Below are 40,820 nucleotides of genomic sequence, written 5' to 3'. Positions count from 1 at the left end.
ATTTATTAGAACGATATGACCCAGGAGAACTTAAACAAATGCTTCGCCAAATAATAGGAGAAGCATTTGTGTAGATACCTATGGCTTAAAGCACAGCAGGTAGGGGCTTATGTTTACAACCTATCGCCAAGGCTTAACCGGAACTCCCTTCGCCATCTCCTACGTGCTGCGGCTTTGACCGCAGCATCCATTGGTTTTGAGGCTTCTAGCATGGATGCTGTGCTTAAAGCACAGCAAGTAGGCGTATGTTTACAACCTATCGCCAAGGCTTAACCGGAACTCCCTTCGCCATCTCCTACGTGCTGCGGCTTTGACCGCAGCATCCATTGGTTTTGAGGCTTCTAGCATGGATGCTGTGCTTAAAGCACAGCAAGTAGGGCTTATGTTTACGACTCTATCGCCAAAGCTTAACCGGAACTCCCTTCGCCATCTCCTACGTGCTGCAGCTTTGACCGCAGCATCCATTCGTTTTGAGGCTTCTAGCATGGATCCTGCGGTCAAAGCCGCAGGACGTTGAAATATCCCTGAACCCTGAACCCTGATACCTGAACCCTAAATTTTCTGTTATGATATGACCTTTTAGTTCTAAAGGACTATAACATGCTACCCGGACTCTTTGATCAATATGCGAATCAAATCCAAACCTTGTCGCTTTTATTGCTGTTAATTAACGCCGTATTGCATGTGATTTTCGCCGGTGCTGTGGCGAGAGATGCCGGAATTTTATATAAAATTGGTCAGCGACCTGCGTTAGTTTCTGCCTTCACCTGGGCGTTTGCAACACTGCTTGGCGGTGTCTTTGTAGCTGCCATTTATTGGTTCATTCACCATTCTAACTTGACCAGACCGATCCCCAGTGAGGCCGACCATGAACGTTCCTAATATCCCAACGATTAGCGTGCACCAACTCAAACAATTAATGGAAAGTAATCCCGCCTTGTGTTTAATCGATGTACGAGAAGATCATGAATGGCAAGACATTCGAATTCCAGGAGCAATTCATGTTCCAAAAGATCGGGTAAGCCTTAAAATTCCCTCTCTTGTTGACCCATCACAACCCATTTATTTGCATTGCCGCAGTGGCGTGCGCTCTCTTTTTGCAGCAGGTTGCTTACTTGAAATTGGCTACCAAGAAGTTTATTCGGTTGATGGGGGAATTCTTCATTGGGAATTAAGCGGATATCCTGTTGTAAAAGCCAACTTTTAACTTACTTTAGAAAGGCGGTCTGAACGAGTCTGGCCAAGTAGGGTGACGTTTTGACCCGAGTCCCCGACCTGGGTTATTCTGGCTCAATTTTTACCTCCGAAGTCAGGTTTGGCTTGCGTTGACAGGGTATTATAGAGATAATCGCCCCAAAACGATCAAACATCAGGTACACTATGGAACAACTTGGACAATTCATTATAAACCACTGGGCTTTATGGTCTGCTTTAATCATTATTTTGATTTTAATTTTTATTAATGAATGGATGAGTCAAAAAAGCCGTGCCAAAGAATTAACTCCGGCTGGAGCTGTCCACCTAATGAACCATCAAGATGCCACGGTTATTGATACTCGCGATGCAGAAGCCTTTAAATCAGGGCATATTATCAATGCAACTCGCGCCAACTCTGAAGACTTTGACAAAGAGCGTTTTAAAAAGCTTAAGCAAAAACCCATCATTCTAGTTTGTGCTCGAGGTTTGCAATCTTCAGCGTTAGCCACTAAATTACGTGAAAAAGGCTATGAGCAGGTTACGGTTTTATCTGGTGGAATGGCCGCATGGGAAGCTGCTAATTTGCCCGTAGTGAAAGGCAAGTGATTCTTCAATAACCCACACTATCAAAAGGATAATAATAATATGAATGATCAACAAGCGAACAACCCACAACAAAACCAAGAAGCGCAATTCATGATTCAGCGGATCTACGTTAAAGATTTGTCTTTTGAAACCACCAATACCCCGCAGGTTTTTCAGCAAAAATGGCAACCAGAACTTTCTCTAGATTTAAATACGCAACATACCAAGTTAGAAGACAATGTATTTGAAGTAACGTTAACGGTTACAGCCACCGTGAAAAACCAAGATACAACTGCTTTTTTAGTTGAGGTTACCCAAGCGGGTATTTTTACAATTCAAGGCGCACCAAGTGAACAATTAGAACACTTATTAGGAAGCTTCTGTCCTAATATTTTATTCCCCTATGCGCGTGAAGCCATCACGGCAGAAGTTATTCGTGGCAGCTTCCCCCAGTTAGTTTTAGCACCGATTAATTTTGATGCGTTGTATATCCAACAGCAAGAAGAAAAGCGAAAGGCTGCAGAAGAAAAGTCCGAAGAAAAAACACATTAATGATTAGGATCTGTTGAAGCACATGAAACAAACAACCGTCGCCATTTTGGGGGCAGGATCATGGGGAACCGCTGTGGCAATTCACTTAGCACACAGCGGTCACCGCGTTTTGCTTTGGGGACACAATCCTGATACTATGGCAGAAATGCAGCAGCAACGGTGCAACGTGCGCTATCTTCCAGGAATTCATTTTCCTGAAAACTTAATGGCTACATCAAACCTTGAAGAAGCCGTTCAACAGACGAAGGAGCTCATTCTTGCTGTGCCTTCCCATGCATTCCGAGAGCTTCTTGCAAAACTCCCCAAACCCACTTCTGGACTGGCTTGGTTGACCAAAGGTATTGATCCTAAGACGCGTGCTTTATTAAGCGAACTGGTGCACGAGCAATGGGAGAATTGTCCTATAGCTGTTATTTCTGGACCTTCTTTTGCAAAGGAGGTTGCTCAATTACTACCCACCGCCTTAGTCGTAGCCGGGAAAAACACGCCGTATGTTAAACGACTCTGTCATGTTCTTCACCATCGTAATATTCGTGTGTATCAAAGCGACGATGTAATTGGGGTACAGATTTGCGGCGCGGTTAAAAATGTGTTAGCCATTGCCTGTGGAATTAGTGATGGTTTAAATTATGGTGCAAACGCAAAAGCGGCACTTATCACTCGTGGTTTGGCTGAAATGAGCCGACTGGGAATTAGCCTTGGAGCGCAGGCAGAAACATTCATGGGGCTCGCTGGTGTCGGCGACTTAGTGCTTACCTGCACGGACGATCAATCTCGTAATCGCCGATTTGGGTTGCAACTGGGTCAAGGAGCTAATTTAAGAGCCGCCGAAGCGGCCATTGGCCAAGTGGTGGAAGGAAAGCATAACGCTGCACAAGTGGTTGCGCTCGCAAAAGAACAAGGCATTGAGATGCCGATTTGTCACGAGGTTAATGCGATCATTCAAGGTAAAACGAGTGCTGAAAAAGCCGTTGGCGATTTAATGAGTCGCCCACCAAAAGCGGAATAACTATTTTACCATTCTAGCCACGCGCGTAAGCAAGTGTTATAAATTTAGGATGCTCTCTGCAGGTCACGACTCAATAAATTTGGCTATACATCAACTAACATTACTTCGCTTTTTTCAATTGGCTGCGCTAAAAACAATTCCCCGACTTGTTGAAAGCGTTTAATGGAATCGGTCACCAGATATTGCGTTGAGCCTGCCTTATTAGCTGAATTTAAAAGTCTTTTTTCTGCTAACAACTGATTTAAAGCCTCGGCTGTGGATTCAGCAGAATCAACAATTTCAACTTGTGAGGGCAGTATAGCTCTAAGTAAGGGTTTAAATACAGGGAAATGCGTACAGCCTAATACGATGGTATCTTCGTTCTGAAACCCATCTAAGTAATGATTAAGTACCGATTGGGCTATGGAATTATCCACCATGCCTTCTTCCGCTAGTGCCACAAGTAGGCTACACGCTCGGCTTTGAATCGTGGCTTTAGGAAGTGCTTTCACAATCACATTATCATAAGCCTTGGCAGCAATGGTTGTTTCAGTGGCTAATACCCCAATGTGGTGATTTTTAGTAGCACGAATCGCAGCCGTTGCCCCGGGTGATATGACCCCAAGTACGGGCATATCGGGCAAGATACTTTGTAAATGGGGTAAGGCGGCCGTAGTGGCTGTATTGCAAGCAATCACCAACGCTTTAATCCCTTGCTCCACCAAAACCTTTGCCATCTGAACGGCGTATTGTTGAACAGTCGCACGACTTTTAGTCCCATAAGGTAAACGCGCAGTATCGCCTAAATAGATAAACGATTCTTGGGGTAAAGCCTTTTTTAAAGCCCGAAGGACAGTAAGCCCCCCCATGCCCGAGTCAAATACCCCAATTGGCGATTGTTTTTGTTCCATGATGGCCTTTTATTTTTGTTATCGTTTTATCTTGTATTATTTCGGTTGTGGAGCACGTTCATCCACATCGAGTGTCTCATCTGACTTAATTCCTATACCCACTTTCTCAGTTGGATTCGTAGCTCTTAAATCTTCTAACTTCCCTTTTATTTGCCTCTGAACCGCTTGAGCCTTTGTATATTCAGAATATACCTCGGTTCTACTACCTAAGGGTTTAATAAGATTTTCTTCGATAAATTTTTTATTAGAAGTTAGTAATCCAGGTTTCACCCCTGGGGTATCTACAATAATCATGTCCTTAGTGAACCCAGGTATTCTTTTTTCTTCAGCTACTAGAAGAAGTGCTGCATAAAGTTTTTTGACCATCCTAATATCTTTCCCACCAACCGCGATAGGGTTTTTAGGATCCGGCGTATAATTTGCTAACATCATACTAGCTTGCTTAAGCGCTACTCTGGCTTGATCTTCATCTGCTAAAGGCTCTGAATAATCAAATACGTCGCCGTTGCTATTTTGTACTAGTAGTCCAGTTCTTGCTCTAACGTTGCCTTCCTGGTCTTTATAACCGGGAAATTTAATCGAAGAACGAATAACATGATCTTCTTCTAGTTTCACACCAATAAAAGTAGCTTTGGGTTGAGTTTGTTTAACAACCGCCCTTAGAGCTCGATCTGGATAGGGATCTTGGGTAATTCCCTCACGAGATTCTGATAATTTAACCACCTCATTGGTAAAACCAAGAGTATCTTTTCTTCCCGCTATATGCGCCTCCATAATAATGTTGGCATAACGCTGGGTGGTACTTGATGCTTGATCTTCAGATGAAGCCACTGGAGAAGTTGTTGTCTCTTGTTCAGAGGAAGATGTTTCCAATTCGTCATCACCCCCACTCATTTCTACCGTATCTGCCGAAGCATCATGATGGTCTTCTAAAACTTCATCGGAAATAAGAGTCGATAAAGATTTCTCTAATTGTTCTAAATTATCTTTAGCATCTATAATTTTTTGCTCATCACTGATTTCAATAACCCGAATGTGTTTAGAAAGCCGCTCTAAGCTCTGTCTTTGCGTCTCTAATTTTGCTTGTAATGCTCGACGTGCAGCTTCGTCCATCTGATCTAAATCCACGTCTTCATATAGGCGATTTATTTCTTCTGCAAGAGATACTGCCGTTTCGGTAATTAAAGACTCTTTATTTGTTATGCTTGCTTCAAAAGTAACTCTTTGACGACCAACGGAAGCACGTTTAACGATTAAATCCTCGGATGTTTCCCGCAATTGGTCAATCGCGCTGTCAATTGCTTGTAGACGAGCGGGAAGGGAGTCTTTTAATTCAATTGCGGTAATAAGCTGCTCTTGTGTTAGTCCTTCTTCAGAAAGAAGCTTTAGTTGTATATCCATTTCATCATCAATTGATATCAAATCATCACTTATTATTTTCTTGTTGATATTTTCTGAAATGAATTGCTTAAAGGACTCGGGTTCTACTTTAATATCGGTTGCAAATTGCGCTGTTTCCTCATCAGTCATCTCTTGTAAAATACGAAAAATATTTTCTTCAGAATTAATTCGCTCTTGCAAGCTTAAAAGATCCTTAAGAGACATCCGATCTATAGCATCTTGAACTGTTTTTTCAACAATAACTTGCTTGGCTAAGCCACGAATTGAATCTATTTGCGAAGGATCAATTTTTGGTTTTACATAGTATTCAACAACCGCCCCATAGCGATCTTTATTTTCGAACGCAGTCTTGTAGTCAAAAGAAGGGTCTTCCTTTTCTCCTAAAAAAGTTGAATTCAATTCATCAGGAGTTAAATCACTCATGCCTAAGCGAATTCGTTCAAGCACCGCATCTCTTCGAATTTTTTTAAAATCATCCCGCGTTAAAGCTTCTGGACTGAACTCATCCTCGAATAATCCTCCATCTCTCAGCGTCCTAAAATTATCGGCATCAATATTTTTATAGTCAGCAACTTTAGTACTAATAATCGCATCAAGCGCTTCAGTATATGTGGGCATGTCAACCTCTAAATCGATTCTTTAAATTCATTATAGTTAAAAAACGTTAACAAAATATTAAGTTTTTGATGATTTTTTTATTACACCAACAGGAAGCGGAAGTTTTTTTGGATTTCATTGAGGTCAAATTTGTTTAAATACAATGAAAAGCTCATCCAAGCGCTTAGGGCGGATAAATCTCTAAATTGCGGCGGTAGGTATAAAGGGTCTTCTAAGAGACCGTGGTCTTTTAATTCACTAAGGAGCGGTAAATCATCGAGCACGAGCTTGCCTGTAAATAATAAGGGGATGGCTTCAATGCGATGCTGGCTGATAGCAAAGCGAATGAAATTGTAGATGAGTACAAACCCTTTAGCATAGGATAAATCCTTGGTGAATGGACCGCCGGTGGGTGTGCTGCCGCGAAAAATTCGAACGGTTTGATTATAACTGTCGTCTTCTTCAAAGCCGCATTCAAGAAAATAATGATAAATATCCAAGAAATTAGCCCCATGCGTGACTTTATCCAATGCGATGACTCGATTGGTGATTTTTCGTAAACGACCAGGATATGAAGAAAACGTGATCACTTCTGTTAATACCGCAAGGCCTTCTTGAATCACGCTGCACGATGGTGACCCCTTGGAGAGAAAAAAACAATACGGCTGCATTGCACCATTTAAGGTCGTACCCACGTGAACCCACCCTTCATGCACTTCCAAGTATTTTAAATCCCGTTCACTAAACATAACTTGTTGATTGAGTTTAATAGTATCGGCACCCGCTGAAGCATCGGCAATCATGTCATCGCTGACGGTAACGGTCATTTTATCGCCGTGTTTGCTGAAAAAAGCACTGAGTCTAGGTTGTAAAATGGCTTGTGCTTCTTCTGCCGTGTATCGCTTTTCATCTGCTTCCGATTGTAATTTCACATCGAGCATGGTTAACACATCAAAGAGCAAAGAGCCTAGTTCAGATAAACGTGGGCCATCTACATAAAAAGCATCATCTGGGCTTCCATATAACTCCATCGCCACTTCACAAAAAGTGGAGGTTCCACGGGCTTCTAGCATTTGGATGGCACGAATGTATTCGTCGCATTGACGTTTGATTAAACGAGTTATAGGAGAATATTGACCGAGTTGATTCTGGGCATCCCGTAGAATGCCTCGAAACTCATCTTTTTTTTCATCCGGATTATAGGGTAAGGCATGTTTTTGATAATAGGCTTCATCCACAGCGGGAAGTTTTTTCCCTTTGTGTTTGAAAAAATCTCGCCTGATTTCATCGTCCCATTTAATGGCATCCAGAATCCGAATATTGCTTTGCGCTTCCACAATGCGTCTGGACAATTCTTGAATGACCGCATATTCTGTTTCAAGCTCTGCCATTTTCCTCCTCATCATTGTGGCGGCTGAATGCTAACCCTAGGGTTCTTAGGCGCAGGCGGTAAATCATAAAAGCCGCTTATGTTGGTGCCTGTTAACGGTGGGGGTATCACCAATTCAGGCCCATTATGGCTTTGTAAATATTTCTCTTCGCCATTACTAGTATAATAGGACGAGCAGGAAGAAATTAACAGAGGTGTTAACAGGAAGATTCTAATTTTTCGCACAAATTACCTCGAACAAATGATAGCAATTTCAAAAGCTTAAGTTTAAAAAACTAAGCCCGCTCCTTCTACTTCTTTATAGAAAGATAACGGTCTTCGAGCCCTGGGTCCTGCGGTCAAGCCGCAGGACGTAGGCTAAGTTTAGACTAAATCGCAGGACCTAGGATAAATTTAAATTAAATCAAAGTCTTAGACTAAATCATACACTTAGGCTAATCAAAGACAACATTAAGAACGTAAACTCAATCAAAACTTAGGGTAAATTTAGATTAGGTCCAAAACCTAGGCTAAATCAAAAAGTCTAGGCCAATTGTAATGCTTTTAATGTCGCTTCTAAAGTTTGATGATGCACTTTTGATAATGGGGTTAACGGGAGTCTAATTTCATCTCCTATCAAACCCATTTTATTCAACGCCCACTTCGTAGGTATTGGATTTGATTCTAAAAACAGTTGCTCATGCAAGGGCATTAGTTGCTCATTAATGCGTAAACATTGAGCCTTCTCCCCATCATGAGCTGCATCGCATAATTTAGCCATTAACTTTGGTGCAACGTTCGCTGTCACGGAAATAACCCCTTTCGCTCCAGAAAGAAGCCATTGTGCCGCGGTAGGATCATCCCCACTGTATACATCCAATCGATTATCACATCTTTCTAAAATGGCTTGTAAACGCTCAAGCTTACCGGTGGCTTCTTTAATGCCAATAATATTTGAAATCTCAGATAATCTTGCAACGGTTTCAGGTAGAAGATCAGAAGCCGTTCGAGAAGGAACATTATATAAAATAATCGGTAAGGCGGCTCGTTCGGCTATGTAATGATAGTGTTGATAAAGCCCTTCTTGCGTTGGCTTGATATAAGCAGGTGTCATAATTAAGGCCGCATCCACGCCAAGCTCCATAGCGTCTACCGTTAATTGAAGACACGCTTTCGTCGCATTCATGGCGGTTCCTGCAATGACAGGTATTCGCTCTCTTGCTTGTTCGACCACGGTTTTTATCACCAAGAGTTTTTCATCATGATTAAGCGTTCCGGACTCACCTGTTGTTCCTGCGGCTACTAGAGCGTGAGTGCCTGCATCAATATGAAACTCAACCAATTCACGCAGAGTTTCTACGTCCACTTGATCATCCTTAAACGGCGTAACTAACGCCACCATACTGCCTTTAAACATAAGCGCCTCGTGAGTTCGAAGAATGGTTTTGACAATACTAATCGCACTGGTCGAGTTTAACAAGCTTTCTACAAAGCGCCGAAACATGAAAAATTCTTTGACTTCAATTTTTCATATAGTGGTTGAAGCGTTCTGATGGGAGTCCTGTTGACGAATGGATGCCCCGGACAAGCCGTGGCAGGTAGGGAGGAAGTGTCGTGACAGGTAGGAATAAGGTGCCGTGGTAGGTAGGGATAAGGTGTCGTGGCAGGTAGGGATAAAGTGTCGTGGCAGGTAGGGATAAAGTGTTGCGGCAGGTAGGGATAAAGTGCCGTGGCAAGTAGGGAGGAAGTGTCGTGGTAGGTGGAATAAATTGAGGTAGGTTGGGCCTTGGCCCAACAAGGGGTTTCTATACACATGGAACGCAAAAATCAATCCAATATGTTCTTTTTTATTTCAAGTTTCATATTTTTTGTACTAGTATGTGTTATGAAGGACTACAATAACTCAAGAGGAATGAGCTATGAAAAAAATAATTTTATCGACTACATTATGTGGTTGTCTACTAGGACTCGGAGCTTGTACGCCCACTCAGGTGGGAACTACTGCAGGTGCCGCGGCAGGTGCTGGAATTGGCTATGCAGTTTCAGATGGTAGCGCTCTTGGTACCGTCGTTGGCGCTGGAGCTGGAGCTCTTATCGGACAACAAATCGGTCAGTCTCAAGAAAGACGCTATTACTACTATAATGGCCGATATTATTATCGTTAGTAGTAACTAAATGGATCCCGTACAAAAAGCCTCGCTTTTTTACGGGATAGCGTTTGTTTAGCGTCACAAAATCCTAAATAACTTTTCTGTTGAACTCTCGATAGTTAAGACATATTTGCGGGCGTAAGTTATCGCCCGCAACGTTAAAATCGTATTAAAACTTATCAAAATCATCTTTTTCAATGGTTAAATCCGTATCCGTACCCCCCCCACCTTCTTCGGATAAGCGAATCTTTAGACGCACGTTATTTTTCGAATCAGCGTAACGAATAGCATTTTCTTCTGAAATTTTGCCGGCTTTGTATAAATCAAATAGAGCTTGATCAAACGTTTGCATGCCTTGTTCGCGCCCTTTTTCCATAGCTTCTTTAATTTCTTCTATTTTTCCTTTTTCAATTAAATCAGAGATATAAGGCGTGTTAAGCAATATTTCAACCGCAGGCACGCGTTTATCTTCTTTACCCGGAATGAGTCGCAATGAGACAATGGCACGTAAATTTAAAGATAAATCCAATAGAAGTTGCCTTTTAGCGTCTTCTGGAAAAAAGTTAATGATGCGATCCATGGTTTGGTTCGCGTTGTTTGCATGCAACGTAGACAAACAAAGATGTCCTGTTTCAGAATAGGCAATCGCATGCTTCATGGTTTCACGGTCTCTGATTTCACCGATTAATATGGCATCAGGGGCTTCGCGCATGGCATTTTTTAGCGCATTGTCGTAACTAAGGGTATCAATGCCTACCTCACGTTGATCCACCACCGATTGTTTATGTTCATGGACATATTCGATGGGGTCTTCTATGGTCAATATATGACCACACTGATTTGCATTTCGGTAATCTATCATCGCAGCCAACGTTGTTGATTTCCCAGAGCCAGTAGCTCCTACTACGAGAATTAAACCACGCTGCTCCATGACGATCGTGCTCAATATGGAAGGTAAATTAAGCGCCTCAAGGGATGGGATTGTTTCTTTTAAATACCGAATGACAATTGCAACATCGCCTCGTTGACGAAAAAGATTTACCCGATAACGTCCTACATTTTCAATTGAAAGAGCAAGGTTTAGCTCCATTTCTGCACTAAATTCTTTTTGCTGAGCATCGGTTAATATTGACTGTGCAATTTCAGATATTTGTTCTGATTTTAAAGGAGCTTTACCCACAGGTGATGTCACGCCTTCAATTTTAATGTGGGGAGGTGCCCCGACACTAAAGAATAAATCGGAAGCACCGCGATCTGCCATAAGTTTTAAAAAAGGTATGATATCCATCGTGATAACCTATTTTTTTATTTTATTTAAGTGTAGATAATGTAGGGTCTACTGACAATTTTTCGTTATTTTTACAGTTAAAATAGTTCGCATTCGAACAAAAATGTCTTTCATGGTCTAAAATAATACATTATGGAAACTTAACTGGTGATTGAACGTGTAAGTTGTCTCTTAATTTCACCATGGATGCTTAAGGACGATGCTGTCAGACACAAGGAGGTGTCGGAAATTAGGAGGCAGCTACACGCTCAATCACCAGTTTAAATATTGCGCATAAAAGAAGCATAAGGACATCATAATATGACGGAACAAAAAGACGAAGCGTTAACCATAAACCATCCTCGACTCCTCTCAGCAATCTATTTTGCTTTGCTGGCTGTGATTGCCAATATTGTGGTGGATTCCATTCTATATTCCATAGGTGTACAGCAGTTGCTTCCTTTTTTTCAAGCGTTGATCTTAGCTGCCGTGATTGCTGGTGCATTTGGTGCATTATTCGGTAAGCCTATAATTCATTGCCCTAAACCCTATAAGACAAAAGTTTTCCTTTGGGGATTTTTAATGGTAATTACCGCCCTTCCTGTCCATACGTTGGGATTTTTATATTTCTTCTCAGGAACTCAGCCCCATTTGTTTGATGGCGCAAGTCTAATGGATTTAATTGAAATGTATTTGCTGGTACTCTTTTACAGCTTTATACTCATTGGATTCTGGCTGGGATTATTAGCAGGGGCTGCCGCAATCTATTTAAGAGGAAGACTGGCTTATCATATGTTAAATGCATTGTATGTCACTCGAAAGCCTACGGCTGATAAAGAGAAAGTGGTTAAACCTAAAACTGCGAAATACGGTCAAGCAACGATAACAACTAATAATCATTCGAATCATACATGACCATCATAACACTATCTGAAGAAACCTTGTTGCATCAACTCATGCAACAAGGCGCAATTGTTATTACGCCAAATAAACGCTTAAGCAATCAACTGCTCACCGATTTTTTTTCTCAAAGCACTGAAGCGGTGGTGGATAAGCCTGTATGCCTTCCGTATTCTTCATTTTTGCATCATCTTTATAAAAAGTTGATTCACAACAAACCGTTTATCAATCATCCAATCGTCTTAACACCCATTCAAGAATATGCCTTATGGCGTAAGGTCTTAATACAAGATGATACGTTCTCTGAAGGCTTATTGCAGGAAATTCAAAGCGCCTGGTCCACTTGTCGCCAATGGCAAATTGCCATCGATCATGCTGATTTTTCAAAAACACCACAAACTCAGCAGTTTCGACGCTGGCAAGAACAGTTTCAGGAGCTATTAACGAAACATTACGCCATAACTCAAGACCAACTCGTGAATTACATACTAAAACATCTCGATGTAATTCCAGTCCGACCGCTGATTTGGGTCTGTTTTAATGAGTTTACCCCAGAGCAAAAGGCTTTGCAGGAAGCCTTATTGGCCAGATCATCTAAGCAATATCATTTTGAACGCTTCAAAGAATCACAAAGCACCCTGCATTATCCAGCAAAAGATGAGCAAGATGAAGAAGAGCAGATGCTAGCCTGGGTCAAATCAAGATTGGACGCTGGCGATAAACGTATAGGTATCGTTGATCCTGCGCTTCAAACCCAATCCCAACGCCTTAAACGCTTAATTCAGCGTCGAATTCCTAATGTTCCTTTTAATATTTCATTAGGCGAGCCATTGACCAATCATCCATTAGTCGCACATGCTTTGCACTGGATTCAGCTTACTTTAAATCAGTTAAGTAATGAAACTGCACGCTTACTGTTGCTATCTCCTTATTTGCGCGGCTCCAAAAGCGAGTTTTTAAAGCGCGCGGAGTATTTGCAAAATAATAAGCTATTGAAAGAAAGTGTCATTTCGTTTGAGCTCTTTTTAAATAGCTTACGAGAGGATCTTCCTTTATTATTCGAGAGTTTAACCGATATAGAACCCTACCCGAAGAACGCCACACCAAGAGAATGGATAGATTATTTTAAGCGACGATTAATCAAGTTTGGTTTTCCAGGGGAGTACTCGCTTAACTCAGCATGTTATCAATACTTACAACGGCTGGAAGGGATATTTGAAGAATTTTTACAATTAACTGCCGTAACCGACTATTTATCCGAAGCCGATGCATTGGCTTGTCTATTACGCTTAGCTAGAACAACTATTTTTCAAATCAAACAACCCACCTCGTCCGTACAAGTGCTTGGTTTATTAGAAGCGTCGGGTTGTCGCTTTGACAGCGTTTGGGTTTGTGGGGTAAACGATCAAACATTACCTCAAAAAACAAGGCTTTCGGCGTTTATACCGATTGAATTGCAGCGTCGCCTTAACATGCCAAAATCACTTCCCGAAAAGGAACTAAAACTCGCGGTTGCAACCCTTAACCAGCTTAGAAATGGCTCAAAGCACAGTGTGTTTAGTTACGCATGCCTCTTAGGTGATACGCCTGCTTTACCGAGCCCTTTAATTCGTGAATTACCTTTATATGAGCCTACACGCATTGTTAGAGAATCGATTATAAAACGTGTGTTACGCGAAGAAATTTATTCCCTCCCACTCTTGTCCAATGAACTCTTTTCAGGCGGAACCGCGGTCTTGGGCAATCAAGCCAAATGCCCTTTTCGCGCGTTTGCTGCTCATAGGCTGCATGCCAAAGCCTCACAAAGTATAACCGCCGGACCCGATGCCAGTGAACGAGGCCAAATGCTTCATAAAATTATGGAAAAAATCTGGCAACGATTTGGTAATCAAAAAACGCTCTTAACTTTATCTTCTGAAGCTTTAGAGACTGAAATCGAAAAAGTCATTGAAGAAACCGTAGGACGTTATACCGAGTTTCGATTTATTTCATTTCCATCATTCTTAAAACAAATCGAACATCATCGCTTAAAAACACTTATTCAAGCTTGTTTAGATTGGGAAAAGGAACGCCCAGCCTTTGCGGTAAAAGCCATAGAACAAACTTATACCATCGAGCTTGCTGGAATTCCTTTAACCCTACGAGTTGACCGTTTAGACCAAGTTGGCCCTCATACTTGGGTGATTGATTATAAAACAACCCTTCCAACCAATAAGCCCTGGAATTCTGACCGTCCAGAAGAGCCGCAAATGCTATTGTATGCACTATTAGACGACCAGATTAACACCTTGCTATTCTTACAATTAAAAGCGGGTAAGTTATCCTTAAGCGGCCTTAGCGCAGAACATACCGACTTAAGTGGAATCAAATCCCTTAAATCGGACCAAAGCTGGCATGAAATGAGAGGGGTTTGGCGCGAACAACTAAGTCTTTTGGCTGAAGAATTTCGAGAAGGCTATTGCCCACCCAAGCCCACACGCGCTAGCATTTGCCAACAATGTGATTTTCCTAATTTATGTCGAGCGGAGCTACAACCTCTATGAACATTTTAATCGCTGGTGGTACTGGATTAATTGGAACCGAACTTGTTAACTCCTTATTGCCAACTCATGAGATTACCGTTTTGACTCGCCAAAAAAATCACGTAACCCAAACATTTGGGGATCGTGTCACCCCTTGCACTTGGGATGAACTCGCCACATTAGATGCTCTTTCTTTTGATGCAGTAATCAATCTAGCTGGACATAATATTGCCGACTCAAGGTGGACTGAAAATACAAAACAATTGATTATTGATTCGCGGGTTAACACCAATGCATTATTAATAAACTGGCTTATTGAATCCCAGGCAAAACCGCATTTTTACTCAGCGAACGCCGTTGGTATTTATGGGGCGCAAGAAGGAGATGATCTAAAAACGTTTGATGAAGAAACGCCCATTCCTTTTGATAAACCCATCGATTTTTTAAGTGAAGTGGGAATTTTATGGCAGCAATCTCTGGAACCTGCTATTCAATACGGAATGCCCGTAACCATCACTCGCTTTGGTGTTGTATTAAAGCAAGGAAATGGGATGCTCGGAAAACTCGCTCCCACATTCAAATTAGGCCTAGGAAGCATTATCAGCGATGGTAAACAAGTTATTTCTTGGGTGCATATAGATGATGTTGTTCGCGGTTATCATTTTTTATTAAATAATCCTAATTTAGTGGGCCCTTTTAACCTAACCTCCCCTAATCCCGTATCTCAGCGGGAATTTGCTAAAACGTTCGCCCATGTTTTACATCGACCGCTTTTTTTAAAAACACCCGCTTTCGTCATTCGCACGCTTTTTGGAGAAATGGGTGAATACTTAATTAATCGCGGACAACGAGTCGTACCAAAACGCCTGCTTGAAGCAGGCTTTGAATTTAAATACCCGACCATTCAACAAGCGCTAGAAGAAGAATACCCTCATTAACTCCTAGCTCTGCGACTTAACGTCTATCCTTTTCAGTATAAATCTGGTATGATCTAACTTTTTACATCTAGACTCTATCATGACCAAATCAACCCTTAGTGAATTGTTTGGCGAATTAGGTCAAACGCCAGAAGTCATTCATACAAAACCTGGTTCAAGAGCGTTGCGGAAAGATGTTACCCTTCAGATCTATCCTCTTGCACAACTTCATGAGCTTCTCACAGTACTTAAAGGAAAAACGCAAGACGATGATGAGGACGATTATAAAATTCGCTATTTGCTCGATACAAAGTTTAATTTATGGTTTGGATTGGAAGGATTTCCCGGAAGTGAAGTACCAGCCCATTATCAAATGACTGGTGAAAAACGAGAAGAGGCCACCTGTTTTGCAGCTGGAAACATTCAATTTTCCCGAGATTTTACAACGATTGAAGCGATCAATAATAAAAGCGGCGATTTTCAACCACCTTTTCAATCCATTCAATGGGCATTGGCTGTGTTAATTCATAATCTGGAGCTTAGTTCAACAACTATTCGACTTGCAGATGAGCTTTGTATTGAATCCGCTGCTCCGATTGTCCAACACCGATTCACACTGGATGATGTACGGCAATGGGTAAGGTTGTCCTTTTCTGAGAAACTCGAAGCGTTTTCTCTGCAACCTACCGTTATTAAAACGTGTCCTTATGAAGCCCCTCACCGCCGCGTTGAGCCAGATGACCCAAGAGCACAAAAGATGAGAAGCGTTAGTCCTTTTTCCTTAGATGCTGGCTTAAGTCTTTTTTGCCCGCCATCATTTAGTTCTCTACCATCTCAATCTGGAAGTGCTTCTCAATCAGAAACGCCTTCAGAATCTAAAAAAACGCCTCTTTCTTTGTCTCGACCCCCTATGGGTTAAGCTCTTGCGATATCAAATGCTAACACGTTTGATATCGCAGGTTCCTCAAGCAATAAAGCCAATAAGCGATCAACCCCTAAAGCCACCCCACTGCATGCTGGCAAACCAGATTCTAAAGCGGCTAATAAATTCGGATCAGGTTTTGGCAGGCTTAAACCCAATGCCTTTCGTTTTGCTCGGTCTTCTTCAAATCGTAGGCGTTGCGACTCGGCATCCACTAACTCATGAAACCCATTCGCAAGCTCCACGCCTTTAAAGTAAATTTCAAACCGCTCGGCAACCTCAGCATTGACTTTTGCTAAAGATGCTTGAGAAGCTGGGAAATCATAAAGCGCAATCGGTTGATGCAATTGAGCGAGGTAAGGTTCTACACGATGACTCATTAGTAAAAATAAATACTGATCTCTATCCGTTTCATCAACCTCTAACACCGTTCCCAAGTTCTCGTGAGCCAAGTAATGTTGAAAATCTTCAAGATTTGCTTCAAACGGATCTAAACCACAAGCATTCTTAAATGCATCTCGGTACGTCATTTTTCGCATGGAGCTACAGTTTAAAATGGATTGTAAAAACGCATCCATTTCTTCCATCAGCTCATGATGATTAATTCCGAGTTGATACCATTCCAAAAGCGTAAACTCTGGATTATGCCAACGTCCAAGCTCATCATCACGAAATACGCGCGCCAATTGATAGATAGGACCACTCCCAGCAGCCAATAACCGTTTCATATGATATTCAGGTGAAGTTTGCAAAGAGTACGGCTTGCCACGAAAATAAGCCTGAATATTGGAAAGGTATACATCCGTTACCCCATAGTGCCCAAGGATTGGCGTTTCAACTTCGAGATAACCCCGCTGGTTAAAAAACTGACGGATTTTAGCCATCACTAGAGCACGTTTTTGTAACATTTCAAGCGTAGCAGAGGGTTTCCAAAGAGGGATATCCTGAATTAGATCTTGAGCCATTTAATAAAACATTCCTAGCTCTAGTCGTGCTGCTTCACTCATGCGGTCTTGCGTCCATGGCGGATCCCAGACCAGCTCGACCGTGCAATCACTCACCGCTTCTACTTGATTGACCGCTTGTTCAACGGTGCCAGGGAAGGTTTGAGCTACAGGACATCCTGGAGAGGTGAGCGTCATTTGAATGTGAACCTGGTTTTCTTCATCGATTTTCACATCATAGATTAAACCAAGATCATAAATATTTACTGGAATTTCAGGATCAAATACCGTTTTAAGCGCGGAAACAACAGCGGCTTCAAGTGCTTCTTTTTTATCCTGCTTTTTTTTAAACCCTAACATGGCTTACTCCGTTGAAACTGTAGCCTTCTCATCCTTTAAGGCGCTTTCGACCGTATGCCAAGCAAGCGTTGCGCACTTTACACGAGCAGGAAAAGTACGTACACCCGCCATTACGGCTAATTTATCCAACGTTTCAGGAGAAGGATCATCTTCCACCGTCAACATATGATGAAAACGTTTAAACAGTTCGTGCGCTTCTTTGATTGTTTTACCCCGCAATACTTCCGTCATTAACGACGCGGAAGCTTGCGAAATGGCGCACCCGCATCCAAGAAAACTAATATCGGTGATTACCTCGTTTTCGAGATGAATATAAACGGTTAATTTATCACCACAAAGTGGGTTGTATCCTTTTGCTTGGCAAGTGGGATTCTCCATCTCATGGTGATTTCTTGGGTTACGGTTATGATCAATAATGATCTCTTGATAAAGTTCTCGTAAATCCATTAACCAAATACCTCTTTAACTCGATGCAATGCTTTAACGCATTGATCAATTTCATGCTTCGTGTTGTAAAAAGACATCGAAATACGGGTAGTCGCAGGTACATCATAAAATTCCATCAAGGGCATGGCACAATGATGACCACTACGAATGGCAATGCCTTCATTATCCATAATTGTCCCAATATCATGAGAATGAATAGTCCCATGCACGAAAGACACAATGGGTACTTTATCGCTGGCCGTACCAATTAAATTAAATCCTTTAACCGAACGAACGGCATCGGTTGCGTAATCCAATAATTTCTTCTCATAAGCGACAACCGCATCCATATCAAGCGACCACAAATAATCAATCGCTGCCCCTAATCCAATGGCACCCGCAATATTGGGTGTACCGGCTTCAAATTTATACGGTAATGGAGCGTAATCGGTGGAAGCGAAGGTCACGTAGTTAATCATTTCGCCACCCCCTTGATAAGGAGCCATATCATTTAGCAAATGTTCTTTTGCCCATAAGACGCCAATTCCGGTTGGGCCGTACATTTTATGACCTGAAAAAGCATAAAAATCACAATCCAGAGCCAAAACATCGACGGGAAGATGCGCTGTAGCCTGAGCGCCATCGAGAAGCACAAGCGCACCATGAGCATGCGCCATTTCAATCATTTGCTTGACTGGATTGATAGTCCCCAACGCATTAGATGCATAGTTGATCGCCACAAATTTTGTGTTAGCTGATAATTTTTTTTCAAACTCATCCAACAACACTTCACCCTCTAAGGAAATAGGTGCTACTTGCAAAACGGCACCGGTTTTTTTACATACCATCTGCCAGGGAACAATGTTGGAATGATGCTCCATATAGGTGATTAAAATTTCTTCACCAGGCTCAATTCGTGGAGCAACAAAGCTTTGTGCGACTAAATTGATAGCTTCGGTGGTACCACGTACAAAAACACACTCATGCGCGTGTTTTGCGCCAATAAATCGTCTGATTTTATCGCGTGCTGATTCAAATTGTTGGGTAGCACGCACACTTAAAGAATGAACGCTGCGATGCACATTCGAATTATCATGCGTATAAAAATTAGAAATCGCATCAATCACGGCTTTGGGTTTTTGAGTCGTTGCTGCGTTATCAAGATAAATTAATGGACTGCCATTAATCTCTTGATGCAACGTTGGAAAATCACGTCGGATTTTTTCTACGTTAAATGTTGTCGTTTGTTCCGTCATCGCTTCATCCTAATTGCTGTGTTAAACGGTTTTTCATCCACAGAGCCAATTTAGGCTTGTCCACAGCCTCTAGATTTTCGGCGGCAAACGCATGGATTAAATAACGACTGGCCTCAGCCCGCTCTATACCACGAGTAGCCAAGTAAAATAATGCGTCTTCATCTAACTGCCCAACCGTCGCACCATGCGTGCACACCACGTCATCGGCAAAAATTTCCAGTTGTGGTTTAGTATCTACCTCTGCATTGGCTGACAATAAAATATTTTTGTTTTGCTGCTTGGCAACCGTTCGTTGAGCATCTTTGGCTACATTAACCTTGCCATTAAACACAGCACGAGAATGCTGAGATAAGATCCCTTTATAATCCTGTTCACTTTGACAATCCGCTACGCGATGTTCAACCAATGTATGATGATCGATATGCTGTCCCTCACCGGGTGCATAAATACCATTCATCAAACAGCGAGCGCCAAAAGCATCCAAACGAACGGTCACATCGCTTCGAACGAGTTTTCCACCAATACTGAAAGAATGGCTATCTACACGACTATTTTCATTCTGTAGTACAGCTAAATGGCCAATATGATAAGCCTTCTTCCCTTCACGCTGAATTTTATAATGTTTAACGTGGGCGTTTTGACCCGCAACAAGTTCAGTCATCGTATTCGTGAAGTAACTCACCTCCTCACAACCTTGATAATCTTCAATGATGCTAATAGAACTATCGCTTTCAACCACGATGAGATGACGAAGATAAACCGCTTGTTCTTCTACCCGCTGAGCCTGAGTGATTAAAAGGGTTTCATCCACATTTATTCCCTGAGGCACATAAATAAATAAACCACTTTGCATGATGGCCGTATTGAGGGCTTGAAATGCATGCTCATGAGGCAAAATTTTCCCTAAATAGGGTTCGATTTTATCCTGGTGTTCGGTTAATGCCTGAACTAAAGGCTTAATAATCACTCCTGCTGGAAGTTTCGCTCGCAAAGATTCAAGGCCGAATAGTTCACCATTCACAATATTCACAGTTAAATCGGCTGGAATATCTTGTTCGATGGGTTCTAAAGGTTGTTTAAGGGATTTTGCCACCTTAAACTCCTGCTTTAGAAACGAATCGAGTGCCGTATATTTCCACTCTTCATGATGGCGAGTAGGAAATCCGATGCGTGAAAAATCAGCCAATGCGCTGTCTTGCAACATTGCAAGCCAGGGGTTAGTCGAACGTTCTGACTTCGCTTCTTCTTGATAGAACTCTAACCGTTCGCTCATGCCTGCTCCGTCTCCTCAAGCCAGCTATAGCCTTTATCTTCAAGTTCTAATGCTAATGATTTATCACCTGATTTAATGATCCGGCCATTGGCTAAAACGTGAATATAATCCGGCTCAATATAATTTAAGAGTCTTTGATAATGCGTCACTAAAATGATGGAGCGATCTTTACTTCGCATCGCATTCACTCCCTCGGAGATGACTCGTAACGCGTCAATATCAAGGCCAGAGTCGGTTTCATCGAGCACGGCAAGCTTCGGTTCTAAGGCCGCCATTTGCAAAATTTCATTACGCTTTTTTTCACCGCCAGAAAATCCTTCATTGATGCTACGGTATAAAAAGCTCTCATCCATATCCAATAACTGACATTTAGAACGGATATAACTTAAAAATTCAATTGCATCCATGGGCTTTTTACCCTGTCCTTTACGAACAGCATTGACGGATGCTTTTAAGAAATTAATATTCGTGACGCCAGGAATTTCGACAGGATACTGAAACGACAAAAAAATTCCTGCTTGAGCGCGCTCTGCTGGGTCCAGAGGCAATAAATCGTTACCTTGATAAAGAATTTCACCGCTTTGTACCTCATAAGCGGGATGGCCAGCTAGCACTTTCGATAAGGTGCTCTTACCCGAACCATTGGGCCCCATAATGGCGTGCACTTCTCCAGCCTCTACGTTAAGATTAATTCCTTTTAAAATTGGCTGATCGTTTACCGCTACATTTAACTGTTTGATTGATAACATTAACCTACTGCCCCTTCCAAACTAATACCTAATAACTTTGTGGCTTCTACTGCAAATTCCATCGGTAATTCTTTTAAAACCTGTTTGCAAAAGCCATTGACGATCATCGATACCGCATCTTCGGTATCAATTCCACGCTGTTGACAATAAAACAACTGATCCTCACTGATTTTTGAGGTAGTGGCTTCGTGTTCAACCTGAGCTGATGGATTTTTTACTTCAATATAAGGAAAGGTATGCGCCGAACAGTCACTGCCCATTAGCATCGAATCACACTGTGTATAATTACGTGCATTGGTTGCTGTGGGAGCGATGCGCACTAACCCTCGATAGGCATTATGGGAGCGACCCGCGCTAATGCCTTTTGAAATAATTGTAGAACGCGTATTTTTGCCGATATGAATCATCTTAGTACCTGTATCGGCCTGCTGGAAATTATTCGTCACCGCAACGGAGTAAAACTCCCCAACCGATTCATCGCCTTGCAAGATGACGCTAGGATATTTCCAGGTAATAGCGGATCCTGTTTCAATTTGAGTCCAAGATATTTTGGAACGTTTTCCACGACAAGCCCCACGTTTAGTAACAAAGTTGTAAATTCCACCCTTGCCTTCTTTATCACCTGGATACCAATTCTGTACGGTGGAATATTTAATCTGTGCGCCATCAAGTGCTACGAGTTCAACGACGGCTGCATGCAATTGGTTTTCATCGCGCATGGGTGCTGTACACCCTTCTAGGTATGACACATAACTATCACAATCTGCCACTATGAGGGTTCGTTCAAACTGGCCTGTAGAGGCTGCATTAATTCGAAAATAGGTGGATAATTCCATAGGACAGCGCACCCCTTTCGGGATATACACAAAAGAGCCATCGCTAAAAACTGCGGAATTTAAGGCCGCATAAAAATTATCGCGATAAGAAACCACAGAACCCAAATACTGACGTACCAGATCAGGGTGCGTTTTAACCGCTTCGGAAAGAGGGGAAAAGATAACGCCTTTTTCAGCTAGTTTTTCTTTAAACGTGGTCGCGACAGAAACGCTATCAAACACGGCATCCACAGCAACCCCTGCTAACATTTCCTGTTCACGCAAAGGAATACCTAGTTTTTCATAGGTGCGTAATAGCTCTGGATCTACTTCATCAAGGCTTTTAGGACCATCTTTTTTGCTTTTAGGTGCTGAATAATAAGAAATGGCCTGATAATCCACAGGAGGATAATGAACACTAGACCATGCTGGATGCTTCATTGTTTGCCAGTGACGAAAAGCTTTAAGGCGCCATTCCAGTAAAAATTCAGGCTCACCTTTAATTGCAGAAAGACGGCGGATAACGTCTTCATCCAAGCCAGGAGGAAACGTTTCGACTTCAATATCGGTAACAAAACCGTGTTGATATTCCCGCTCCAGCAGGGAATTGATTTGTGCATTATTTTTAGCCACTTATAACTCCAGTGCTCAGCCGTTTGATGGGATCGACGTTGACGGATTTCAAACCTGGCCTTGCTAAATCTTCAAGACTGACACTCTCCAAAGCCGATTCAATTGCATGACTGATCAAGCGCCAGTTACTTTGAACATGACAAACGCCTTGCAACGAACATTCATTCGGCTCCATGCTGCACTCGGTTAATCCACGATGCTCTTCCAATGCATAAATAATTTCTGCTACTGAAATGTCGGATGCAGGCCGCTGTAAACGATATCCCCCAGCAACGCCACGATTGGATGTTAATAATCCAGCCGCAGTCAAACGTTTTAATAATTTACTGACCGTAGGAACCGTTAGGTGCGTATGTGCCGCTATATCTCGCGCATTACTTACTTGCTCAACACGCTTGGCAAGATACACCATCACAACTGTTCCATAATCGGCCAATTTGCTGATGCGAAGCATATCACTCCTACTCGAAACAATCTAGTACCAATTAAGTCTTATTTTTCTCTTTTAAATATAGTACCTATTTGGTTCTATTTAAAGTAAACTGCTAATAATACCCGAATAAGATCATCCTGACTAGTTTTTGGACCTTGGTGCACGGGCAAAACGCATCTAATTTTTGAACATTACACGCTTTTTTTGTCTACTTACTTTGCTTTATGCACCGTCTCTTGATCACATCTTTGTCTAACCACACGGCTTGATCGTGTGCCCAGTGTTTTAATGCAGTGCTTATGGTGGTCAAGCCACATAACCTAGAAGACTAGAGCTGGACTAGATTTTCAGAAATGTGGAGAAGATTCAGCTTTCTGCAGGGGAGCCAGGTATTGTAAGTGATTGCCTCAGGTACGTCGTGGCAAGTAAGTACATCGTAGCAAACCTTACCAACTCATGAACATACACGCACTGTCCAATTTTTAAGAGCTATCTCGCAATACCGGAGAGCACATTTTGCTCACAATGCGCGGTTGACAATCATGCATAGATCCTTATAATGCAAGGCTTAGACTTAAGTGGATTGTTTATGACTAAATTTCCAAGCTTAACCCGCACGTTATTTGCTATCCTGGTATCAACCTTCATTCAGTTCAATGCGGTAGCAGAGCCTGCTAACCTTGATCGCTTAATACATGAGGTCAAAACCTATCATGATAATGGCGATTACCATAATGAAATTAATACCATCGCGGCACAAGCTCGGGAATACATCAATAAACGAGCCGAGCTCAATGCTAAAACCCATCACCCGCAAAAATTAGCACTGGTGTTGGATATTGATGAAACCAGCGTTACCAACTATGACAAAATGGTTGCTCGCCATTTTCTCCCCAACAAGGAGCAAATCCATCGCGAAATCATGGCCGCTGATTCTCCAGCGATAAAACCAATTTTAGCCTTGTATCACGATGCACTAAAACATGATATTAAGGTGTTTTTTGTCACTGGACGAAAAGAATCAGAGCGCAATGCTACGAGTAAAAACTTAAAACGCGCTGGATTTACGACTTGGTCTGGACTTTATCTTAGACCTGATAATTACAGCCGTCCTTCCATTATTCCCTTTAAATCCAAAGCTCGTGAAGCCATCGAACGCAAAGGATTTACGATTATTGCGTCCATTGGGGATCAGGTAAGCGATTTAAAAGGTGGTTTTGCTGAAAAAACGTTTAAACTCCCTAATCCCTATTATTATTTGCCTTAGCCATAAATTTTTCTTATAGATTGTTCATTTAAAATATTTGGCTACACTTTTTGTAGTCTTTCAAAAGGAATTTCACTTACCAACGTAAAAACAGGAAGTCATTATATGAAACAAGTACTTATCACTGGAGCAAATCGCGGCATTGGTTTTTCCTTCGCAAAGGCGTTAGCCGAGCTTGGGTTTACGGTATTTGCAACCTGTCGCCACCCTAAAGAGGCCAAAGAATTACAACAACTCAGTGAATCGCAAGAAAACATTCACATAAAAACCCTAGACATTACAAATGATGATAACATTCAGCAACTCGCCGATGAATTAAGTAACACATCGATAGACTGGCTTATTAATAATGCTGGCATTAGTGGTGAACAAGGGGTTACCGTTGGCAATATTTCCCGGGACAATTTTTTAAAGGTGTTTGAAGTCAATTGTCTCAGTACCCTTAAGGTTTCAGAAGCGTTTCTACCCCATTTGGCTCAAAGCCAAGATAAACTTATCATTTGCATTAGTTCTCGCATGGGAAGCATCAGTGATAACGAGCGTGGTCGAAGTTATGCTTATCGTACCAGCAAAGCCGCACTTAATTGCGCCTTGCGTTCTTTTGCCATTGATGTTGCTAAAGACGACGTCAATGTTATGTTACTTCACCCAGGGTGGGTAAAAACCGATATGGGTGGGGAAGATGCGGAACTTACACCCGAAGAAAGTGTGCGTCGGATGTTAAACGTCATCAACCAACACAAAGTGAACAGCCACGCTGAAGTATTGTGGAGTCATGACGGATCAATTATTGAATGGTAATGACTGGATCTTTATTAATGAAAAGGTTGTTTTTAACTCAATACGAAAAATAACTCGTCTTTGCGAGCATTAGCGAAGCAATCTAGATCGATGCTCCGTTGAAATTATGAACTAGATTGCTTCACTTCGTTCGCAATGACGACGGTATTTTTCATGTGTAGGCCCTGGGTTGCAACGTCGGTAAACGATTAAGCCCCATATTCTACAGCAATAATCTCATACTCAACGACACCGCCTGGCGTATTGACCTCTACGGTATCATCGAGCTCTTTTCCAATTAAGGCCCGTCCAATTGGAGAACTGTAAGAAATTTTATTGAGTTTTAAATCGGCTTCATCTTCACCCACGATTTGATAAGAAATTTCTTCGTCGGTTTTTACATGACATAAGCGAACAGTCGTTCCAAAAATGACTTTACCATTATTGGGCATTTTGCTGACATCAATAATTTGAGCGTTGGAGATTTTCGCTTCAAGTTCCTGAATACGGCCTTCTATAAAACTTTGTTGTTCACGCGCAGCGTGATATTCCGCATTTTCTTTCAAATCGCCATGCGCTCTGGCAGTCGCAATGGCTTCAATAATGCGAGGCCGCTCTATTGATTTTAATTTTTGTAACTCATATTTAAGTGCTTCTGCACCATTTAGGGTCATAGGATGTTTTTGCATAATTACTCCATGATATCAAGATACCGCATCAAAACGCTTTGCTGTTTGGTTAGTCTAAATCTTTTATTGAAGGCCTAAATGCATAAGCCATAGTGTTTAAACTAATTAGGTTAATGAAGATCTTGTAAACGCGTGACGGTTTCACGATCTTCATACTTCATTGCCAAACAGGCGGCTTCAGCGCCAGACAGCGTGGTGGTATAACTTACTTTGTGCTGCAAAGCATTGCGACGAATATCGAATGAATCCGCAATGGCTTGCTTTCCTTCCGTTGTATTAACAATAAAATCAATGTCATTATTTTTAATATAGTCCACAATATGTGGTCTGCCTTCGGCTACTTTAAAAACCCGTTTACAATTGATTCCCGCGGCTTGTAAAACTGCAGCGGTGCCGCGCGTGGCGATTATATCAAATCCTAATGCAATTAAGCGTTTGGCAATTTCACCAATACGAGCTTTATCTGCTTCTCGGACAGAAAGAAATGCACGGCGGCGTTTTTTAATATTCACACCAGCGCCCAGTTGGGCTTTAGCATACGCTTGTCCAAAGCGTCTAGCAATCCCCATCACTTCACCAGTCGATTTCATCTCAGGACCAAGAATCGAATCAACCCCTGAGAATTTGATAAAAGGGAATACGGGCAGTTTGATGGAATAAAACGAAGGCATGGGGTAATGCTGTGTGATCCCTTGATCTTTTAAGGATTGCCCTACTTTACAACGAGCTGCAATTTTCGCTAACGGTAAGCCCGTTGCTTTAGACACAAAAGGAACCGTTCTTGAAGCACGGGGATTTACTTCTAAGACATAGATATCATCAGATTGTATCGCAAATTGGGCGTTGATCAAGCCAACGACTCCAAGCTCCAAAGCCAATAAACGCAGCTGTTCAATTAAATCTTGTTGCACCACGACACTTAAACTAAAAGGGGGTAAGGTGCAGGCAGAGTCGCCCGAGTGAATACCTGCTTGTTCAATATGCTCCATAATGGCACCGACCAATACATCCTTGCCATCACAGACTGCATCAATATCCACCTCGATGGCATCATCTAAAAATTTATCCAGTAATACTGGTGAGTCATTCGATACTTCGACCGCATGAGCCAAATAGTGCCTTAAATCCTCTTCTTGATACACCACTTCCATGGCTCGTCCACCCAATACGTAGGAAGGCCGGACCACTAAGGGATAACCGATTTGGTTCGCTAAAGCTACTGCATCTTCTTCACTGGTGACCGTACCATTTGCTGGCTGATGAAGATTGAGCTTATGCACTACTTCCTGAAAGCGTTTACGATCTTCTGCCTTGTCGATAGAATCTGGGGAGGTACCTATAATTTTAACTCCATTCGCCTCTAAATCACGCGCGAGCTTCAAAGGTGTTTGACCACCATAATGAACAATGATCCCTTCTGGTTTTTCAATGTCTACAATGGCTAAAACATCTTCTAAGGTAACGGGTTCAAAATACAAACGGTCGGACGTATCAAAATCGGTGGAGACCGTCTCTGGATTACAATTTACCATGATGGTTTGATAGCCCGCTTCTCTTAAAGCCATTGCTGCGTGAACGCAGCAGTAATCAAATTCAATGCCTTGTCCAATGCGGTTAGGACCACCGCCTAAAATGATAATTTTTTGCTGATCTTCATCCGGCTTTGCTTCACACAAGGTTTCATAGCAAGAATAAAGATAAGCAGTTTCACTAGGAAATTCGCCTGCACAAGAGTCAATGCGTTTATAAACGGGTAAGACGCCCAACGATTTTCGATAAGTCCGAACCTCGGCTTCACTGCAATGTAACAACGTGCCTAAATACGCATCTGAAAATCCACGCCGCTTTAATTGCCTTAGCGTTGTTTTATCGAGGTCTTGTAAAGCACGTCCTTTAATCAGGGTTTCATAATGCACAAGCTCTTGGATTTGCGCTAAAAACCAAGGGTCTACCTTCGATTCTTGATTAATTTCTTCCAGTAACATACCTTTTCTAAACGCATCTGCGATGTACCAAAGCCTGTCTGGTGTAGGCTCTCTTAGATGACCCCGCAATACCGCATTATCATGATGTTTATATAATGGCTGCAATCCTGATCTTCCGATTTCTAATCCACGAATTGCTTTTTGCAAGGACTCCTGAAATGTACTGCCTATAGCCATCACTTCGCCAACCGATTTCATTTGGGTGGTAAGCGTTTTGGAGGTTTGTGGAAATTTATCAAAATTAAACCGTGGAATTTTAGTCACGACGTAATCAATGGACGGCTCAAAGGATGCAGGAGTTTTACCGCCTGTGATTTCATTCGCTAATTCATCCAACGTATAACCAACAGCCAATAGTGCCGCAACTTTTGCGATAGGAAAGCCCGTTGCCTTAGACGCTAGGGCAGAGCTTCGTGAAACTCTTGGATTCATTTCTACCACGAGCATGCGACCATCTTCAGGGTTAATGGCAAACTGAACATTTGAGCCGCCTGTATCCACCCCTACCGCGCGCAATACTTTAATGGCTGCATCTCGCATACGTTGGTATTCTTTATCGGTTAACGTTTGTGCAGGAGCCACTGTAATGGAGTCACCCGTATGAACTCCCATGGGATCGAAATTCTCAATGGAGCAAACAATAATGCAGTTATCGTTTTTATCGCGCACAACTTCCATTTCATATTCTTTCCAACCCAACACCGACTCATCAAGTAGTAATTCATGAGTGGGAGAAAGTTCTAAACCCTGAGCGCAAATGTTTTCAAATTCCTCTCGGTTATAGGCAATTCCGCCCCCGCTGCCTCCCATAGTGAACGAGGGTCTAATAATGGTGGGGAAACCAAGCTGAGCTTGGACAGATAGCGCTTCTTCCATGCTATGGGCAATAGCGGATCGTGGCATTTCAAGACCGATTTGTTTCATTAACTGGCGAAATTTTTCCCGATCTTCCGCTTTATCAATTGCTTCTTTGGATGCGCCAATTAATTCAACATTAAACTTTGATAAAATGCCTTCGCGAACCAAATCCAATGCACAGTTTAACGCGGTTTGACCTCCCATCGTGGGCAGCAAAGCATCTGGACGCTCCTGTTCAATGATGCGGGCCACCTCGGGCCAGAGTACGGGCTCGATATACGTTGCATCCGCTAACTCAGGATCCGTCATAATCGTTGCGGGATTTGAGTTTACCAATATGACTCGATACCCTTCTTTTTTTAATGCCCTTACAGCCTGAGTTCCAGAGTAATCAAATTCACAGGCCTGGCCAATGACAATAGGCCCTGCGCCTAGTACTAGTATGGATTGAATATCGGTTCGTTTTGGCATATCACATCAAAAAAAATGTAAAGTGGTTTATTCTAGCGGTTTTTGGCAAAAGTTTATACCTAAAGAGGGAAATTAAATTGGGGCCTACGCATGAAAAGGTTGTTTTTAACTCAATACTAAAAAACAACTCGTCTTTGCGAGCATTAGCGAGGCAATCCAGATCGATGCTCGGTTGAAATCCTGTACTGGATTGCTTCACTTCGTTCGCAATGACGAGGGTATCTTTTGGGGCTTGGCCTAATCTACTACTCGAGTGATTATATTTTATCCGAATCTAGTAACGGTAGTGATCCGGCTTAAAAGGTCCATTCACATCAACACCAATATAATTAGCCTGCTCTTCAGTTAGCTTTGTAAGCTTAGCCCCAATACGACCTAAATGGAGTCGTGCTACTTTTTCATCAAGATGTTTTGGTAATACATATACTTGATTCTGGTAGCGATCACTATACTTAAATAATTCAATTTGAGCTAAGACTTGATTCGTAAAAGAAGCAGACATCACAAAGCTAGGATGCCCTGTTGCACAACCTAAGTTAACCAGACGTCCCTCGGCTAATACGATGATGCGCTTCCCATCGGGGAAAATCACATGGTCAACTTGGGGTTTAATATTTTCCCATTGATACGGACGCAAACTTTCAATATCAATTTCAGAATCAAAATGACCAATATTGCATAATATCGCTTGATTTTTCATTCGAACCATATGTTCGTGAGCTACCACATGAAAATTTCCTGTGGCGGTTACCACAATATCCACTTTCTCGGCTACTTCGTCCAGTGTAACTACTGGATATCCTTCCATGGCTGCTTGCAGTGCGCAAATGGGATCAATTTCTGCAACCCAAACCACTGCGCCTTGGCCTCTTAATGCCTGAGCACACCCTTTACCGACGTCGCCATATCCAAGAATTAATACGACTTTTCCAGCGATCATCACGTCTGTTGCACGCTTTATCCCATCCAGTAAAGACTCTCGACATCCATATAAGTTGTCAAATTTGGATTTAGTGACTGAATCATTCACGTTAATAGCGGGTGTTTTTAACACGCCTTTTTTTGCCATCTCATACAATCGTGCGACACCGGTTGTAGTTTCTTCAGAAACACCTTTGATTCCATCTAATAAATGCGCATGTTTTTCATGAATAATTTGAGTTAAGTCGCCGCCGTCATCTAACAGCATATTAGGAACCCAACCATCTGGTCCTTTTAACGTTTGCTCTACACACCACCAATACTCTTCCTCAGTTTCTCCTTTCCACGCAAACACAGGAACCCCTGCAGCAGCTATGGCTGCAGCCGCATGATCTTGCGTTGAAAAAATATTGCAAGAAGACCAGCGTACCTCTGCCCCAAGTGCAATTAAAGTCTCAATGAGTACGGCTGTTTGGATAGTCATATGTAAACAACCAGCGATGCGTGCACCTTTTAAGGGTTGTTCTCCTCCAAACTCTTCTCGTAAAGCCATCAATCCCGGCATCTCGGTTTCTGCAATGGCAATTTCTTTGCGGCCCCAGTCGGCTAAGGAGAGATCAGCGACTTTAAAATCTTCTTGAGCCGCAGTTTCGTTGACAAGTCTCATGCGATATCCTTTTATTATTTCTTTTTGTTTATAGCGCTTTCTTAAGTTCTTCGACTTTATCCAAACGCTCCCAAGGTAAGCCGTCTCGCCCATAATGACCATAGGCTGCGGTTTGACGATAAATGGGGCGCAATAAATTATGATAATCAATTATACCTTGCGGTGTTAAATCGAAATGGGTATTGATTAAATCGATAATGGTCGCTTCATCGAGTTTTCCTGTACCAAATGTATCGACATAAATGGACGTTGGCTCAGCGACACCTATTGCATAAGATACTTGGATCTCACAGCGCTCAGCTATGCCTGAAGCCACAATATTTTTTGCCACATGCCGAGCGGCATAGGCAGCAGAACGATCAACTTTCGATGGATCTTTTCCGGAAAAACACCCGCCACCATGTCTTGCCATGCCTCCATAAGTATCGACAATGATTTTACGACCCGTTAATCCGCAATCTCCCAAAGGTCCTCCAATCACAAATCGCCCGGTTGGGTTAATAAAGTAACGAGTTTGAGGAGATAACCATTCTTTAGGTAAAATCGGTTTTATGATTTCTTCTCGTACCGCCTCAACTAATTCTTTATGTGATATATCTTCTGCATGTTGGGTTGAGAAAACAACGGTATTAACTCCAACAGGCTTTCCCTGTTCATAATTTAACGTAATCTGACATTTAGCATCGGGACGAAGCCAAGACAGTGCGCCATTTTTTCGAAGTGTTGCCTGCTGCATCATTAAGCGATGAGCATAAGCAATGGGCGCTGGCATGTACGCTTCGGTTTCAGAGCTCGCGTATCCAAACATTAATCCCTGGTCTCCAGCACCCAGTTTTTTAGTATCTTGATTATCCACACCCTGAGCAATATCTGGCGATTGTTTGCCAATTGCAGACAATACAGCGCAAGATTCCCAATCAAATCCCATTTCAGAACTGTTGTATCCAATATCCTTAATCACAGAACGTGTAATTTCTTCGACATCCACCCATGCTTTCGTACTAATTTCGCCACCCACGAGCACCATACCGGTTTTGACAAAGGTTTCGCAGGCTACCCGCGCATGTTGATCTTGTGCGAGAAGTTCATCCAAAATTGCATCGGAGATTTGATCGGCAATCTTATCTGGATGACCTTCGGAAACTGATTCTGACGTGAAAACAAAAGAAGAACTCACAGCATAACTCCTATTAACTAGCTCATTAACTGAATGAACTGTTCAAATATAACCTCGATATCGTGCGGGCCTGGGCCAGCTTCGGGGTGTCCTTGAAATCCAAAAGCAGGTTTTTTACGATGTTTAATTCCTTGCAAGCTCTCATCGAATAAAGATCGATGTGTAACCTGTAAACTATCTGGTAAAGTGGCTTCATCGATAGCAAATCCATGGTTTTGGCTTGTAATAAATACTCGTTTACTGCCATTCGTTTCAATTACCGGATGATTCGCACCGTGATGACCAAATTTCATTTTCATGGATTTTGCCCCACAGGCTAAAGCTAAAATCTGAAATCCTAGGCAGATCCCAAATAGAGGAATTCCCGCTTTTAAAAATTCTTGGGTTGCTTCAATCGCATAATCACACGCTTGGGGATCACCAGGGCCATTAGATAAAAAGACTCCATCTGGCTCCATCGCTAAGACTTCAGCCGCAGGGGTTTGTGCAGGGACTAAGGTAATATGACAACCCAAATCATGAAGAATTCGCAAAATATTATGTTTAATTCCAAAATCGTAGGCAATTACATGAAACTGTAACGGGCGTGATTGTCTTGCCCAATCACCTAAGCCCTCATGCCATCGTTCTTTTGTTTGCCTTGAGACAGTTTTTGCTAAATCAACGCCCTCTAACCCTTTAAACGACTGCGCAAGCTTTTTCGCTTTATTAGCCTGCTCTACATGGGTGCTGATGCAAGCGCCTATTGTGCCATGATCTCGTAATCTTAAGGTTAACTCCCGGGTGTCAATACCTGCAATGGCGACGATGCCGTGTTTATTTAACCATTCAGATAATGAGTATTGAGAGCGAAAATTGCTGGGTATAATACTGCAATCGCGAATCACAAGCCCACTGGCCCAAACCCGAGAAGATTCCATATCTTCATCGTTGCAACCCGTATTGCCCACATGAGCAGCAGTTAAAGTGATAATCTGATGGGCATATGAGGGGTCGGTCAACATCTCTTGGTATCCGGTCATTGAAGTATTAAATACTAATTCCCCAACGCTTTCACCCGGAGCCCCAACCGAAACTCCTTCATAAACCGAACCATCGGCAAGCACTAAAATTGCAGGTTTCGAAATCATCTACAGCACACTTGGTAAGAACTATTCGCAAAATAGCTCATTGTAACTTAGTGTTAGAATAATAGAAACTATATTTACAGGTCAAACGCATGCTATGAAAATACAGTACGTTGTCTTTGCGAACAAAGTGAAGCAATCCATTACGACATCCTAACGAAGCATCGATCTGGATTGCTTCACTTCGTTCGCAAAGACGGCGTTTTGATTTTATTTGCAGAGAATATGCGTTTGCCCTGACTATATTTAAAACTTCATGTCTTCAAAGAACTTCTTCACGCCATCAAACCATGAACTGGTGCGAGGAGAATGTTTACCACTTTCTAAAGAACTTTGAAAGTTAGTCAGCAATTCTTTTTGTTCGCGATTTAAATTAACCGGTGTTTCAACTGTTACTTTGCAAATTAAGTCGCCAATGTCATGGCTTCGAACCGATTTAATGCCTTTGCCTCTTAACCGAAACGCTTTGCCCGTCTGCGTTTCAGGTGGAATTTTAAGTGTTACTCGTCCATCTAACGTTGGAACCTCAATCGAACCACCCAGAGCGGCCGTCACAAAACTAATCGGGACTTCACAATGAAGATTATTATCAATCCGCTCAAATAGCTCATGTGGCTTAACAGCCACTTGTACGTATAAATCACCAGTGGGTCCTCCATGAATTCCAGCCTCGCCTTCGCCACTTAAGCGAACGCGATCTCCGTTATCCACACCCGCTGGGATTTTCACGGTAAGTGTTTTACTTTCACGAACGCGCCCTTGTCCATGACAAGAAGGACAAGGTTCGGTAATAATCTGTCCCTCACCATGACAGCTTGGGCAAGTCTGTTGGATTGAGAAAAACCCCTGTTGAATGCGTACCTGGCCAACTCCATTACAAGTTTCACAGGATTTAGGTTTACTGCCTTGTTTAGCACCAGAACCATGACAAGTTGAACAATTAGCATGACGCGGAACCGTGATTTCGATTTGTTTGCCTCGGGCTGCTTCTTCAAGCGTTAACTGCACGTTAAATTGCAAGTCAGATCCACGTTGTCCGCGTGAACGATGTTGTTGGCGTCCGCCGGAAAAGATATTTTCAAATATATCCTCAAATACGTCGCCAAAACCACCAAAGCCACCAAAGCCACCACCTCCCATAGAGGGATCTACCCCTGCGTGGCCGTATTGGTCGTAGGCAGCACGTTTTTGGGGATCGGAAAGCACAGCATACGCTTTCTGAATTTCTTTAAACTTTTCCTCAGCGTTCTTGTCGTTAGCGTTACGATCAGGATGATGTTTCATCGCTAACTTGCGATAAGCTTTTTTGATTTCGGCTTCACTGGCATTGCGATTAACGCCGAGAAGTTCATAGTAATCCTGCTGTTGCATCTAAACCCACACTACGTAAATTGATTAAAAAACTGCATTGATTGTTTAATTATAACACAACCAATGCCTGGTCTAAAGAGGATATTTATCACTATATTTTGATTGGCCGTTGTTAAACTATACATGACTCTAAATTACGAACCGCTCCCTGATGGTCGCGGTTCGGAAAGTTTAATTTATAGCCGCGTTTAAGCTTGACTTAGGGAATCTCCCCTAAGTAGATGCCTATTTATTTTTCTGATCTTCATCAACTTCTTCAAACTCCGCATCGACAACACCTTCCTCAGCTTTTGCGGATTCTTTTGACTCGCCTTGAGCGGTTTCTGCTTCAGGCTGCCCCTCAGCAGATTTTTTGGCATAGACGCGTTCCGCCATTTTAGAAGAAGCATTGCTTAATACCTGCAACTTATCTTCAATCAATTTTTTATCATTACCTTTTGAAGCTTCCTTCAATTCGTTAATGGAGGTTTCAATTTCTTTTTTCTCATCATCACTTAACTCACCTTCTAAATCTTTTAATGATTTTTCAGCACTATGAATTAAGCTGTCAGCCTGGTTACGAATTTCTGCTAACTCTTTAAATTTCTTGTCTTCCTCAGCGTGCGCTTCGGCGTCTTTTACCATAGCGTCCACTTCTTCATCACTCAAACCACTGGATGCTTTAATCACAATCGATTGCGCTTTGCCTGTGGCTTTGTCCTTTGCAGACACATTCAAGATACCATTAGCATCGATATCAAAGGTAACTTCAATTTGAGGAACACCTCTTGGCGCAGGTGGAATATCCGTTAAATCGAAACGCCCAAGTGATTTGTTAGCCGAAGCTTGCTCTCGCTCACCCTGCAAGACATGAACGGTTACAGCGGTTTGATTGTCATCTGCTGTTGAAAACACTTGATTGGCCTTGGTAGGAATCGTGGTGTTTTTCTCAATCAGTTTGGTCATCACCCCGCCCAATGTTTCAATACCTAATGACAATGGGGTTACGTCTAATAACAGAATGTCTTTAACATCCCCGGATAAAACGGCCGCTTGAATAGCTGCTCCCACAGCAACGGCTTCGTCAGGATTCACGTCTTTACGAGGTTCTTTACCAAAGAAATCCTGGACCGTTTTTTGGACTAAAGGCATACGGGTTTGACCGCCGACTAGGATAACTTCATCAATTTCACCTACAGATTTTCCAGCATCTTTTAAAGCGGTTTTGCAAGGCTCAATGGTGCGCTCGACTAATTTTTCAACCAACGATTCAAGCTTTGCACGGGTTAATTTGATGTTTAAGTGCTTAGGACCAGAGGCATCGGCTGTAATGTAAGGTAAATTCACATCGGTTTGTTGGGCTGAAGACAATTCAATTTTCGCCTTTTCAGCCGCTTCTTTTAGACGTTGTAGCGCCAATGGATCGTTGTGCAAATCAATGCCTGAGTCTTTCTTAAACTCAGCCGCTAAATACTCAATTAATGCTAAGTCGAAGTCTTCACCGCCTAAGAAGGTATCCCCATTGGTAGCTAATACTTCAAATTGATGTTCGCCATCGACTTCTGCAATTTCAATAATTGAAATATCAAAGGTTCCACCACCTAAATCGTACACGGCGACAATGGAGTCTCCTCGCTTTTTATCCATACCATAAGCAAGCGCTGCAGCCGTTGGCTCATTGATAATCCGCTTGACTTCAAGACCTGCAATCTTGCCTGCGTCTTTCGTTGCCTGACGTTGTGAGTCATTAAAGTAAGCAGGAACCGTAATAACCGCTTCTTTGACTTCTTCACCTAAGTAATCTTCAGCCGTTTTCTTCATCTTTCTTAACACTTCAGCTGAAATTTGTGGTGGTGCTTTTTCTTGGCCTTTAACTTCAACCCAAGCGTCACCATTGTTGGCCTTAACGATTTTATAAGGCACCATTTTGATATCTTTTTGAACGATGGGATCGTCGTAACGTCTTCCGATCAAGCGCTTAATTGCATACAATGTGTTGTCTGGATTAGTGACAGCCTGGCGCTTTGCCGCCTGACCGACTAAAACTTCATTATCGCTGGTATAAGCCACAATGGATGGAGTAGTGCGGTGACCTTCACTATTTTCAATGACTCGAGGTTTACCCCCTTCCATGACCGCTACGCATGAGTTTGTGGTACCTAAGTCGATTCCGATGATTTTTGCCATGTTCTTATTGCTCCAATCTGTTCGTTAAATTCAATCTTGATTTTTATATGGGGACTTAATCCTGAATTTCAAGGAAAGAAATTTCCAAGAAGCATCATTTCCCTTTTGCAACAATAACCCGAGCAGGGCGTACTACTCGGTCGTTTAATTTATAACCACGTTGAAACACCGCTAACACGGTGTTAGGCTTAGCATCCTCTGATTGTTGCATTGACATTGCTTCATGTAGTTGCGGATCAAAAGGCTCACCCTGAGGATTAAGTTGTTCAACACCATGTTTTCTAAGCACATCGAGGAATAACTTCATCGTTAACTCCAATCCTTCGTGCATAGCACTGTCTTTTTCCTGTTCGGCCAATTGCAACGCTTGCTCCAAGCTATCCACAACAGGGATGAGCGAATCCACAAACTTTTCCAACCCATAACGATGCGCATTTTCAACATCTCGCTCTGCACGGCGGCGAACATTTTCAAGCTCAGCTAAGGCTTTGACCGATTTTTCCCAATGTTCATGGGCTTGTTGTTCGGCTAACGTTAGTTTTTCTTCCAGTTCTTTATAAGAGGGATGATCGAGCGCACTACTGCCTGCATCGGGATGCTCTATCTCTTCAATTAATTCGTCGATATCCTGTTTAGCCGATTCATTTTCAAGTTGCTCCTCGTGGGCCTCCCGAACTTTTTTCCAATCTTTTTTTGAATTTTCACCACTCATGTAAGAACTCCAGAACTCGTTTTTTATCGATTCCGGTAATATGTAGGGCCAGATCCTGAATATATCAAGTGCCTTGTTATTTTTTTTTTACGAGAAGACTCAAAATCCTATCTTCAATTCCAAAGGATAGAAGCTTTATGGTAAGATCATCCACTTGATGATCGTTTTTTAGGGTTTTGATGCAAACATGGTCCCCCACATCTTGGCTTCAATACACTTATGAGCAAGCCCCCACTTACGACAATGAGTCGCAATTAAATAAAGTGGTGGAACAACTATCTCTATTGCCTCCCTTAGTGAGCAGCGGAGAAATAAAAATGCTTAAGCATGTTATTGCTAAAGCAGGAAGGGGCGAAGCATTTATTCTACAAGGTGGCGATTGCGCTGAATCATTCAATGATTGTCGTTCAGACATCATCAGCAATAAACTTAAAATTTTACTTCAAATGAGTTTAGTGCTGATTTATGGGATGCGAAAACCCATTATTCGTGTAGGTCGGATTGCAGGTCAGTATGCCAAACCTCGATCTTCCGATTTTGAAACCATAAATGGAGTAACGCTTCCTAGCTATCGAGGCGATTTAGTCAATTCGCCAGAATTTAACGAAGAAGCTCGTAAACCAAATCCAAAGCTCATGTTGCAGGGTTATAGTTGTGCTGCAATGACGCTGAATTTTATTCGTGCTTTATTAGCCGGTGGCTTTGCTGATTTACATCATCCCCAGCGCTGGGATCTACGCTTTGTTGAGCATTCACCTCAAGCCGATGAATACCATGCTATTGTACGTTCTATTGCCGATTCGCTTGATTTTCTAAACTCCATTGAAGGCTTGCAGAACAGTCAATTGAGTCATGTGGATTTTTTCACTTCTCACGAAGCACTGCATTTGCATTATGAGCAAGCCCTTACTCGAAAGTTGCACGATGGCAAATGGTATAATTTATCCACGCATCTTCCCTGGATTGGAATGCGCACTGCCAAACCAGAAAGTTCCCATATTGAGTTTCTTCGTGGGGTTGAAAATCCCATCGGAATCAAGGTAGGTCCAAGTACAACTCCTGATTGGCTCATGGATTTAATTAAAACCTTAAACCCAAACCGTGAAGAAGGTCGCCTGCTATTAATCAGCCGCATGGGGGCAAACGATATTATCAAACGCCTACCTCCTTTAATTACAGCCGCAAAAGCAACAAAAACTCCGGTTACTTGGTCTTGTGATCCCATGCATGGGAACACCGAATCCACTGATGACGGCATTAAAACAAGGCATTTTGATAACATTTTAAGTGAGTTACAACAAGCGTTAAAAATTCACCATGAATTAGATAGTCATTTAGGTGGGGTTCACTTTGAATTAACCGGAGAAAATGTGACGGAATGCATTGGTGGAGCTCGGGGCTTATCTGCATCCGATTTAAAAGATGCCTATCATACCTTAGTTGATCCCCGTTTAAATTATGAACAATCGCTCGAAATGGCCATTCAGCTAAGTCGCCAATTTAGGGAATAACTTAGAAAAAATCGTAACTTCCCAGGTATATTTCAATAGCTTTCTTTCCACTGCACGTATAGTGCGTGGGGAGAGGATTGAGAGAGGCTATAGAAAATCTTTTAAATGCTCTGGTATACGTTGATCCAACCAAAATTCAGGCATTCCTGGAATATTTCCAGCAATAAATCCAACATGCCCTCCTTTTTTACTGAGCTCAAGAATAACATCCGGTGATAGTTCTTCTGGGCTTGGAATAATCTCAGGAGTCATAAAAGGATCGTCAAGGGCGTGAATAATCAAGGTAGGTGTATGGATTTTCTCTAAGTATTGACGCGAGCTCGCCTCACGATAATAAGCATGAACATTCGGGAATCCATGCAAGGGAGCGGTTACATACTCATCAAACGTCCAAAAACAATGGAGTGAATCGATATTTTTTATACCAGGCGGCATTTCTTTTTTATAAAGCTGAATTTTACGGTTTAAAATCCAGCGCATTTCGCGAAGCAAATACGTTTGATAAAATCGTGATAAGCCTTGATTCATTCGATCGGCTGCTAATCGTAGCTGAAACGGAACGGATATAGCTACGCCCGTTTGAACATAAGCTTGCTTTCCTTGTTCACCAAACCATTTTAAAAGAACATTCCCCCCAAGCGAGATCCCAACTATTGCTTTTTTGGTATTCGGCTCACGAGCACAAAGAAGCTTAACAACGTGATCGAGATCTTTTGTGTCTCCAGAGTGGTATGCTCGTGGAAAACGATTGGGCTCGTTACTCGCTCCCCGAAAAAGCATTAATGCAACACGCCAGCCGCTGTGATTAAACGATTCAAACAAACGAGGAACATATGGGGATTGTAAGCCTCCGCCAAGACCATGAAGCAAAATAACGAGCGGGGCATTCGTCTCTAGCCCTTGAATTGACCAAGCGAGATCGACAAAATCCCCATCCGGAAGTTCAATCCGTTCAATATGATCAACCGCTGCTTTTCCCTTATGTGTTAAGGTTGGGAAAACGGTTTGGGCATGAGGGTTTGCCAACCACCAAGCCGGTTTAAATAAGCTATCCCTTATCATTCCACCCCAGTTGTATGATATCGTGGGCTATACTCATGCACCGTTTCCACCATCACCTCTACATGCTCAGGTGGGATATCGGGCGTGATGCCATGCCCTAAATTAAACACATGGCCTGAGCCATGACCAAATGAACGAAGTACCTTCTTTACTTGCCTTTGGATACAACTTGGATTAGCTCGCAACACAGCAGGATCAAGATTTCCCTGCAATGCCACACGATCACCGACTTGCTGTCTGGCCAGCCTGATGTCTGTAGTCCAGTCTAATCCCAGCGCATCACAACCGCTTTCAGCCATCTCAGTTAGCCATTGACCACCTCCTTTAGTGAATAAAATAACCGGTATATCTGGAAATTCACGTTTAAGGTCTTCTACAATGGCTTTCATGTACTTTAAAGAATAGTCTTGGTAGTTAGAAGTTGTCAAAATTCCGCCCCAAGTGTCAAAAATCATTAACGCATTCACACCCGATTTAACTTGTTCTTTTAAATAATCAACAATGGCTGTACTCAATTTCATTAGTAATTGGTGCATCGCTTCAGGGTGACAATAAAGGAGGTTTAAAGTCTCTTTAAAATCACGAGAGCTACTCCCTTCCACCATATAACAAGCCAAAGTCCAAGGGCTTCCGGAAAATCCTATTAAAGGCAAGTCTTCTGGCATTTCTTTACGGATTAAAGCCGCCGCTTCTAAGACATACGCTAATTCATTTTGAGCTTGTGGAATGGGTAGTTCGTCAATGGCTTTTACAGTTTGAACGGGGCATTTAAAACGAGGCCCTTCGCCTTCAGCAAAGAATAACCCTAACCCCATTGCGTCAGGGATGGTTAATATGTCGGAAAATAAAATGGCCGCATCTAACTTAAAACGACGCAAAGGCTGTAAGG

General features: G+C 42.3%; 38 protein-coding genes (1 of these 38 cut by a window edge). 15 read left to right on the top strand and 23 right to left on the bottom strand.

The annotated features are described in order from the left end of the window. The first annotated feature begins 66 nt into the window (after positions 1-66). The 7 genes from E1O41_RS09875 (at position 67) to E1O41_RS09850 (ending at position 3,343) form a co-directional block, all read left to right on the top strand. Positions 67-273, top strand: coding sequence for a hypothetical protein (locus E1O41_RS09875; RefSeq protein WP_131777160.1), 207 nt, complete (start codon positions 67-69; stop codon positions 271-273). Between the two features lie 37 nt (positions 274-310). Continuing rightward, entirely contained in the window at positions 311-517 is a 207-nt protein-coding gene (locus E1O41_RS11795) for a hypothetical protein (RefSeq protein WP_165481170.1), read from the top strand. Positions 518-600: 83 nt separating this feature from the next. Then, positions 601-882, top strand: a complete 282-nt coding sequence (locus tag E1O41_RS09870) for a hypothetical protein (RefSeq protein ID WP_131777159.1) — start codon at positions 601-603, stop codon at positions 880-882. After that, complete coding sequence (locus E1O41_RS09865) at positions 869-1,207, top strand: rhodanese-like domain-containing protein (protein WP_131777158.1); 339 nt, start codon at positions 869-871, stop codon at positions 1,205-1,207. Before E1O41_RS09870 ends, E1O41_RS09865 begins: the two co-directional genes overlap by 14 nt. 173 nt (positions 1,208-1,380) lie before the next feature. Beyond that, a complete protein-coding gene (locus tag E1O41_RS09860) occupies positions 1,381-1,803 on the top strand; it encodes a rhodanese-like domain-containing protein (protein WP_131777157.1) in 423 nt (140 codons plus the stop codon). Positions 1,804-1,842: 39 nt separating this feature from the next. Continuing rightward, positions 1,843-2,334 carry a protein-export chaperone SecB gene (secB, locus tag E1O41_RS09855; protein WP_131777156.1) on the top strand — a complete coding sequence of 164 codons (492 nt, stop codon included), beginning with the start codon at positions 1,843-1,845 and terminating at the stop codon, positions 2,332-2,334. A 22-nt stretch (positions 2,335-2,356) separates the two neighbouring features. After that, positions 2,357-3,343 (top strand): NAD(P)H-dependent glycerol-3-phosphate dehydrogenase, encoded by a 987-nt coding sequence (locus E1O41_RS09850; RefSeq protein ID WP_131777155.1) that lies wholly within the window; start codon positions 2,357-2,359, stop codon positions 3,341-3,343. Positions 3,344-3,426: 83 nt separating this feature from the next. Here the strand turns inward: E1O41_RS09850 and murI are convergent, their stop codons facing one another. The 4 genes from murI to dapA form a co-directional block, all read right to left on the bottom strand. Next, positions 3,427-4,233 (bottom strand): glutamate racemase, encoded by an 807-nt coding sequence (gene murI / locus E1O41_RS09845; RefSeq protein ID WP_131777154.1) that lies wholly within the window; start codon positions 4,231-4,233, stop codon positions 3,427-3,429. A gap of 36 nt (positions 4,234-4,269) precedes the next feature. Then, positions 4,270-6,252 carry a coiled-coil domain-containing protein gene (locus E1O41_RS09840; RefSeq protein ID WP_131777153.1) on the bottom strand — a complete coding sequence of 661 codons (1,983 nt, stop codon included), beginning with the start codon at positions 6,250-6,252 and terminating at the stop codon, positions 4,270-4,272. Between the two features lie 80 nt (positions 6,253-6,332). Further along, positions 6,333-7,622, bottom strand: a complete 1,290-nt coding sequence (locus tag E1O41_RS09835) for a flavohemoglobin expression-modulating QEGLA motif protein (RefSeq protein ID WP_131777152.1) — start codon at positions 7,620-7,622, stop codon at positions 6,333-6,335. 522 nt (positions 7,623-8,144) lie between these two features. Then, the gene (gene dapA / locus E1O41_RS09825) at positions 8,145-9,017 is read right to left on the bottom strand and encodes a 4-hydroxy-tetrahydrodipicolinate synthase (RefSeq protein ID WP_131777169.1); all 873 of its coding nucleotides are present in this window, start codon (positions 9,015-9,017) and stop codon (positions 8,145-8,147) included. A gap of 502 nt (positions 9,018-9,519) precedes the next feature. Between dapA and E1O41_RS09820 the strand changes: the two genes are divergently transcribed. Next, positions 9,520-9,765: a glycine zipper domain-containing protein gene (locus E1O41_RS09820; protein ID WP_131777150.1), complete on the top strand. Its 246-nt coding sequence runs from the start codon at positions 9,520-9,522 to the stop codon at positions 9,763-9,765. Between the two features lie 154 nt (positions 9,766-9,919). Here the strand turns inward: E1O41_RS09820 and E1O41_RS09815 are convergent, their stop codons facing one another. Beyond that, complete coding sequence (locus E1O41_RS09815) at positions 9,920-11,038, bottom strand: PilT/PilU family type 4a pilus ATPase (protein ID WP_131777149.1); 1,119 nt, start codon at positions 11,036-11,038, stop codon at positions 9,920-9,922. A gap of 300 nt (positions 11,039-11,338) precedes the next feature. Here E1O41_RS09815 and E1O41_RS11790 point away from each other — a divergent pair, with 300 nt between their 5' ends. From E1O41_RS11790 to E1O41_RS09795, 4 genes are all read left to right on the top strand, one after another. Then, positions 11,339-11,932 (top strand): hypothetical protein, encoded by a 594-nt coding sequence (locus E1O41_RS11790; RefSeq protein ID WP_165481169.1) that lies wholly within the window; start codon positions 11,339-11,341, stop codon positions 11,930-11,932. Then, positions 11,929-14,460, top strand: a complete 2,532-nt coding sequence (locus tag E1O41_RS09805) for a PD-(D/E)XK nuclease family protein (protein WP_131777148.1) — start codon at positions 11,929-11,931, stop codon at positions 14,458-14,460. Before E1O41_RS11790 ends, E1O41_RS09805 begins: the two co-directional genes overlap by 4 nt. Continuing rightward, a complete protein-coding gene (locus E1O41_RS09800) occupies positions 14,457-15,377 on the top strand; it encodes a TIGR01777 family oxidoreductase (RefSeq protein WP_131777147.1) in 921 nt (306 codons plus the stop codon). The genes E1O41_RS09805 and E1O41_RS09800 overlap by 4 nt, the downstream gene beginning before the upstream one ends. A gap of 79 nt (positions 15,378-15,456) precedes the next feature. Next, complete coding sequence (locus tag E1O41_RS09795) at positions 15,457-16,275, top strand: hypothetical protein (RefSeq protein ID WP_131777146.1); 819 nt, start codon at positions 15,457-15,459, stop codon at positions 16,273-16,275. Here the strand turns inward: E1O41_RS09795 and epmA are convergent. Genes epmA through E1O41_RS09755 form a run of 8 tightly spaced genes read right to left on the bottom strand, consistent with a single transcriptional unit; the run spans position 16,272 to position 23,188 of the window. After that, positions 16,272-17,243 (bottom strand): elongation factor P--(R)-beta-lysine ligase, encoded by a 972-nt coding sequence (epmA, locus tag E1O41_RS09790; protein ID WP_131777145.1) that lies wholly within the window; start codon positions 17,241-17,243, stop codon positions 16,272-16,274. The genes E1O41_RS09795 and epmA overlap by 4 nt on opposite strands. Next, positions 17,244-17,582 (bottom strand): SUF system Fe-S cluster assembly protein, encoded by a 339-nt coding sequence (locus E1O41_RS09785; protein ID WP_131777144.1) that lies wholly within the window; start codon positions 17,580-17,582, stop codon positions 17,244-17,246. A 3-nt stretch (positions 17,583-17,585) separates the two neighbouring features. Then, the gene (gene sufU, locus E1O41_RS09780) at positions 17,586-18,029 is read right to left on the bottom strand and encodes a Fe-S cluster assembly sulfur transfer protein SufU (RefSeq protein WP_131777143.1); all 444 of its coding nucleotides are present in this window, start codon (positions 18,027-18,029) and stop codon (positions 17,586-17,588) included. Then, complete coding sequence (locus tag E1O41_RS09775) at positions 18,029-19,264, bottom strand: cysteine desulfurase (RefSeq protein WP_131777142.1); 1,236 nt, start codon at positions 19,262-19,264, stop codon at positions 18,029-18,031. Before E1O41_RS09775 ends, sufU begins: the two co-directional genes overlap by 1 nt. Positions 19,265-19,268: 4 nt before the next feature. Then, on the bottom strand, positions 19,269-20,537 hold the full coding sequence (gene sufD / locus E1O41_RS09770; protein ID WP_131777141.1) for a Fe-S cluster assembly protein SufD: 1,269 nt from the start codon (positions 20,535-20,537) through the stop codon (positions 19,269-19,271). Beyond that, a complete protein-coding gene (gene sufC, locus E1O41_RS09765) occupies positions 20,534-21,286 on the bottom strand; it encodes a Fe-S cluster assembly ATPase SufC (protein WP_131777140.1) in 753 nt (250 codons plus the stop codon). Before sufC ends, sufD begins: the two co-directional genes overlap by 4 nt. Then, positions 21,286-22,734 (bottom strand): Fe-S cluster assembly protein SufB, encoded by a 1,449-nt coding sequence (gene sufB, locus E1O41_RS09760; protein WP_131777139.1) that lies wholly within the window; start codon positions 22,732-22,734, stop codon positions 21,286-21,288. Before sufB ends, sufC begins: the two co-directional genes overlap by 1 nt. Then, on the bottom strand, positions 22,727-23,188 hold the full coding sequence (locus E1O41_RS09755; protein WP_131777138.1) for an SUF system Fe-S cluster assembly regulator: 462 nt from the start codon (positions 23,186-23,188) through the stop codon (positions 22,727-22,729). Before E1O41_RS09755 ends, sufB begins: the two co-directional genes overlap by 8 nt. 568 nt (positions 23,189-23,756) lie before the next feature. Between E1O41_RS09755 and E1O41_RS09750 the strand changes: the two genes are divergently transcribed. Continuing rightward, positions 23,757-24,434 carry an HAD family acid phosphatase gene (locus tag E1O41_RS09750; protein ID WP_131777137.1) on the top strand — a complete coding sequence of 226 codons (678 nt, stop codon included), beginning with the start codon at positions 23,757-23,759 and terminating at the stop codon, positions 24,432-24,434. A 105-nt stretch (positions 24,435-24,539) separates the two neighbouring features. Then, on the top strand, positions 24,540-25,235 hold the full coding sequence (locus E1O41_RS09745) for an SDR family oxidoreductase (RefSeq protein WP_131777136.1): 696 nt from the start codon (positions 24,540-24,542) through the stop codon (positions 25,233-25,235). A 188-nt stretch (positions 25,236-25,423) separates the two neighbouring features. Here E1O41_RS09745 and greA read toward each other — a convergent pair whose 3' ends face one another. From greA to grpE, 8 genes are all read right to left on the bottom strand, one after another. Then, positions 25,424-25,903: a transcription elongation factor GreA gene (greA, locus tag E1O41_RS09740; protein WP_131777135.1), complete on the bottom strand. Its 480-nt coding sequence runs from the start codon at positions 25,901-25,903 to the stop codon at positions 25,424-25,426. A 110-nt stretch (positions 25,904-26,013) separates the two neighbouring features. Further along, positions 26,014-29,217: a carbamoyl-phosphate synthase large subunit gene (carB, locus tag E1O41_RS09735; RefSeq protein ID WP_131777134.1), complete on the bottom strand. Its 3,204-nt coding sequence runs from the start codon at positions 29,215-29,217 to the stop codon at positions 26,014-26,016. Between the two features lie 274 nt (positions 29,218-29,491). Next, the gene (gene ahcY, locus E1O41_RS09730; RefSeq protein WP_131777133.1) at positions 29,492-30,805 is read right to left on the bottom strand and encodes an adenosylhomocysteinase; all 1,314 of its coding nucleotides are present in this window, start codon (positions 30,803-30,805) and stop codon (positions 29,492-29,494) included. 28 nt (positions 30,806-30,833) lie between these two features. Beyond that, positions 30,834-31,982 (bottom strand): methionine adenosyltransferase, encoded by a 1,149-nt coding sequence (metK, locus tag E1O41_RS09725; protein WP_131777132.1) that lies wholly within the window; start codon positions 31,980-31,982, stop codon positions 30,834-30,836. A 17-nt stretch (positions 31,983-31,999) separates the two neighbouring features. Beyond that, positions 32,000-33,112: a glutamine-hydrolyzing carbamoyl-phosphate synthase small subunit gene (carA, locus tag E1O41_RS09720; protein WP_131777131.1), complete on the bottom strand. Its 1,113-nt coding sequence runs from the start codon at positions 33,110-33,112 to the stop codon at positions 32,000-32,002. Positions 33,113-33,355: 243 nt separating this feature from the next. Then, the gene (gene dnaJ, locus E1O41_RS09715) at positions 33,356-34,480 is read right to left on the bottom strand and encodes a molecular chaperone DnaJ (protein WP_131777130.1); all 1,125 of its coding nucleotides are present in this window, start codon (positions 34,478-34,480) and stop codon (positions 33,356-33,358) included. A 225-nt stretch (positions 34,481-34,705) separates the two neighbouring features. Next, positions 34,706-36,646, bottom strand: a complete 1,941-nt coding sequence (gene dnaK / locus E1O41_RS09710; protein WP_131777129.1) for a molecular chaperone DnaK — start codon at positions 36,644-36,646, stop codon at positions 34,706-34,708. 94 nt (positions 36,647-36,740) lie between these two features. After that, positions 36,741-37,358, bottom strand: coding sequence for a nucleotide exchange factor GrpE (grpE, locus tag E1O41_RS09705; RefSeq protein ID WP_131777128.1), 618 nt, complete (start codon positions 37,356-37,358; stop codon positions 36,741-36,743). A gap of 179 nt (positions 37,359-37,537) precedes the next feature. On the opposite strand from grpE, the gene E1O41_RS09700 reads away from it, so the two are divergent. Beyond that, complete coding sequence (locus tag E1O41_RS09700; protein WP_131777127.1) at positions 37,538-38,869, top strand: 3-deoxy-7-phosphoheptulonate synthase class II; 1,332 nt, start codon at positions 37,538-37,540, stop codon at positions 38,867-38,869. Between the two features lie 87 nt (positions 38,870-38,956). Here E1O41_RS09700 and E1O41_RS09695 read toward each other — a convergent pair whose 3' ends face one another. Beyond that, positions 38,957-39,931: a hydrolase gene (locus E1O41_RS09695; RefSeq protein WP_131777126.1), complete on the bottom strand. Its 975-nt coding sequence runs from the start codon at positions 39,929-39,931 to the stop codon at positions 38,957-38,959. Further along, positions 39,928-40,820: the 3' portion of a uroporphyrinogen decarboxylase gene (gene hemE / locus E1O41_RS09690; protein WP_131777125.1), read on the bottom strand. The gene runs 178 nt beyond the window's last position; 893 of the gene's 1,071 nt are visible here — the last part of the coding sequence; the start codon falls outside the window, past its right edge; its stop codon occupies positions 39,928-39,930. The genes E1O41_RS09695 and hemE overlap by 4 nt, the downstream gene beginning before the upstream one ends.

Source organism: Legionella impletisoli (assembly GCF_900639875.1).
GTDB classification, from domain to species: Bacteria; Pseudomonadota; Gammaproteobacteria; order Legionellales; family Legionellaceae; genus Legionella_A; species Legionella_A impletisoli.
Note: the sequence above shows the minus strand (reverse complement) of the source record. Positions and strands in the feature narration are given on the sequence as shown.

Bases quoted from the DNA above. Each gene is read 5' to 3' on its own strand.
- carA (WP_131777131.1), bottom strand. From the start codon at position 33,112: ATGATTTCGAAACCTGCAATTTTAGTGCTTGCCGATGGTTCGGTTTAT.
- E1O41_RS09800 (WP_131777147.1), top strand. From the start codon at position 14,457: ATGAACATTTTAATCGCTGGTGGTACTGGATTAATTGGAACCGAACTT.
- E1O41_RS09815 (WP_131777149.1), bottom strand. From the start codon at position 11,038: ATGGATATCATACCTTTTTTAAAACTTATGGCAGATCGCGGTGCTTCC.
- E1O41_RS09750 (WP_131777137.1), top strand. From the start codon at position 23,757: ATGACTAAATTTCCAAGCTTAACCCGCACGTTATTTGCTATCCTGGTA.
- ahcY (WP_131777133.1), bottom strand. From the start codon at position 30,805: ATGAGACTTGTCAACGAAACTGCGGCTCAAGAAGATTTTAAAGTCGCT.
- E1O41_RS09795 (WP_131777146.1), top strand. From the start codon at position 15,457: ATGACCAAATCAACCCTTAGTGAATTGTTTGGCGAATTAGGTCAAACG.
- dnaJ (WP_131777130.1), bottom strand. From the start codon at position 34,480: ATGCAACAGCAGGATTACTATGAACTTCTCGGCGTTAATCGCAATGCC.
- E1O41_RS09835 (WP_131777152.1), bottom strand. From the start codon at position 7,622: ATGGCAGAGCTTGAAACAGAATATGCGGTCATTCAAGAATTGTCCAGA.
- epmA (WP_131777145.1), bottom strand. From the start codon at position 17,243: ATGGCTCAAGATCTAATTCAGGATATCCCTCTTTGGAAACCCTCTGCT.
- secB (WP_131777156.1), top strand. From the start codon at position 1,843: ATGAATGATCAACAAGCGAACAACCCACAACAAAACCAAGAAGCGCAA.
- sufD (WP_131777141.1), bottom strand. From the start codon at position 20,537: ATGAGCGAACGGTTAGAGTTCTATCAAGAAGAAGCGAAGTCAGAACGT.
- E1O41_RS09785 (WP_131777144.1), bottom strand. From the start codon at position 17,582: ATGTTAGGGTTTAAAAAAAAGCAGGATAAAAAAGAAGCACTTGAAGCC.
- dapA (WP_131777169.1), bottom strand. From the start codon at position 9,017: ATGTTTAAAGGCAGTATGGTGGCGTTAGTTACGCCGTTTAAGGATGAT.
- E1O41_RS09695 (WP_131777126.1), bottom strand. From the start codon at position 39,931: ATGATAAGGGATAGCTTATTTAAACCGGCTTGGTGGTTGGCAAACCCT.
- murI (WP_131777154.1), bottom strand. From the start codon at position 4,233: ATGGAACAAAAACAATCGCCAATTGGGGTATTTGACTCGGGCATGGGG.
- E1O41_RS11790 (WP_165481169.1), top strand. From the start codon at position 11,339: ATGACGGAACAAAAAGACGAAGCGTTAACCATAAACCATCCTCGACTC.
- carB (WP_131777134.1), bottom strand. From the start codon at position 29,217: ATGCCAAAACGAACCGATATTCAATCCATACTAGTACTAGGCGCAGGG.
- E1O41_RS09805 (WP_131777148.1), top strand. From the start codon at position 11,929: ATGACCATCATAACACTATCTGAAGAAACCTTGTTGCATCAACTCATG.
- sufU (WP_131777143.1), bottom strand. From the start codon at position 18,029: ATGGATTTACGAGAACTTTATCAAGAGATCATTATTGATCATAACCGT.
- E1O41_RS09865 (WP_131777158.1), top strand. From the start codon at position 869: ATGAACGTTCCTAATATCCCAACGATTAGCGTGCACCAACTCAAACAA.
- sufC (WP_131777140.1), bottom strand. From the start codon at position 21,286: ATGTTATCAATCAAACAGTTAAATGTAGCGGTAAACGATCAGCCAATT.
- E1O41_RS09850 (WP_131777155.1), top strand. From the start codon at position 2,357: ATGAAACAAACAACCGTCGCCATTTTGGGGGCAGGATCATGGGGAACC.
- greA (WP_131777135.1), bottom strand. From the start codon at position 25,903: ATGCAAAAACATCCTATGACCCTAAATGGTGCAGAAGCACTTAAATAT.
- E1O41_RS09745 (WP_131777136.1), top strand. From the start codon at position 24,540: ATGAAACAAGTACTTATCACTGGAGCAAATCGCGGCATTGGTTTTTCC.
- E1O41_RS09870 (WP_131777159.1), top strand. From the start codon at position 601: ATGCTACCCGGACTCTTTGATCAATATGCGAATCAAATCCAAACCTTG.
- grpE (WP_131777128.1), bottom strand. From the start codon at position 37,358: ATGAGTGGTGAAAATTCAAAAAAAGATTGGAAAAAAGTTCGGGAGGCC.
- E1O41_RS09755 (WP_131777138.1), bottom strand. From the start codon at position 23,188: ATGCTTCGCATCAGCAAATTGGCCGATTATGGAACAGTTGTGATGGTG.
- E1O41_RS09775 (WP_131777142.1), bottom strand. From the start codon at position 19,264: ATGACGGAACAAACGACAACATTTAACGTAGAAAAAATCCGACGTGAT.
- E1O41_RS09820 (WP_131777150.1), top strand. From the start codon at position 9,520: ATGAAAAAAATAATTTTATCGACTACATTATGTGGTTGTCTACTAGGA.
- dnaK (WP_131777129.1), bottom strand. From the start codon at position 36,646: ATGGCAAAAATCATCGGAATCGACTTAGGTACCACAAACTCATGCGTA.
- E1O41_RS09860 (WP_131777157.1), top strand. From the start codon at position 1,381: ATGGAACAACTTGGACAATTCATTATAAACCACTGGGCTTTATGGTCT.
- E1O41_RS09840 (WP_131777153.1), bottom strand. From the start codon at position 6,252: ATGCCCACATATACTGAAGCGCTTGATGCGATTATTAGTACTAAAGTT.
- E1O41_RS09700 (WP_131777127.1), top strand. From the start codon at position 37,538: ATGCAAACATGGTCCCCCACATCTTGGCTTCAATACACTTATGAGCAA.